This window comes from Mycobacterium sp. SMC-4, from assembly GCF_050205565.1.
Taxonomy (GTDB): Bacteria; Actinomycetota; Actinomycetes; order Mycobacteriales; family Mycobacteriaceae; genus Mycobacterium.
The window spans coordinates 1-57671 of record NZ_JBNMQU010000007.1; the positions used below are offsets into that span (position 1 = coordinate 1).

Below are 57671 nucleotides of genomic sequence, written 5' to 3' on the forward strand. Positions count from 1 at the left end.
GGTCTCGGGGGTGGCGGCGGCCGCTTCTGAGGCCCCGGCGCCTGTTTGCGCGAGCGCGGCTCTGTTTGCGGAGCGCCGCCCTGTTTGCGCGAGCGCGCGTGTCTGTCCCCCGACATGCCGGTGCCAGGGGGCAGTTTGCGCGCCCTCGTCACCGCCGAGCGCGCGCCAACTGCCCACGAAATCCGGCGCGTCCAGGCGCAGACACGCGCGCTCGCCGAAACTAGGCGCCCTTGAGGCGGACCGCGAGGTAGTCGGAGACCTGGTCGATCGCCACCCGTTCCTGGGTCATCGCGTCGCGCTCCCGGATGGTCACCGCCTGGTCTTCGAGCGAGTCGAAATCCACGGTGACGCAGTACGGTGTGCCGATCTCGTCTTGACGGCGGTAACGCCGGCCGATCGCGCCGGCGTCGTCGAACTCGACGTTCCAGTTCCTGCGCAGCTCGGCGGCCAGGTCCCGGGCCTTCGGCGAGAGGTCGGCGTGCCGTGACAGCGGTAGCACCGCGGCCTTGACCGGGGCCAGCCGCGGATCGAGCTTGAGCACCGTGCGCTTGTCCACACCGCCCTTGGCGTTGGGCGCTTCGTCCTCGGTGTAGGCGTCGACGAGAAACGCCATCAGAGAGCGGGTCAGCCCCGCTGCCGGCTCGATCACGTACGGCACATAGCGGGTGTCGTTGGCCTGGTCGTAGAACGACAGGTCGACGCCGGAATGTTTTGCGTGCGTGGACAAGTCGAAGTTCGTCCGGTTGGCGACGCCTTCCAGCTCACCCCACGGGTTGCCCGCGAAGCCGAACTTGTACTCGATGTCGACGGTGCGGTCGGAGTAGTGCGACAGCTTCTCGGCCGGATGCTCGTAGAGCCGCAGGTTGTCGCGGTCGATGCCCAGGTCGACGTACCACTGCAGGCGCGTGTCGATCCAGTACTGATGCCATTCGGCGGCCGTGGAGGGCTCGACGAAGAACTCCATCTCCATCTGCTCGAACTCGCGGGTGCGGAAGATGAAGTTGCCCGGGGTGATCTCGTTGCGGAAGCTCTTGCCGATCTGGCCGATGCCGAACGGCGGCTTCTTGCGCGCGGTGGTGACCACGTTGGCGAAGTTGACGAAGATGCCCTGGGCGGTCTCCGGACGCAGGTAGTGCAGGCCTTCCTCGGACTCGATGGGACCGAGGTAGGTCTTGAGCATCATGTTGAAGTCGCGCGGCTCGGTCCACTTCCCCTTGGTGCCGCAGTCAGGACAGGTGATCTCGCTCATCGCGACCGAGTCGGGATCGCTGATCCCCTTCTTCTCCGCGAACGCCTCCTGCATGTGGTCCTGCCGGTGCCGCTTGTGGCAGTTGAGGCATTCCACCAGCGGGTCGTTGAACACCTCGACGTGTCCGGACGCGACCCACACCTGGCGCGGCAGGATGATGGCCGAGTCCAGACCCACGACATCGTCGCGGGCCGTCACGACCGACCGCCACCACTGCCGCTTGATGTTCTCCTTGAGCTCGACGCCCAATGGTCCGTAATCCCAAGCGGATTTGGTGCCGCCGTAGATTTCGCCGGACTGAAACACCAGCCCACGCCGCTTGGCCAGGTTCGCAACGGTGTCGATGATCGAGGAAGCCACGGCTTCACAGCGTAGCGAGGTGCCTGACGTGACCCAGATCGCCGTTGGACATGCACGGATGCGCATGTAAGTTGGTCTTTAATGAAAATCGTTTCCAGTTCGACCGAGCCGCGGGACATCCACGAGCACAGCGACTCGCCCGCGGCCGAACTGCCGCCACGTGCGGTGCTGGACACCGCCGGCGATCTGCTGCGCGCGCTGGCCGCGCCGGTCCGCATCGCGATCGTGCTGCAACTACGTGAAGACGCGCGCTGTGTGCACGAGCTGGTCGACGCGCTCGACGTCCCCCAGCCGCTGGTCAGCCAACATCTGCGCATCCTGAAGGCGGCCGGCGTGGTCGAAGGGGAACGCTCGGGACGCGAGGTGCTGTACCGCCTCGCCGATCAGCACCTGGCCGACATCGTGGTCGCCGCGGTGACGCATTCGTCGGAGGACGAGTCATGACCGGAGCCGTGCGAGCCACGCGCCAGCGCGCCGCGATCAGCGCACTGCTGGAGAACCTCGACGGCTTCCGCTCCGCGCAGGAACTGCACGACGAGCTGCGCCGCCGCGGCGAAGTCATCGGCCTGACCACCGTGTACCGCACGCTGCAGCAGATGGCTGCCACCGGCGCGGTCGACACGCTGCGCACCGACACCGGCGAATCGGTGTACCGGCGCTGCTCCGACCACCATCATCACCACCTGGTGTGCCGGGCGTGCGGGTCCACCGTCGAGATCAGCGGCGGGCACGTCGAGTCCTGGGCCGCCGAGGTGGCACGCGAACACGACTTCTCCGACGTCAGCCACACCATCGAGATCTTCGGGCTCTGTTCCCGCTGCGTGTCCTCAGCCGACTAACGCCCGGCGCACATCGGAGCCGGTGGCCAGCACCATCAGCAGCAGCGTCCGCAGCGCGTCGTCGCTCAGGCCGGCGGCCGGGAAGTTGTACCGCAGCAGCACATCACCGAGCTTCTTGCTGTTGCCCTTGGCCGCACCGACCTTCTCGACCAGGCTCACCGTGCCCAGCAGCGTCTCCTGGGTGTACTTGGCCACCTCGGCTCGGGTCCTGGTGTTCAGCGGTAGATCCCAGGCCAGCACCTGTGTCAGCGACACCAGCTCCAGTTCGGGCGCGACGGCGACCACCCGCAGCGACGCGAACGTCTCGTCGTGCTTGACGGTCAGAGCGCCGTCGTCTTCCTCGGTCACCGGCAGGATCTCGCCGAGGATGGCCGACAGACGCTCAGACAGGTTCGGCACGGTCACGCCCTTCCGAAGCGCCGGTTGCGGTGGACGTACTCCTCGCACGCCGCCCACAGATCGCGGCGGTCGTAGTCGGGCCACAGCTTGTCCTGGAAGACGTACTCGGCGTAGGCGGCCTGCCACAACAGGAAGTTGCTGGCCCGCTGCTCACCGGAGGTGCGGATGAACAGGTCGACGTCGGGGATGTCGGCGCGGTGCAGATGCTTGGCGAAGGACGCCTCGCTGATGCGTGACGGGTTGACCTTGCCGTCGACGGCCTCCTGAGCCAGCTGGCGCGCCGCCTCGACGATCTCGGTGCGCCCGCCGTAGTTCACGCAGTAGTTGATGGTGATGACGTCGTTGTCGACGGTCATCTGTTCGGCGATGTCGAACTCCTTGATGACGCTGCGCCACATCCGGGGCCGCGACCCCACCCACCGCATCCGCACACCCATGTCGTTGAGGTTCTCGCGGCGGCGACGCACCACCTCGCGGTTGAACCCCATCAGGAACCGCACCTCTTCGGTGCTGCGCTTCCAGTTCTCGGTGGAGAACGCATACACCGTCAGGTGCTTGATCCCGATCTCGATGGCACCGCAGGTGATGTCGATGAGCACCGCTTCGCCCATCTTGTGCCCCTCGGTGCGGTGCAGGCCGCGCTGGGTCGCCCAGCGGCCGTTGCCGTCCATGACGACCGCGACGTGGTTGGGCACCTGGTCGGCAGGGATCTCCGGTGCGGCGGCCTTGGACGTGTGCTGCGGCGGACGCGCGAACTTCCCGTTGGTCCCGGCGGGGATCTCCGGGAAGACGACGGGCCAGGTGGACTTGTCCGGGAAGGTCGGATAGTCGTCAGGCGCCGGGGGCAGCTGTGGGTAGCTGGCCCGGCCCTTCCGCCGTCCAGTCCGTTCCATCGCCATGCGCATCATCCTGCCTGATGGGCTGGCCACTGTTGCGTTGCCCCCGCTCGACAAGGGGCAGTGTCCGCAGCTTGCGTTCGAGGTGCCATTGCAGGTGTGCCGCGATCAGCCCGCTGGCCTGGCTGCGCTGCGATGCGGTGGAGGTCTGCGCATGCTCCCAGTCCCCCTCGTAGAGCGCGGCCATCAGATCCAGCACGGGTTGCGGCGGAGTGACCGACCCGGACGGCCGGCAGTGCACGCACACGCTGCCGCCGGCACCGACGTGGAACGCGCGGTGCGGGCCCGGGGTGGCGCAGCGCGCGCACTCGGTCAGCGCGGGCGCCCACCCTGCCACCCCCATCGCGCGCAGCAGATAGGCGTCGAGGACCAGTTCCCGCGGCCGGCTGCCGTCGGCGATCGCGCGCAGGGCGGCCACGGTGAGCTTGTGCAGCGCCGGCACCGGGGCACGCTCCTCCCCGGCCAGCCGTTCGGCGGTCTCGAGCATCGCGCACGCACAGGTGTAGCGGCCGTAATCGCTGACGATGTCCGAGGCGAACGCGTCGAGGGCGACCACCTGCGTGACGATGTCGAGGTTGCGGCCGGGATGGAGCTGAACGTCGATGTGCGCGAACGGTTCCAGCCGCGCCCCGAACTTGCTCCGGGTCCGCCGCACCCCTTTGGCGACAGCCCGCACCAGACCGTGGTCGCGGGTCAGCAGACTTACGATCCGGTCGGCCTCACCGAGCTTGTGCTGCCGGAGCACCACCGCCCGGTCCCGGTACAGACGCATCTGCCCAGTCTCCCACTGTCGGGGGACGAATTCGTCGACGCAGCGCCGATACCCTCGTAGGCGATGGTCGACAAACGTGCCTCTCGCTCCCGTTTCCCCACCCTGGGCAACCAGCTGTTCGCCCTGGCCGCCGGCACCACGACGTCGGTGGAGCTGGTGCGGCGGTCCCTCGACGCGATCGAGGCCAGCCAACCGACACTCAACGCGTTCCGGGTGGTGCTCACCGAGTCCGCGCTGGCCGAGGCTGCCGCGGCCGACCGCAGACGCCAAGCCGGCGGCGACCTCTCGCGACTGCCGCTGCTGGGCATCCCGATCGCGGTCAAAGACGACGTCGACGTCGCCGGGGTGCCCACCCGGTTCGGCGCCGACGCCGACTTGCCGCCCGCGGTGGCCGACTCCGAGGTGGTGCGCCGCCTGCGGGCGGCCGGTGCGGTGATCGTCGGCAAGACCAACACGTGCGAGCTGGGTCAGTGGCCGTTCACCAGCGGGCCCGGATTCGGTCACACCCGCAACCCGTGGTCCTCCGAACACACCCCGGGCGGCTCGTCGGGCGGCAGCGCTGCCGCGGTCGCCGCCGGTCTGGTTGCCGCGGCCATCGGCTCCGACGGCGCGGGCAGCGTCCGCATCCCGGCCGCGTGGACACATCTGGTCGGCATCAAACCGCAGCGCGGACGGATCTCGACGTGGCCTCTGCCGGAGGCGTTCAACGGCATCACCGTCAACGGCGTGTTGGCGCGCACCGTCACCGACGCCGCGCTGGTGCTCGACGCCGCGTCCGGCAACGCGCCCGGCGATCTCCATCAGCCTTCGCCGATCGCGGTGTCGGACTACGTTTCTCGCGCGCCGGGGCCGCTGCGTATCGCGCTGTCGACGAAATTCGCCTACAGCGTCTTCCGTGCGAACCTGCACCCGGAGATCCGCGATGCGCTGAACACGGTGGCCGCCCAGCTCGAGCAGCTCGGGCACACAATGGTCGACGCCGACCCCGACTATCACCTGCGGATGTCGTGGAACTTCCTGTCCCGCTCCACTTCTGGAATCCCCGAGTGGATGGACCGGATGGGCCCGTTGGTCGACTGGGACAAGCGCACCCGGGCCAACGCGCGTACCGGGCGGCTGCTGTCCCAGCACGTCCTGCGCAAAGCCCGCGCGCGGGAAGCCGACACCGCGCGCCGTGTCGGCTGGATCTTCAACATCGCCGACGTGGTGCTGGCACCGACCACCGCGCTGCCGCCACCGAAGGTCGAGGCGTTCGACCGCCTCGGCGGGCTGGCCACCGACCGCATGATGATCCGCGCGTGCCCGGCGACGTGGCCGTGGAATCTGTTGGGATGGCCGTCGATCAACGTGCCCGCCGGCTTCACCTCCGAAGGTCTGCCGATCGGTGTGCAACTCATGGGACCCGCCGAGAGCGAGCCGCTGCTGGTGTCGCTGGCCGCCGCACTCGAGGCGATCAACGGTTGGGCGCGACACCAGCCCGAACCCTGGTGGGACACCCGCCGCAGCACACCCGACGTCGCAGCCGATTCGGGTGCTCCGCGCTCGGTATCACCCGAGGTGGCATAGCCTCCCGCCTCTGGTCGTCAGCTGGACTGCGCGTTCGGTTCCCGCCGCAGTGACAGGCAGGGGTGATTTCTCCCCTCCGGTGCAGACATCACTGCGCGAGTTCGGCCAACCCCGGGCCGAAAACCTCTTCACGACGGTCCCGGGGGCTTCTAAGCTCGTCCCGTGCGGTTTCAGTGGCCGCTGATCGGCCGCTCCGACGAGCTGCAGCGCATCGAAGCCGCGCTGTCGACCCCGGATGTCTCCGGGGTCGTGCTCTGCGGTGCGACGGGCGCCGGAAAAAGCCGCCTGCTCAACGAGGTCCGCAGAGTCGCCGACACCCGCGGGCTCGTCACGCGTCTGGCGGTCGGGACGTCCTCCGCGCGGGCCGTGCCCATGAGCGCCTTCGCCCCCTGGGCGCCTCCGGATGCCTCCGACACCATCGCCCTGGTACGCGGCGTGATCGCGTCGTTGAGCGCGGCACCGGAGGGCACCTGCGCACTCGTCGTCGTCGACGACGCCCACCTGCTCGATGACCTGGCGCTGTTCGTCGTTCACCAGCTCGCGCTGCGTCGCGCCGCGAAACTCGTCGTCACCGTGATCGACGACGAGCCGACACCGGTGTCGCTGCAGGAAACCTGGAAAGTCGGCCAGTTCGAGCACATTCGCCTGGAACCGTTGTCGCGCAACGCAACTTCGGATCTTCTCGCAGCCGCCCTGGGCGGACCCGTGGCCACCGCAACGGCCCGTCGACTCTGGGATCTCACCTGCGGCAACGCACTGTATCTGCGCACCATCGTCGAGCAGGAGATCGACGAAGGCCGGATCGTCGAGCAGCACGGCCGGTGGTGCTGGATCGGCGAACCGGTGCTGCCGCCGGGCCTGGTCGCCACGGTCGAATCTCGCATCGGAGCTCTGCCGGAAGCCGTCGCCGAGGTGCTCGACATGCTGGCCGTCGGAGAGCCGCTCGCACTGACCGCTCTGGAACACCTCACCGGACCGGAAGCGGTCGAAGACGCCGACACCCGTGGCCTGATCACCGTTGCGCGGGACTCCGCAGACCCCGCCGTACGACTGTCGCATCCCCTCTACGGCGAGGTACGGCGCCGCCGCGCGCCGGTCACCAAGCTGCGCCGCCTGCGCGGCGCCGTCGCCACCGAACTCGGCGCCGGCCCCGACCGCGAAGACATCGCCATGCTGGTGCGGCGAGCCGCGTTGCTGCTGGAGTCAGACCTGCCCCCCGACCCGGAGCTGCTGACCCGGGCGGCCTACGGCGCCGTCGGGCTGGCCGACCTCGCGCTCGCCGCCCGGCTGGCGGCCACCGCCATCCACGCCGGCGCCGGAGTCGACGCGAAATTCATCTGCTCGCACGCTCTTTCGTGGCAGGGCCGCGGCGACGACGCCGACACCGTGCTCGCCGGCATCGACCTGGGTGCGCTGGACGACGAGCAACGCGGCCGGTTGGCGTTCCTGCGCTCCAGCAACGCGCTGTGGGCGCTGGGCGACCCGGCCCGTGCCAAAGCTCTCATCGACGAGGCATCGCCGATGATCGCGCCTGAGCACCGCACCTACATCGACGCGTTCCTGACGGTGTACTGGTTTGCCATGGACCGCCCCGATGCGGTAACCGATTGGGACGAGGCGGAATTCGACAATCTGCCGCCGATCGTGGGTGCGGAGACGGCCTGGGCGATGGCGACGGTGCACGCTGACTCCGGACGGGTCTCGGCGTCGGTCGCCGCCGCCGAGGCCGGATACCGCGCCGTCGCCAAGTCCGCCGAAGCGCCGCACATGGGGTTCAACATCGCCGACTCCCACATCATCGCGTTGTGGTTGGCCGGCGACATCGACGGCGCAGACGCCGTCGCCGAACGGGTCCGAATCCAGGCCGCCGACCTCCCCGGGGTGGCCCAGCCACTCGGGTTGGCGATCACAGGACGCGCCGCACTCGCTCGCGGCGATGTCGCGTCGGCCGCTGCGCTGTTGGACGAGGCGGCCGTCGGATTCAGCGCGGCCCACGCGCTCGGATGGGGGTTCCGCTACGGCGTCATGCGGGCGACAGCGCTGGCGATGAGCGGGAAGCTCGACGATGCCGCCGCGCTGCTGGACGCGCTGGCCACGTCCGGGCGCCCGTTCCGGTCCCTCGACGACGAGATCGGCCTTGCCCGCGCATGGATCGCCGCCGGCCGGGGCAGCGTGTCCGTGGCGGTGTCGATCCTGCGGTCGACGGCCGAGAAGGTGCGCGCTGTCGGGCGGTTCGCCGTCGAGACATTGTGCCTGCAGACCGCGGTGCAACTCGGCGATCGCAGTTGCGCGCCGCGCCTGGCTGAACTGGCAACGTTCGTGGAAGGGTCACGCGCGGCACTCGCGGCACGCTTCGCCGCCGCGCTCAGCGACAGCGACGCCTCTCGATTGACTGTCGTGGCAAAGGAATTCGAGGACTTGGGCGATCTCGTCGCCGCCCTGGATGCGCACGCGCATGCCGCGCTGGCCTACCGCAGGCAGGACCGGCGCGGGTCCGCGTTGGGCTGCGTGGCGCGCGCCGAGACACTGGCACAGCGCTGCGGCGTCAGTACACCGACGCTCGCGCAGGCCCGGGAACCGGTGCCCCTGACCCGCCGGGAACGCGAGATCGTGATGCTCCTGGGGCGCGGGATGTCCAACCGCGGCATCGCCGAGCACCTCACGCTCTCGGTCCGCACAGTGGAAAGCCACATCCACCGGGCCATGGCGCGCTGCGGCGCCAGAAGTCGCGAGGAACTCGCCGCGGTGCTGCAGCCGCGATCGCAGTAGTTGCGACCGCCCGGTAGAGCGCAGTGCAGTGGTGCGCCACTGCACTGACTTGCGCGGATGGGCGTGACGATCAGGGCGAACCCATCACTGTGAGGAGGCCCGAAATGTCCGCTCTTCCCCTACCCGCCACCGGCACATCGACCGCCGGGCACGTCGTGCGGCAGTGGATGTCGTTCGTCCTGCGCACCGCGGTCACCCAAGAGTCCGACGGCGCCGCGCGTGTTCCCCGGCATTATCCGGGCCTGCGGTCGGCCTTCATGGAGCACTCGGCCATGCAGCGCGAGATGGGCCGGCTGTGACGACGTCCGGATCCTAGAAGCCGAGTCGGCCCAGCTGCTTCGGGTCGCGCTGCCAGTTCTTGGCGACCTTGACGCGTAGGTCGAGAAACACCTTGGTGCCCAACAGTTTCTCGATCTGCGTACGGGCCGCGGTCCCCACCTCACGCAGACGCGCGCCGCCCTTGCCGATCACGATGCCCTTCTGCGAGTCGCGTTCGACGAAGAGGATCGCATGCACGTCGATCAGATCGTCTCTGCCGTCGCGTTGTTCGACCTCGTCGATGACCACTGCCAACGAATGGGGCAACTCGTCGCGCACCCCTTCCAGGGCGGCTTCGCGGATCAGCTCGGCCATGAGCACCTCTTCGGGCTCGTCGGTCAGCTCCCCGTCGGGATAGAACGCCGGCCCCGGGGGCAGTTGCGCGGCGAGCAGGTCGGTCAGCACGTCGAGCTGGGCGCCGGAGGTGGCCGACACCGGAACGATGTCGGTGTCGGGGCCGACGAGCTCGCTGACCGCCACCAGCTGTTCGGCGACGCGTTCCTTGTTGACCTTGTCGATCTTGGTCACGATGGCGATGAGGGTGGTCCGGGGTGCGACCGCGCGGATCTGCTCGTAGATCCACCGGTCCCCCGGGCCGATCCGTTCGTCGGCCGGGATGCACAGACCGATGACGTCCACCTCGGAGTAGGTGTCCTTGACCAGATCGTTGAGCCGCTGGCCGAGCAGGGTCCGCGGGCGGTGCAGACCGGGAGTGTCGACCAGCACGATCTGGAACTCGTCACGGTGCACGATGCCGCGAATCGTGTGGCGGGTGGTCTGCGGCCGGTTCGACGTGATCGCGACCTTGCTACCGACCAGTGCGTTGGTCAACGTGGACTTCCCGGTGTTGGGCCGCCCGACGAAACAGACGAAGCCGGAACGGAATTCACTCACCGGACATTGCCTGCGCGGTCGGTGACGATCACAGTGGCATCGGCGGACAATTCCCGCACCGCACCCACACCGGGGTCGTCGGCCGAGCCGCCCACCAGCACCGCGGCCTCCACCCCGGTAGCGCCGCTGGACACCGCGGCGGCCACCGCGGCCTGCAGAGCGGTCAGGCGCAGAGCATTCAGCGTGACCGGCGCCGCGGCATAGGTGCGTCCGTCGGCGTCGCGCAGCGCCGCACCGCCGTCGGCTTCCGCGCGACCCATCGCGCCGCGGGCCAGGACGACCAGCTTGGCGTCCTCGGCGTCGAGTTCACTCATCGGTTGACCTCTTCGTCTTCGGGTTCGGGATCGACACGGCTGACCAGCACGGTGCCGATTCTGACGCGTCCGCGCGGGTCGGGGCCGCCTTCTGCGCGCAACAACAGTCCGTCCCACTGCACCTCGGCGCCGGGCAGCGGCACCCGCCCCAATTCGAGTGCGAGCAACCCGCCGACGGTGTCGACGTCGAGGTCCTCGTCGAACTCGACCCCGTAGAGCTCGCCGAGGTCTTCGATCGGCAGCCGCGACGAAACGCGGTACATGCCGTCGTCGAGCTCCTCGACGGGGGCGACCTCGCGCACGTCGTATTCGTCGGCGATCTCGCCGACGATCTCCTCGAGCACGTCCTCGATCGTCACCAGCCCGGCGATCGCGCCGTATTCGTCGACCAAGAGCACCATGTGCACACGGTCGCGCTGCATTTCGCGCAGCAGCTCGTCCAGGGGTTTGGAGTCGGGAACGAACGCCGCGGCGCGCATCACGTCGGAGACCTTGGTGTCCCGGCCACCTGTGGTCGAATAGTAGGTGCGCTGCACCAGGTCCTTGAGATAGACGACGCCGACGATGTCGTCGACGTTCTCGCCGATCACCGGGATGCGGGAATGACCGCTGCGCACCGCCAGCGAGGTGGCCTGGCCGGCGGTCTTGTCCGATTCGATCCACACCATCTCGGTGCGCGGCACCATCACCTCGCGCGCCGCGGTGTCGCCGAGCTCGAACACCGACTGGATCATCCGCCGCTCGTCGTCGGCCACCACACCGCGCTGCTGCGCCAGATCGACCACCTCGCGCAGTTCGATCTCCGAGGCGAATGGACCGTTGCGGAAGCCGCGGCCCGGCGTCAGCGCGTTGCCCAGGAGCACCAGCAGCCGGCTGACCGGCAGCAGCAACACCGAGATCGCCTGCAGCGGAAGGGCGGTCAGCAGTGCGATGGTGTAGGCGTTCTGCCGGCCCAGGGTGCGTGGACCGACGCCGATGGCCACGAAGCTGACCACCACCATGATCGCGGCGGCCGCAGCCAGACCCCACGTCACTCCGAGGTGACCGTCCAGGTAGGCCGCGAGCAGCACGGTCGCGGTGACCTCGCAGGTGATGCGCAGCAGCACGATCAGGTTGATGAAGCGGGGGCGTTCGCCCATCACCCGGGACAGGCGCACCGCGCCGGGGCGTTCGTCGCGGACCAGTTCTTCGACCCGCGCCATCGACACGGTGCTCAGCGCGGCGTCGATCGCGGCGAACAGCCCGCCGAAAGCGACCAGCACGATCGCGCTGATCAGCTGAGCGGCGCCGCTCACCGCTGGTCGCCGTCGGACAACTCGTCGAAGAACCGGGACTTGTCGAGCAGCAGACGGTCCCGCTGCAGCTGCCGGTCCTTGTGATAGGCCTCGACCTGTTCGGCCACCCACTCCTCGAGCAGTTGGCGCTGCAGCGCGAACATCTCTTTTTCCTCGTCGGGTTCGGCGTGGTCGTAGCCGAGGAGATGCAGCACGCCGTGCACGGTCAGCAGCGCCAACTCCTGGCCCAGGGTGTGGCCGGCGTCGGCGGCCTGCTTGGCCGCGAACTCCGGGCACAGCACGATGTCGCCGAGCATGGACGGTCCGGGTTCGGGCGCGTCGGGACGACCGCCGGGCTCGAGCTCGTCCATCGGGAAGCTCATCACGTCGGTGGGCCCGGGAAGGTCCATCCAGCGCATGTGCAGATCAGCCATGGCCGCCGTGTCGAGCAGAACCATCGACAGCTCGGCGCCCGGATTGACATCCATCTTGCGGATCACGAACTGGGCGACGCTGATGAGCTCCTCTTCGGAGACGTCGATGCCCGATTCGTTGGACACCTCGATGCTCATATCAGTGCTACCGCCTCGGCCGGCTTGCCGTGCCGCGGCGTTGCGCACGGTTCATCAGGGTCGGTTCCTCGAATCTTGCGTAGGCATCGACGATTTCGGAGACCAGCCGGTGGCGCACCACGTCGGCGCTGGTGAGCTCGGCGAAGTGGATGTCGTCGATGCCGTCGAGGATCTGCGTGGCCGCGCGCAGCCCCGATGTCGCCCCGCCTGGGAGGTCCATCTGGGTGATGTCGCCGGTGACCACGATCTTGGAGTTGAACCCGAGGCGGGTCAGGAACATCTTCATCTGCTCGGCGGTGGTGTTCTGCGCTTCGTCGAGAATGATGAAGGCATCGTTCAGGGTTCTACCCCGCATATATGCGAGCGGTGCCACCTCGATGACCCCGGCGCTCATCAGCTTCGGGATCAGTTCGGGGTCCATCATGTCGTGCAGCGCGTCGTAGAGCGGGCGCAGGTACGGATCGATCTTCTCGCTCAGCGTGCCGGGCAGGAACCCGAGCCGTTCACCGGCCTCCACCGCGGGCCGCGTCAGGATGATGCGGCTGACCTGCTTGCTCTGCAGCGCGCTGACCGCCTTGGCCATCGCGAGATAGGTCTTGCCGGTTCCGGCCGGACCGATACCGAACACGATGGTGTGTGCGTCGATCGCGTCGACGTAGCGCTTCTGGTTCAGCGTCTTGGGCCGGATCGTCTTCCCACGACGCGACAGGATGTCCAGCGTCAGGACCTCGGCGGGCGACTCTTCCATCGTGCCGGTCAGCATCGCCACACTGTGGCGCACGGAATCCGGTGTCAACGTCTGACCGCTGCGGACGACCTCGATCAGCTCCGAGAGCGCGCGCTCGGCCAGGGCGACGTCGGCGGGTTCACCGGCCAGGGTGATCGCGTTGCCGCGAGCGTGGATGTCGGCGGAGAGCAGATCTTCCAACGTCCGCAGATTCTCGTCGGACGAGCCGAGCAAGCCCACCACGAGATCGGGCGGAACTGTGAGGCTGCTGCGGACTGACTGGCCGGATGCGTCCGGGCTTGCGTTCTCGCGGGGCGCCACGTGGGGTTTTCTGCCTGCTTCCTTTTCGGTGACGGGAAAGCCCCAGTTTAGCCCTGCTCTGTGGATGCGCCCAACGGTTGTGGCGACGGCGGCTGACGCAGCGGCCGGGTGCGGACCACCTGCGGCCACCAGAACCAGCGTCCCAACAGCGTCGCGATGGACGGCATCATGAACGCGCGCACGACGAACGTGTCGAACAGCAGGCCCAACCCGATTGTGGTGCCGACCTGCGCGATCACTCGCAGATCGCTGACCACCATCGACGCCATCGTCAGCGCGAACACCACGCCGGCGACTGTGACGACGCTGCCGGTACCGCCGATCGCGCGGATGATGCCGGTCTTGATGCCCGCGTGGATCTCCTCCTTGAACCGCGACACCAGCAGCAGGTTGTAGTCCGATCCCACGGCGATGAGCGCGATGATCGACATCACCAGCACCATCCAGTGCAGTTCGGTGCCGATGATGTGCTGCCAGATCAGCACCGACACACCGAACGACGCGCCCAGCGACAGCGCCACGGTGCCCACGATGACGATTGCCGCGACCAGGCTGCGGGTCAGCACCAGCATGATCATCAGCACCAGACACAGGGCGGCCAGGATCGCGATCATCATGTCGTAGCGGGAGCCGTCGGACATGTCCTTGAACGTCGCCGCGGTACCGCCGAGCTGGATATTGGCGTCCTCGAGCGGGGTGCCTTTCAGCGCCTCGATCGCCGCGATCTTGATCGGTTCGACGCGGGCGAGCGCCTCGGGTGTGGTCGGGTCACCACGATGGGACACCAGCAACCGGACGGTCTTGCCGTCGGGTGAGAAGAAGCTCTCCATCGCCCGCTGGAAGTCCTTGTTCTCGAACACCTCCGGCGGCAGATAGAACGAGTCGTCGTTGCGGGCCTCGTCGAACGCCTTCCCCATCTCCGTGGAGTTCTCGCTCATCTCGTCCATCTGGTCGTAGAAGCCGCCCATGGTGGCATACGTCGTCAGCATCATGTGACGCATGCTTTCCATGGTCTCGATCATCGGCGGGAACGTCGCGAGCATCTGCGGCAGCAGCGCCCGCATCGTCTCCATGTTCACCAGGGCTTTGTCGAACGACTCGGTCATGGTGCTGATGCCGTCCATCGAGTCGAACAGCGACCGGAACGACCAGCACAACGGGATGTTGTAGCAGTGCGGTTCCCAGTAGAAGTAGTTGCGGATCGGCCGGAACTGGTCGTCGAAGTTGGCCACCATGTCGCGGATCTGATGCACGGTCTGCTGCATTTCCGTGAAGTCGTCGATCATCACGGTGGTGACGTTCGACAGCTTTGTCATCAGGCCGTACATGGTGCGCATGGTGCCGATCGTGCGGGCCAGATCGTCGGCCTGGACCTTCATGTCGGCCATGCGGTCCTTCATCAGCTTCATGTTCTGCTGCTGACCGACGCCCTGCATGCTGATCAGGAACGGGATCGAGGTGTTCTGGATCGGCGCCCCGTCCGGTCGGCTCGGCGCCATCACGCGGGCCACGCCTTCCACGGCGAAGACCCGCTTGGCGAGGCGGTCGAGGACCAGGAAGTCCGATGGGTTGCGCAAATCCCGGTCGGCTTCGACCAGGAGGATCTCCGGGCTCATCCGCGACAGCGAGAAGTGCTCGGTGGCGGCCTGTAGTCCGGCGTTGGCCGGGATCGATTCCGGGACGTACTTGGTGTCGTCGTAGCTGGTCTGGTAGCCCGGCAGCGCGGCGAGCCCGATGAAGGACAGCGCCAGCGAGGCCACCAGGATCGGGCCGGGCCAGCGCACCACCGTGGTGCCGACCCGTCGCCACGCGCGGATGCGCATGGAGCGCTTCGGTTCAAGGAGGTTGAACCGGCTGCCGATGGTGACGACCGCGGGTCCGAGGGTGAGCGCGACGGCCACGCCGGCGATGATGCCGACCGCGCAGGGCACGCCCATGCTCTGGAAGTACGGCATCCGGGTGAACGACAGACACAGCATCGCGCCCGCGATGGTCAGGCCAGAGCCCAGCACGACATGTGCCGTCCCGCGGAACATCTCGTAGTAGGCCTGTTCGTGGGTGGCGCCGGAGGTCCGGGCCTCCTGATAGCGACCGACCAGGAAGATCGCGTAGTCGGTGCCGGCGGCCACGGCCAACGAGATCAGCAGGTTGGTCGCGTACGTGGACAGCCCGATGATCTCGTAGTGCGCGAGCGCGGCGACGACACCGCGGGCCACCAACAGCTGCGTGAGGACGACGACGAGTAGCAGCAGCACGGTGGAGACCGAGCGGTAGAAGAACAGCAGCAGCACGATGATCACCGCGAAGGTGACCAGCAGGACGATCGCCATGCTGCTCTCACCGGCGATGTTCACATCGGCGATCAGGGGGGCCGGCCCGGTCACGTGCACCCGCACCCCGGGTGGCGGTGGCGAGTTGGCGACGATGTCGCGCACCGCGGCGACGGCCTCATTGGATTCGGTCTCGCCCATGTTGCCGGCGAGGTTGAGGGTGGCGTAGGCGGCGCGGCCGTCGGAACTCTGGGCCGCGGCCTCGGTCAGCGGGTCGCCCCATAGGTCCTGGATGTTGCGGACGTGTTGGGTGTCGGCGGTCAGGTCCGCGATCAGCTTGTCGTAGTAGGCGTGCGCGTCATCGCCGAGTGGCTTCTCGTTCTCGCTCTCCAGCACGATCAACGCGATCGAGTCCGAGTCGGACTCGCCGAAGAGCCGGCCCATGTCGGCCATGGCCTGCATGGACGGCGCGTTGCTCGGGCTCATCGACACCGCGTTCTTCGCGGCAACGATCTCGAGTTGGGGCACCAGCACGTTGAGGCCGACGGCCAGCAGCACCCAGCCCAGGACGATGGGTACGGCCAGGCGACGGATCCACAGCGCGAGGAAGCGCGGTTCCCGCAGGTCCTGGCGGGTGCCGGCGTGGCGCATCATGAGGCCTTGGCGATGCAGTAGATGTAGGCGCTGACGTTCGAGACGGTGCGCTCGTCCTTGACCTCGCCGTCGGCGGTGATTCGGCATCCGAGGAAACTGCCGTTGCCCTGAGCCACGATGTTGCCCGTCACCACCACCGCGTCGGTCTCGACGTCGACAGACCACGGCAGGGAGACGCCCGTGAGCTGGTTCGCGTCGCCGTCGGCGTCGGTGTAGTTGATGTCGGCGACCGCGCCGGGCTCACCCCAGATCTCGTACCGCAGGATCTTCGGGTCCGACTTGTTCGAATCCTCGGTCATGCTCCCCACGTAAGTCGGTAATGGGTTGGCCGCGAACATGTTCCGCAGGCGCCACACCGCGAAGCCGGCGACGACCAGCACGATCACCAAGACGAGAGGTATCCACGCTCGGGTCAAACGGGTGAGAATCGGAAGTCCTTAGAGATCGGCGCAGGCCTCGGCTTGTGACGGTTAGAGGGAAGGCTAACCTACCTAACTTCTCGCGTCGACTACCCCCCGGGGGTTTGCGGTTGCCAGCGGGCGGTGAGCACCCCGAGCGCGCCGAGGGCGACGGCGGCTGCCGTCGAGGTCCGCAGCACCGTCGGGCCCATGCGTACTGCGACGGCCCCGGCTTCGGTCAACGCCGTCAGTTCCTCGTCGGTGATGCCACCCTCGGGCCCGACCACGAGCAACAGCGAGTCGGCGTGCGCGGGCGCTTCGGCGAAGGCGCGGCTGGCAGATTCGTGCAGCACCAGCACGGTACCGGGAGCGGCAGCGCGGACCCGGTCGACCAACTCCGGGGTGGTCACGACGCCGTCGACGTCGGGGATGTGCGGGCGTCGCGACTGGCGGGCCGCGGACCGGGCCACCGCCCGCCAGCGCCGCAGTCCCTTCTCGGCCTTGGCCGCCCCGTCCCAGCGAGCGACGCACCGGGCTGCCTGCCAGGCCACCACCGCGTCGGCGCCGGCCTCGGTGGCCAGCTCGACCGCCAGCTCGGAGCGCTCGGATTTCGGGAGGGCCTGCACCACGGTGACCGACGGCGTCGGGCGCGCGACGTCGCGGCGGTCCTGGACGCGCGCCGACAGGCTGTTCTTGGTGACGTCCTCGACGATGCAGTGTGCGACCACGCCGGCACCGTCGGACAGGTCCAGGTGTTCGCCGGGACGGATCCGACGCACCGTGGTGGCGTGGAAGCCGGCGTCGCCGTCGACGACGGCGAGGTCACCGACGTCGGGCAATGCGTCGACGTAGAACAGGTCGCGCACGCGGCGACCGCCTAGCGGCCGGTGAAGGTTTCGCGCAGCCGCGAGAACAATCCCCCGCCGTGGGAGGAGTTGTTCCCCGAAGCGTTGCGTACCGCGGCGGAGTCGCGGGTGCGTTCCTGAAAAGCGCGCAACAGCTCGATGTCCTCGTGGTCGAGGCGCGTCGGGATCATCACGTCGATGTGGGCGTGCAGGTTGCCGCGCACGCCGGAGCGCAGGTGCGGCATGCCGTGGCCGCGCAGCGTCGTCACCGATCCGGGCTGGGTGCCCGCCGCGATCTCGATCTCGACGGGTCCGTCGAGGATCGCGTCCAACGTGACCGTGGTGCCCAGCGCGGCGTCGACCATCGGTACCGAGATCGTGCAGTGCAGGTCGTCGCCGTCGCGCACGAAGATGTCGTGCGGCTTCTCGTGCACCTCGACGTAGAGGTCACCGGCCGGACCGCCGCCGGGGCCGACCTCGCCCTGGGCGGCCAGGCGCACCCGCATGCCGTCGCCGACACCGGCCGGGATCTTGACGCTGATCTCGCGGCGGGCGCGTACGCGGCCGTCACCGGAGCACCGGCTGCACGGATCCGGGATGACCTCACCGACACCGCCACACACCGGGCACGGCCGCGAAGTCATGACCTGGCCGAGCAGCGAGCGCTGCACGGTCTGGATCTCGCCGCGTCCGCCGCAGGTGTCGCAGGCCACCGGTGTGGAGTTGCCGTTGGTGCCCTTGCCGTGGCACAGGTCGCACAGCACCGCGGTGTCGACGGTGACCTGCTTGGTCACGCCGGTCGCGCATTCCTCCAGGTCCAGCCGCATCCGCAGAAGTGAGTCCGACCCGGGCCGGACGCGGCCGATCGGGCCGCGGGATGCGGTGCCGCCACCGAAGAACGCCTCGAACACGTCGCCCAGACCGCCGAAGCCACCGAAGCCACCGCCACCGGCGGCCGCCGATTCCAGCGGGTCGCCGCCCATGTCGACGATGCGCCGCTTCTCGGGATCGCTGAGCACCTCATAGGCGACGCTGATCTCCTTGAACCGCGCCTGGGCTTCCTCGTCGGGGTTGACGTCTGGATGCAGCTCACGGGCCAGCTTGCGGTAGGCGCGCTTGATCTCCGTATCGCTGGCGCCTCTACTCACTCCGAGCAGCCCGTAGTAATCGCGTGCCACGCTGTACCTTTCCCACCCTCTGACCGGCGACGAACCGCAACGGGTCAGCGGCTACCTAGAACCTCGCCAATATAGAGAGCAACTGCGGCGACATTGGCGATGGTTCCCGGATAGTCCATCCGAGTGGGACCCAACACACCCATGCCGCCGAACACCTTGCCCGAACTGCCGTACGCAGTGCTCACCACCGACGCTCCGGCCATTTCCTCGGCTTCGGTCTCGTGCCCGATACGCACGGTGACCTTACCCGCCTCCTGTTGCTTGGCCAGCAACCGCAGCACCACGACCTGTTCCTCGAGGGCCTCCAGCACCGAGCGCAGGGAGCCGCCGAAGTCCGCGGTGTTGGCGGTCAGGTTGGCGGTGCCGCCGAGCAGCAACCGCTCCTCGGTGTGCTCGACCAGCGTTTCGACCAGCACGGTCGCCGAACGACCGACCGCGTCGGCCAGGCCGCCCTGGCCGGTGATGTGGGAGGCCAGGTCGCTGACCGCGATCGACGCCGCCGAGAGCGGTTTGCCCTCCAGAGCTGCCCCGAGCAGGTCGCGCAGCTGGCTGAGCTGGTGCTCGTCGAGCGCATCACCGAGCTCGACGATGCGCTGGTCGACGCGGCCGGAGTCGGTGATCACGACCAGCAGCAGCCGCGCAGGGGTCAGCGCGACCACCTCGAGGCGGCGGACCGTGGAGGTCGACAGCCGCGGGTACTGGACGACGGCGACCTGGCGCGTCAGCTGCGCCAGCAGGCGCACCGCGCGGCGCAACACGTCGTCGAGGTCGACGCCGGATTCGAGGAACTGCAGGATCGCTCGGCGCTCGGCGCTCGACATCGGTTTGACGTCGTCGAGGCGGTCGACGAACTCGCGGTACCCCTTCTCGGTGGGCACGCGCCCGGAGCTGGTGTGCGGTTGGGTGATGTACCCCTCGGCTTCGAGCACGGCCATGTCGTTGCGCACAGTGGCGCTGGAAACTCCGAGGTTGTGCCGCTCGACGAGGGCCTTGGATCCGATGGGTTCCTTCGTGGCCACGAAATCAGCGACGATGGCTCGAAGAACTTCGAATCTGCGGTCGTCCGCGCTGCCCATACCTCACCACCTTCCCCTCATTCGTCTCCCGCTGACCCGACCATTTTACGAGGATCTGCGCTGGTGCCCGCACTGCCGCGTCGGGTTAATCTTGCAGGGCTAAGTATTACCGCGGGGGCAGTGGGCAAACGAGGCGCGCAGATGATCTTCAAGGGAGTCCGTGACGGTCGGCCCTACCCTGACCACGGTCTGACGCACCGGCAGTGGGCGCAGATCCCGCCGCGACAGATCCGACTCGACGAACTCGTCATGACGACGACCGTGCTGGCGCTCGACCGGCTGCTGTCGGAGGACTCGACGTTCTACGGCGATCTGTTCCCGCACGCCGTGCGATGGCGCGGCAGCGTCTACCTCGAAGACGGCCTGCACCGTGCGGTCCGGGCCGCGTTGCGTAACCGCACCGTGCTGCACGCGCGGGTGTTCGACATGGACGAACCGCTGCCGCAAATGGGGTGAATCCTGGCCGATGCGACCGGCTCGGCGTTCTCAGTAAACAGCGCGACGGTCGGTCTCCGGCCGCGCCACGGCCGTCTCTTCTGCACCACCCAGCGCAGACGTGGGTTAGGTGAGGCGAACCTATTGTGGCTCAGGCGAGGCACAGCTAATCTCTAGGAGCCTCACAGGCAATTCACAGCTACCCACAGGAGATCCCGTGCCAGTTCAAGTACGTGCCGGCGCCGCCGAATGCGACCACGAGACCAACCGCTCATGGCGCGATTCGCGCCTCAACAAATTCGCGCTGGCGGGCGCGACGATGGTGACGGCCGGCGCCCTTGCCGTCACTCCGGTCACGGTCACACCGACCACGACCACGCTGCCCGACCCGCAGGTCGCGTCGATGGTGCATCTCTCGGCGTTCGAGAACCCGTTGACGCTGTGGGTGACGACGATCTCGAACACGCTGGTCACCAGCGGCGGACTGGGCCTGAACTTCGTCGAACAGGTCACCGAGCTGGGCCAGACACTGGGGAACCCGGATCTGCAGCGGGAGTTCGTGAGCTCGCTGGTCGGCACCATCGCCGACCCGGCCAACATCCTGCGCCAGACGTTCGGCTTCCCAGCCGAGTACGGCTCGCGGATCATGGCAGCGCTGCAGTCCTCCGGAGGCGCGTCCAGTGACGCGTTCTCGAAGCTGCCGGCGGCGCTGTCAGCCTCGCTCGGGTATCTGCTGCGCGGCGAGTTCCTCCTCGCGTTCGGCGAGATCAATCACTGGTTCCTGACCGACGGGCTCAGCGACGGGCGCGGCGCGCTGCTCGACGCCCTCCGGATCCCCGGTGACTTCCTGGAGTCCATCGGCCTGGATCCGCTGGCACGCATCCTCGGCACGTCCTGGATGGACGAGGGCACCACCGGTCCCGGGTACGGAGCCGGCCTGCTGTCCCGCGGCGTGATCGGCAACTTCGGTCGAGCGCTGCTGGCGCCTGCGGTCACCGCGATCTTCCAGACCATGGAGATACTCGACGAGGCCCGCGAGGCGCTGTTCTCCGGTGATCTGGTGACGCTGGCCAGCGCCGTGATCAACGCACCGGCGAAGATCATCAACGCCTTCCTCAACGGATACGAACCGGCGTTCAAGAGCGACCCGGACCACCCGTACAACGTCCCGGGTGCACCCGGCCAGAGCTTCCCGGGCCTGCTGTCCCCGACCGGGACTTTCGACTTCTTCTTCGTGCAGATCCCGCAGCAGATAGCCCGCGCGCTGAAGATGGAGAAGCCGGTCGCAGCACCCGAGGCCGCGGCGGCGCGCATCGCGCTGGCGGAGTCCTCGTCGCCGGCCGACACCACGGTGGGCAGCGACACTGACGCGATCACCCTCGACCTGGTGTCCTCGACCACCGGCGCCACGCCTGAAGGTGAACAGCCGGCGGCCACCGACAGCGTCGAAGAGGTCACGGACGAGGCCGAAGAGACCGACCTCGAGACGGCGGAGGACGTCACGCCGCAGGAACCCGCCGGTGAGGACACCACCGGCACCGACGGGGACGACACCTCGGCCTCGGCCGGCGGCGACAGCGGCAAGACCAGCAGCAGCAACCGCGAGCGCCGCGGCGGGGACCGCAGCGCACGATGAGGTAAGTCTCTCGACGAGGAACCAACGCCTTGGGGATAGCCGATCCGGCTATCCCCAAGGTCTTTTCAGGGCCAGGTCAGTCCGAGGCCATGGCCTCGCGCAGACTGCGAGGGCGCAGATCCGTCCAGTTCTGCTCGACGTAGGCCAGGCACTCGGCGCGGGTGCTCTCGCCGAACACCACGCGCCAGCCGGCGGGCACGTCGGCGAACACCGGCCACAGACTGTGCTGGTCCTCGTCGTTGACCAGCACGTAGAACGTGCCGTTCTCGTCATCGAATGGATTGGTGCTCATCACTTCTCCTCATTGCGTGTCCGTCGGTGGCGCCGAGCTTCGCGCCCAGAACTCGGTCCGAGAGCAACCCGAGGCAGGACAGGTTCGGGAATCCCGGCCCCTGGTTCAATCCGGACAGCCCGGGCAGGAACACCTTCGGCGTCACACCCGAGACTGCGAGGTCGTACCCGATCGATTCCTCGAGCGCCTCCCCGGTCAGTGGTCGGCCCAGACCCAGTTCCAGCAGGTCGCGCGCGTCCTGGGCGAACAGCGGCAGGAACCACAGCGCGTCCGCACCGGACCCGTCGATCACCAGGTCGAAGCCGTGCACGGTCTCGAGTCGCTCCCCACCCCGATCGCTGTTGAGCGTCAAGCGGATTCGGCCGTCGCGCGCAACCGCGTGGGCGACGCGGCCGCGCAGGTGGCGGATCCGGTCGTCGGCGAGCAACGCGTCCTGCACACGGGCCGAGAACACGCCCCGGTCGGTGCGGGCCATCGCGTCGCGCCGTTCGGACAACGTCAGACCGGTCCAGCCCGTGGGGTCGGAGAACAGGGTGTTCTCGAAGAAACTCTCGCCGCGGGTGAACAGCGTGACCGACGGCGAGATCACCGTGATCGTCGATACGCGGTGGCGGAACAGCTCGTTGAGCATCGACGCGGCCGTCTCACCGCCGCCGATCACCGCGACCCGCTCGGCGGCGATGCGTTCATGTTCGGCGGCGCGATGCCAGAACTGGGCGATCGACAACACCCGGGGATGGCCCGGCAGGATCGAACGCTCGGCCTGGCCGGGGCCGGTGATCATCACGCCGTCGGCCTGCACCGCGGCCTCGTGGGTGTGCAGCGCCCAGCGGTCACCGGCGACGGGAGCCGATTGGCCGCTCGCGACCGAGATCTGCTGTACCTCACCCGAGACGACGGCCATCCCGACCTGCTCGGCCACCCAGCGCAGGTACTGGCCCCACCTGCGGTGCGTGGGCGCGGGCCGACCGCGGTCGACCCACTCGGCGAACTGTCCGGTGCCGATCAGATAGGACTGCCAGCTGTAGCGGGTCATCCGCTCGTCGAGCTCGGCGTTGCGCCGACGCACCAGGGCGGAGCGGTACGGGAAACCGATGTCCTTCTCCGGATTGGTGCCCAAGCGGTGCTGACCGTCGGTCCAGCCACCCATCGCATCCCAGTTGGCGGCGACTTCGGCGCGCTCGATCACCACCACTTCGGGGGTCTCGACGCCCATTTCGCGCAGCACGGCGGCTTTGGCTGCCACCGCCACTGCTTTGGCGCCGGCGCCGATCACGGCCAGCGTGGTGGTCATCGCAACACCTCACGAAGTGCGTCGTGCCAGATTGATTGCAGCTCTTCGATATCGGATGCGCCGAGCACATCCGGCACCGTACGCCACTGCGTCACCAGCGCCGGTGTGTCGCCGTGCGCCACCACTGCGGCGACGATCGCCAGTTCGTGGCGGACGGCCAGGTTGGGTTCGGGCACCGTCGACAGACCGGTGAGCAACAGGCGGTCGGCGACCACCGCGCCGTCGGTGGGCTGCAGGTCCGCGCGGCCCAGGTAGTTCAGCAGTACCTGAGGCTCCGGGTGAGCTCGCAGCGTCTCGGCGGTGTCGGTGCGCAGATACCGCTGCAGCCCGTAGTCGAGTCCGCCGCTCGGCACGCTCGCGAGTTGGACGGACACAGCGCGGGGGTCGTCGCTGGGCAACCGCAGCGGGTAGATCGCCGACAACAGACCCACGGTGTCCGCGAGGTCGGCGTCGCCGATCGGATTGCGCCCGTGGGTTTCCAGGGCCACCAGCGGCGGCGGCGTGGGCTGCTCGCGGCGCGTCCGCCACCGGGTGATCGTGCGGGCCAGCGCGGCGACGAGGACCTCGAGCACCGACTGTTCCCCGGACAGCAGACGCGCCGTCAGTTCGGCGTCCGCGGCGGCGACGCTGACCTGCAGAGCAGCGGCACGGTCGCGCTCGGGCTGTAACCGTCGAGTGCCCAAGGCGGGATCGGCACCGTCGAGTTGAGCCAGCCAAAAGTCGGCGTTGTCGAACTCGTCTGCGCGCTGGTGCAACAGCGTCGACCACTGTCTAAAGCTGGTGTGCTCAGCCGGTGTCGCCGGGGCGCGCCCGGCGGCCAGGGCATGCCAGGCGGCGTCGAGTTCCCCGATGACGATCTGCCAGGACACCGGATCCATGGCGAGCACATGCGCGGTCAACACCAGCACGCTGGTGTCGGTGTCGGCAATCCGCAACCACACCGCGTCGAACAGTGGGCCGCGCTGCGGGTCGAGGCGTTCGAGTGCCGCGGCGGTGTGCCGCGCGACATCAGCGGTCAGGTCTGCGCCGGCCTGCGCTTCGGTCAGCAGGGTGTCGACCGGATGATCGACCAGGGTCATGGTGTCGCGATCCAGGCGGGTCCGCAGGACCGGGTGGGCATCGACGACCCCGCGCATTAGGGTTTCGACCTGTTCGCGTGTGATCCCCGAGGGCAGCCGCAGCGCCTCGGTCGAGGCCAGCCGGCGCGGATCACCGTGCTCGTAGAGCCAATGCGCGTTGGGCAGCAACGGGATCGGCCCCCGGTCGTCGTCCGCATCCGCGCGAGGCCGCGCGACGTCGTCGTCGATCGCGGCGGCGAGTTCGCGCACCGTGCCGCACTCCAGCATCAGCCGGGCCCGCATCACCACACCGCGCCGCCGAGCTGCCTGCACCACCGACAGCGCCACGATGCTGTCGAGACCGAGTTCCAAGAAATCGGCTGTCACGTCGATGTTCTGGACACCGAGCACCTCGGCGAGCACCGCGGCCAATTCGACTTCAGTCGGAGTCTGCGGGGTGACGGTGACGCTGTCACCGTCAGGTTCGAGCGCCGCCAGCGCGGGCTCGTCGATCTTGCCGTGCGCGGTCAGCGGCAGTTCGTCGACCGCCACGATCCGGTTGGGCATCAGGTACCGCGGCAGCCGGCCGAGCAACCATGCGCGCACCTCGTCGACCGGCGGGCCGCCGGTCACGTAAGCCGTCAGGCGGGAGCCGCTGCGGTGGGGTCGCACCGCCACATGGGCCTGCGCCACCGCGGGGTGGGTGACCAGTACCGCGGCGACCTCGCCGGGTTCGACCCGGAAACCCCGGATCTTCACCTGGGTGTCCGACCGGCCGAGGTAGGCCAACGTGCCGTCGATGTCGCGCCGCACCACGTCGCCGGTGCGGTACATCCGCGCGCCCGGCACGAACGGGTCCGGCAGGAAGCGGGTCGCCGTCTCCCCCGGTCGCCCCAGGTATCCGCGGGCGAGCTGTCCGCCGGCCAGGTAGAGCTCGCCGACGGCCCCGGGCGGTACCGGCCGCAGCCACGAATCCAGGACATAGGCGCGGGTCGTTGCGGTGGGCCGGCCGATGGTGGGCCGCTCGTGGGCGGCGATCGGCGCCACCACGGCTTCCACTGTCGTCTCGGTGGGGCCGTAACAGTTGAAGGCGGCCATACCGGTGCGGTCGCACTCGCCCCGGATCTGTTGCCACATACCCGGGTCGATGTTCTCGCCGCCGAGCGCCAGCACGGCCAGCGGCACGGTGGTGGTCAGTCCCACGTCGCGGAGCTGAGCGAACATCGACGGTGTCGTGTCGATCATGTCGATGCCGAAGCGGGCGATGGTCTCGACCAGGCTTTCGGCATCGCGTTGGGTCGCATCGTCGATGATGTGCACCAAGTGCCCGTCGAGCAGTGCCGCCAGCGGCTGCCACGCGGCGTCGAAGGTGAACGACCACGCGTGCGCGATGCGCAGAGGGCGCCGCATCCGCTCCGCGGCCGGGCGCAGGATCGCCGCGATGTGGTCGTCGGCGTAAGCCAGTAGCGCCTCGTGGGTGTCGATGACGCCCTTGGGTTCTCCGGTGGTGCCGGAGGTGAACACGATGTACGCGCCCTGGTGCGGCGCCGGCCGAGCGGGCCGGTAGTGCCCGGGCGGTTCGGCGGTGGCAGCGGCCATCAGGTGCTCGTCGACGACCACCGCGGCCCCGGAGCGGCGCAGGATGATGTCGATGCGGTCGGCCGGCATCGCGGGATCCAGCGGCACGATCATGCCGCCGGCTTTGAGTACGGCGAACATCGCCACGACGTAGTCCGCGCCGCGGCGCAACCGGATGGCCACCGGCGTCTCCGCGCCGACCCCGGAATTGATCAGCACCGCCGCCAACCGGTCGGCGGCCTCCTCGAGCTGCCGGTAGGTCAGTTCGCCGCCGTCCCAACTCAACGCCACCGAACCCATCCGGTCGGCGGCGATCTCGGTCAGTCGGTTGTGGACACCGGCAGAGTCCGGTGTGCTGCCGGCTCCGGCGGACACCGGGGCATCCTCAGGCAGCACGCTGATCTCGCGCAGCGGACGGTCCCAGCCGTCGACCAGTCGTTGCACGGTCGCCAGGAGCCGCTGACCCAACGCCTCGGGGGTGACCGCGGCCAGTGCGCCGTCCTTGGCCTCGACCAGCACCGTCAACCGACCGTCGGTCAGGTGTGCGGCGATGGTCACCGGAAAGTGCGCCAAGCTCTGCAAGGCCACCGGGGTGAACACCGCGCCGTTGGCCTCCAGTGGTGTCGACCCGGCGACCGCCCCCGGCGGGAAGTTCTCGTAGACCAAAAGCGTGTCGAACAGTTCCCCCACGCCGCCGAGCGTCCTGAGCTCTGCGTGCCCGAGGTAGCTGTGGTCCCGCAGCGTGGCCGCGTCATGTTGCAGCGCAAGGCATTGCGCACCGACCGGGGCGCGCGGATCCAGCCGCACCCGCAGGGGCACCGTGTTCACGAACAGACCGACCATCGACTCGACACCGGCGAGTTCACTGGGCCGGCCCGAGACCGTGACGCCGAAGGTGACGTCGGCGCGGTCGGTGAGCGAGGACAACGTGAGCGCCCAGGCCATCTGGACCAGCGAGTTGAGTGTGACGCCCCGCGCTCGGGCAGCCTCCACCAGCGCGTCGGTGGTCTGCGAGTCAGCCTGTAGCTCAGTGGTTTTCGGCAGACCATCACCGGACGTCCCACCCAGGGACGGCGTGAGCAGTGTCGGGCCGTCGAGTCCGGCCAGGTGATTCCGCCACAACGCACGGGCATGGTCGTGGTCGCGTGCCGCCAGCCAGCCGATGTAGTCGCGGTAGGGACGCGGCGGGGCAGGCAGCGCCGCGGGGTCCCCACCGGAACGGTAGAGGACCAGCAGCTCGGACAACAACAGCGACAGCGACCATCCGTCGATGGCGATGTGGTGTGCGGTGATGACGAAACGCCAACGCTGCTCGGCTGATTCGAGCAACAGAAAGCGGATCGCCGGTCCGCGCGCCAGGTCGAATCGGCGGCTGCGTTCGTGGGCCTCCCGAGCCTCGACCTCGGTGGGGTCGCAATGCTCGTGGCGCCACAGCACCTCGATCTTCTCGGGGATGACCTGCACGGGTCTGGTCAGATCCCCTTGGAAGAACGCGGCCCGCAGATTCGGGTGTCGCACCAACATCGCGGTGGCGCAGTCGTGCAGCAGGGACACGTCGAGGTCACCGGTGATGTCCGCGCTCATCCCGATCACATACGGGTCCTCGCCGTCGCTCATGGACGTCAGCGAATACAACCCGTGCTGTAGCGGACTCAACGCCATCACATCGGCGATGGCGTTGGCGGGTCCTCCGGTTTTGGCTGCTGTCACGGGGATTCGTTCCGTTCCGCCCATGAGGTGGCCACCATCGCCAGCTCCTCCGGGGACAGCCCGGAGGCGGCCATCGGTGCATGCCGGACATCGTCGGCCTCGGGGGCGGCGCCGGCGGCGTCGACGGCTGCGGCCAGATCGTGCACGACCGGATGCTCGAACACCATGCGCCCGGTCACCCGCAGCCCCGCCTGTTTCGCGCGGGCGGCCAGCTGCACCGCGAGGATGCTGTCGCCGCCGAGTTCGAAGAAGTCGTCGTAGCGCCCGATCTCGGCACCGTCGTGTACCTCGACGAGCACCTCGGCGAGCATCGCCACCAGGGCCTTCTCGGTGTCGGTGCGGGCCGGCTCGCTCGGTCCGGCGGCCCGTGGCGCCGGCAGGTCCCGCCGGTTGGCGGGCAGCGCGTCGAGCACCGTGATCGACGACGGCGCGATCTCCGGCGGCAGCGCCGCGCGTACCGTGTCGGCGAAGGCCGCCGGATCCTCGACCGGGTGATCGGGGACGACGTACCCGGCCACATGGGTGCGCGCTCCGGTGTCCCAGTTGCGGACCGCCGCGGCGGCGACACCGGCCACGTCGGCCAGCGCTTCCTCGAGTTCGTGGTCGACGCGCACCACGTAATGCAGCCGGCCGTCGTCGGTCCAGCGCGCGCGGTCACCGCGGCGACCGGCCGCCGCACCGGTGTAATGGACGTCGGCGACCACACCGACGGGCACCGGTCGTCCCGCCTCGTCGAGCAGCACGGCCTCGGCACCCGGTTCGGGCTGCACGGCCGGCCCGATCTCGACATCGTCGATCGCCCGGTCCGGGTCCTCCGCGAACGCGGTGATCACGCGGGTCAGCCAACCGGCGAACCGCTCGGCGGTGGCGCGGGTGTAGAGCTCGGTGCGGTAGATCACGTGTCCGCGGTAGCCGGCCTCGCCGGCGAAGAAGTTGACCGACAGATCGGCATGAGCCATGTCGAACGTCGGCTCCAGCGCAGTGAACGTGGTGTCGCCGTCGGGTCCGCTGCCGATCACTCTGGCCTCGGGGAGTTGTTCCCGCACGTGCACGACCACCCCGAACAGTGGGTTGCGAGACAGCGACCGCACCGGGCTGACCGCGTCGACCACCTGATCGAACGGCAGATCCTGGTGGGCGTATGCGGCCAGTGCCATCTCGCGCGAGCGGCGCGCCACTTCACGCAACGTCGGGTTGGCCCGCAGGTCGTTGCGCAGCACCAGGATGTTGATGAAGAAGCCGATCAGCTGATCGAGCTCGGACTCGGTGCGTCCCGCGACCGGCGTGCCGAGCGGGATGTCGGCGCCTTCACCGGCCTTGTAGAGGGTCACCGCGACGGCAGCCTGCAACAGCATGAACTCGGTCGCACCGAGCTCGCGGCTCAACGCCACCAGCTTCTCCCGGACGCCCGCGTCGATGGTGAATTCGACGGCGTCGGCGGCTCCGCTGGGTACCGGCGGGCGCGCGAAGTCGGGTTGGAGTCCGGTCTCGGCGGACAGGCCCTGCAGATGCTGGGTCCAGTATTCGCGCTGGGTCGCGATGATCCCGGACTCGTCGGCCAGCAAGGACGCCTGCCACGCCGCATAGTCGGCGTACTGCACGGGCAGCGGCGCCCACGTCGGCGCCTCACCGGCACAGCGGGCGCGGTAGGCGGTGAGCAGTTCGGTGAACAGCACTCCCGCCGACCAGTGATCGGCAGCGATGTGGTGGATCACGATCGACAGCGCGTGTTCGCCGGGGATCGACAGCACGGCGGCCCGGACCGGCCACTCGTTCTCCAGGTCGAACTCGTGCAGGCGTTCTGCGTCGAGTTCCGCGGTCAACCACGCGTCGTCGGCACCGTCGCTGCGCCGCACCGGGAACTCCGGATTCTCGGGGTTCACCAGTTGGTAAGGCGCACCGTCGATTTCGGTGTATGTGGTCCGTAGGCTCTCGTGCCTGTTGACCACGTCGCGCACGGCCGCCACCATGGCCTCGACGTCGCACGGTCCGGTGAAGCGGGCCGCGAACGGCACGTTGTTGACCGGCCCCGGACCCTCGATGCGGTACTGGAACCACTGCCGCAACTGCGACGCCGACATCGGCGCCGGCCCGTCATGTGGGACCGCGGTCAGGCGCGGACGTAGCGGCTGGGATTCCCCGGAGGCCAGGGCATCGACGCGTGCGGCGAGCGCAGCAACGGTGCCCAGTTCGAAGATCTCCCGGATCTCGATGTCGACGCCGCACCGTTCGCGCACCGCGGTGACGAGCTTGGTGGCCAGCAGCGAGTGCCCGCCCAGATCGAAGAAGGAGTCGTCGGCGCCGACCTGTTCGCGGCCCAGGAGTTCGGAGAACAGTTGCGCCAGTTGCCGTTCGGTGTCGGTTTCGGGTTGCCGGTACTCCGTGGTCGTGCTGATCTCGGGCAGCGGCAGCGCGGCCCGGTCGATCTTGCCGTGGGCGGTGATCGGGATCTCGTCGAGAACCACGTACGCCGTGGGCACCATGTACTCCGGCAGCGCAGCGGCCACCCGCGCACGGACGCGGGCGATGTCGATCTCTTCGCCGGCAGCCGGTGTCAGGTAGCCGACCAGGCTCTTGCCCAGGCCGGGTAGATCCTGGCCGAGCACCACAGCCTGGCCGACGGACGGGTCGACGCTGATGGCGGCCGCCACTTCACCGAGCTCGATGCGGAAGCCGCGAATCTTGACCTGCTCATCGGCCCGGCCGACGAACTCGAGGTCGCCGTCGGCGTTGCGGCGGGCGAGGTCACCGGAACGGTAGAGCCGACCGCCGGGGTTGAACGGGTCGGCGATGAACCGCTCCGCGGTCAGTGCCGGCCTGCGGTGGTAGCCGCGGGCCACATGGTCGCCGCCGATGTAGATCTCGCCGATCGCGCCGACCGGGACCGGTTGCAGCGCATCGTCGAGGAGGTGGACCGAGGTGTTGATCTTCGGCTTGCCGATCGGCACGATCCGCGCACCCTGGGTGCCTTCGACCTTGTACCGGGTGGTGTTGATGATCGTCTCGGTCGGGCCGTAGAAGTTGTGCAGCAGCGCGTCGAAGGTGGCGTGGAACTTGTCGGCGAGTTCGCCGGGCAGTGCTTCGCCGCCGATCGGTACCCGCTCCAGCGTGCGCCAGTGGTTCACACCGGGCAACGACAGGAACAGCCCCAGCAGCGAGGGCACGAAGTGCATCGCCGTGATGCCCTCCCGCTGCAGCAGATCGGTCAGGTAGCCGATGTCGGTGAGCCCATCGGGGCGCGGAATCACCAGACGCCCACCGCAGGACAGCGTGCCGAAGATCTCACCGATCGAGACGTCGAAGCTCGGTGAGGCGACCTGGAGCAGGCGGTCGGCTTCGCTGATGTCGTACTCGTCTTTGAACCACGTGAAGTACTGCGTCACGGGCCAGTGCGGCACGGGCACACCCTTGGGCAGACCGGTCGAACCCGATGTGTAGATCAGGTACGCAGCGTTCTCGGGACGCAGCGGTCGCACCCGGACGTCGTCGGTCGGGTTGTCGCAGCGGTAGTCGTCCAGTCCCGCGACGGGTTCGGTGAGCACGAGCGCCGGCTCGGAGTCGCTCAGCACGAAGGACAGCCGGTCCTCCGGATAACTGGGATCCACCGGGAGGTAGACGCCGCCGGCCTTGAGGATTCCCAGCGCGGTGATCAGCAGTTCGGGTGAACGGTCCATCAGTACCGCGACCCGATCCTCGGCGCCGATGCCCTGTTCGATCAGCCAGTGCGCCACTCGGTTGGCGGTCTCGTTGATCTCTCGGTAGGTGTACCGGCGGCCCTCGTAGACCACGGCGATCGCGTCGGGCATCTGTGCGACGCGTGCTTCGATCTGTTCGCCGATCGTGGCTGCGGGCACGTCGAAGTGTTCGCCGTATGACATCCGGCGCAGCCACTCGGCGTCGTCGTCGCGCATCAGGTTCAACCGCGCCAGCGGTGTATCCGGTTGTGCGGTGGCCGCGTCGAGCACCACGGCGAAATGGCGCAGCATCTGGTCGGCGAGGCTGTCCTCCAGCACCTCCACCAGGTACTCGGCCTCCAGCACCGCGCCCGACTCGCCGAGCTCCACCATCATCTCCAGGGGCAGCTGGGTGAAGTGGCCACGGAGTTCGGCGCGACGGCACGTCACTCCCGGCGGGCAGAACCCGCCGCCGTCGGGTTCCCGGAAACCGAAGCTGACCCGGGTCATCCGCTCGGTGCCGTGCCGGCGGTCCAGATCGAGTTCGCGGACCACCCGGTCCAGGTTGACCTGCTGGTGGGCGAACGCGTCGAGCGCGAAATCCCTTGTCTGAGCTAGCAGTTCGGCGAAGGTCTGCATCGCGTGCGGCCGCAGTCGCATCACGGCTGTGTTGCCGTGGTACCCGATCACCTCGTCGTTGCCCGGGCCGCGCAGCAGCACCGGGCTGGCGACCAGAATGTCGTCTGCGTGGGTGTACCGGTGCAGGAGCGCACCGAAGGCGGCCAGCATCACCATGTACGGCGTGGCTCCGGCGGCGCGCGCGACCGACCGGACGCGCTCGACGGTGTCAGCCGACAGGGCCACGCTGGTGCGCTGCGACCGGAAGGTCACCGGCACCGCCGAGCCGTTGGGGCCCGGAAGTTCCAGGGGCTCAGGCAGATCGGCCATGGCCGCGCGCCAGAACTCGAGATCCTCGTCGACCGTTTGCGGTTCGGGGACCGGCGCGGGCGTCGACCCCAGCTCGAGGCCGACGTAGGCGCGGGTCAGGTCGGCGAAGAAGACGCGCCAGCAGCCGTCGTCCCACGCGATGTGGTGGACCACGAGCAGCATGACGTACTCGTCAGGTGCGGTGCGTGCCACAGTGATCCGCAGCGGCGACTCGAAGGCCAGGTCGAACGGACGTCCGAACTCGCGCTGCGCCAGCACCTCCAGGCGGAGCCTCCGTGCGTGGTCGGAGAGCTCGGAGATGTCGGCCACCGACCAGCCGGGCCGCAGGTTGTCGTGCACGGTCTGCCGCGGCTCACCGTCGCTGCCGGTGGCGAAGGTGGTGCGCAACACCGGATGGCGCCGCGCCACCGCGTCCACCGCCTCGTGCAGCCGACCGAGATCCACCTCGCCGGTGATGCGGTAGGACAGGCACACGTTGAGCAGCACACCGCTCGGGTCGACGGAGTGCACGAACCACATCCGTTGCTGTCCGTCGGAGAGCGCCCCGTCGGGACGAACCTGCTCGGCGGTTCCGTCCTCGCGCAGTCCCTGTCCGGCCAGACGACGACGGAGCAGTTCCAGCCGCCGGGCATCGAGGTCAGTGTCAGTCACGCGGAAATCTCATTTCGTAGGGGTTGATCGTCCAGTCCGGCGATCAGTTCGGTGCCGGTCATCCCGCCGAGCATCTTGGCCAGGGGCACGGACTTGCCGGTCGCTCGGCGTATTCGTTTCCGAAGGTCGAGGGCCAGAAGCGAATCCACGCCCATGTCGAGCAGTGAAGCGGTGAGGTCGACGGCGCCGGCGTCGACACCCAACACCGACGTCAACTCGGTGACCACCAGGGTGGTGATGTCGGTTGTGTGGGCCTGCGGTTGTGGGGAGTCCGCGGCCGGTGCCTCGGAGAACACCTTCAGGCGTTCGCGGTCGGCGCTGTAGATCAGCGGGTCACCCGGATGATCACGCAGGCTCGCGTCGATTGCGTCGTCGGCGTTCAGCGGTACCAGGCCCGAGCGACCGATCTGCGCGACCGCGTCCCGATCGACCACGCCGGTACCGAACAGACCGAACCGTACTGCCACACAGCGGGTCCCATCGGCGCGCAGCTGTGCGGCCATCGCGTCCAGAATGCGGTTGACGCCTGCGTACGCGGCGTGTCCCCGCCCGCCCCACAGTCCGGACAGCGAGCTGCACAACACCATGCGCACGTCGCGACGCAGCGGCCAGTGCGACGCGAATCGGGCCAAGCCGTCGATCTTGGCCGCGGCGGTGTCGGCGAAGTCCCGGTCGGTGAGCTCGTGGTGGTCGGCAAACCGTGCCACCGCCGCGGAGTGGATGACCAGGGACGCACCATCATCGGCGAACTCTGCCGCGGCTGCGGCGATCTGTTCGGGATCGGTGAGGTCACAGCGGACCGCCTGCACGGGAAACCCGGCCAGTGCGTCCGGGAGTTCACCGCTGCGACTGAGCAGGAGGATCCGGTGCGCGCCCCGCTCGGCGAGATGGCGGGCGTAGTGCTGACCGACCGTCCCGTTGCCACCGGTGATCACCACGTTGTCCAGGACACCGGGATCGGTGACCCACGATTCGGCGGTGGTCACCGCCTCGTGCTCAGTGCGGGCGAACAGCGTTGGCATCCCGCCGGATTCGCGCAGCGACAGGTGGTCGCCGCCACCGAGCACCGCGTCGAACGCGGCCGCGGCCATCGCGTCATCGAGGGACGGCGAGGGCAGGTCGAGGTGACGGAAGGCCCGGTCGGGGTATTCGAATCCGATGCTGCGGTGCATCGCCGCCAACGCCGCTTGGGCGGGCAGCATCGGGTCCGGGTCGCCGTCCACCTGCTCCGCAGCAGTCGTCACCAACCACACGTCGCGGCACTCGGGACCGACGGTGTCCGCGTAGTTCAGCAGGCCGGCTCCGATCAACTCGGTCAGCTCTGCCACGGCCTGTCGCGGATCTCGGGTGTCGAGCGCCGGGGCGACGACCAGCACCAGGTCCGCGTCGTCGGCCGGCGCGGACTGCATACCCGGATGACGCTGCACAGCCTCGCGGAGTCGCTCGCCCAGTCCGCTGGTGGGTCCGGCGAGATCGAGAACGCCGGTGCGCCGCAGGGCCAGTCCCGCCGCCGCCGGCTGGTGGGGCTGCCAGCGGTGCTCGGCCACCGTCAGCAGCGGAGGCGCGGGCAGCGGCGAGGGCAGCGCCCACAGGTGCACGTCGCGCATCGGGGCGTTGGGGAAGCCGCGCAGCGCCGGCGCGGTCGCGTCGACGGTGTCGGTCCAACAGAACGCAGGGTCGCCGGCCGCGACGGCGGTGACGCCGGCGGCCAGCGTCTCGACGATCGACTCGTCGCGCCGCCCCGACCCGACGGTCACGGCGTCGCCGGCGCTCTGTCCCAGCGCGAACAACAGTGCCGGATGCGCCGACATCTCGACGAACAGGTTCGCGCCGTGCTGCACCGCCGACGCGGCGGCGCGGTCGAAGCGAACGGTGTTGCGCAGGTTGGCAAACCAGTAGTCGGCGAAGTCGGTTTCCGGTGGCACGACCGTCCCGGTCGCCGAACCGATGAACGGGATGTCGGTCTGCCGGAACTCCGACGTCGGAAGCAGCTCGACCAACTGGTCGCGGAGCCCGTCGAGCAGGCTGGTGTGTGCGGGAAATGCCATGGTGACCGTGCGGGCGAAGACACCGCGCGCGTTGGCCTCGGCCATCAGCGCCGCGACGGCCTCGTGCTCGCCGGAGACCGCCACCGACGACTCGGCGTTGACGACGGCCAGCTCCAGCCAGCCCGGGATGGAGGCGATCAGCTGCTGCGCCTGGTCGGGTCCGACTCCCAGCACCACCATGCCGTAGCCCTGGGACAACTCTTGCAGGACGGTTGCCCGCGCCACGACGACGGCCGCGGCGTCGGTCAACGTGACCGCCCCTGCGACGTAGGCGGCCGCCACCTCGCCGAGGCTGTGCCCGACGGTCAGGTCGGCGACGATGCCGCTGCGCCGCCACACCGCGGCCAGTGCGGTCGCGTGGGTGAACTGCGCTGCCTGCGCTTCGACCTGAGACCACTGCCGGTCATCGGGCGGCGCCGTCAGATACGACAGCGGTGACGGGGCGCCGACCCCCAGGAAGGCCGCCGCACACGCGTCCGCCTCGGCGCGGTAGACGTCCAAGGCGCGGTATGCCTCGGCGCCCATCCCCGGCCACTGGTTGCCCTGTCCCGGGAACACGAACGCGCGCCGGTGCGCGTCGGACTCCGACGATCGGGCAACCAGCGGGTGGTCGTCGCCGTCTGCGAGAGCGCGCAGTCCGTCGGCGAGCTCGGAAAGGTCGGCGGCCCGCACCACCGCGCGGTGGCGCTGGCGTCGGCGCAGTCGCAGCAACGTCGCCGCGACGGCAGCGACCGAGGGCTCCCGGTCGAGGAAATCCAGAATGCGGCGTGCGTCGGCGGCGATCAGCTCCTGCGCGTGGCTGCTCAGCAGCACGGGGATGCGACCATCGGGCAACCCGACCATCACGGCTCCCCGGCGGCCGGGACCGCCACGATCGCATGCGCGTTCGCGCCGCTCATCCCGAACGCCGACACCGCGGCCACCCGCCGTCCGTCCACTGCCGGCCACTGCGTCAGTTTGGTCGCCAGCCGCAGTCCTTGTGATTCCCAATCGATTTCGTGGCTCGGTTCGTCGGTGTGCAGACTCTTCGGGATCGAGGCGTGTTCGGCAGCGACCAGGATCTTGGCCAGGCCGAGCGGGCCGGCCGCCGACTGCGCGTGTCCGATGTTCGACTTGACCGACCCGAGCACCGCACCACAGCCGGGCTGGGTCGCGCCGTAGGTCTCGGCCAGCGACTGCAACTCGGTGCGGTCACCGAGTCGGGTGCCGGTGCCGTGCCCTTCGATCATGCCGATGCCGTCGGGCGCCAGACCGGACATGTCCAGGACGCGACGGAACAGGCGCGCCTGCGCCTGTCCGCTCGGCGCGGTCATGCCTTTGGTGCGGCCATCGGAGTTCACGCCGCTGGCCAACACCTCGGCCAGCACCGGATAGCCGTTGCTATCGGCCACCGACCGGCGCATCAGCACGAACATCGCCGCACCCTCTGCCCATACGGTGCCGCTGGCGTGGGCACTGTAGGGCCGGCAGTGGCCGTCGTCGGACAGCGCGTGCTGCTTGGAGAACTCGACGAAGTATCCGGGCGAGCCGAGCACGCACACCCCGCCGGTCAACGCGATGTCGCAGTCCCCGGCCCGCACCGCCGAAGCCGCGACGTGCAGAGCCGCCAATCCGCCCGTGCACGACGCGTCGATCGTCAGCGCCGGTCCCGCCAGCCCGAGCACGTAGGCGATCCGACCGGAGATGGCGCCGAGCGTGGTGCCGGTGAGCAGATGGCCGCTGTAGGCCGAAAATTCGGCCAGGTCGCCGCCGTAGCCGAGGTAGGAGGCGCCGACGAAGCAGCCGACCTCGTCGCCGGCGAGGCTGTCGGGGTTGATGCCTGCGTTTTCCAGGGCGCGCCACGCCACCCGCAGCGCCACCCGCTGCTGCGGATCGATCGCGACGGCTTCACGCGGTGAGATGCCGAAGAACTCCGGGTCGAACGTCGCTGCGCCGGCGAGGAATCCACCCATGTCGTGGATGCGTTTGAAACCTTCGCGGCGTGAGCCCTCGAGCAGGTCGCGCACCGACCAGCCGCGGTCGCTGGGAAACGGGCCGAGCACTTCGCGTTCCTCGCTCAGCACGGCCCAGTAGGCCTCGGGGGTATCTATGCCCCCGGGCGCCTCGAGCGCCATCCCGGCGATGACCACCGGATCGTCGTCACCCGCCATGAACCAGCTCCGCCACCGCAGCGGCCTGCTCGGTGATGTAGAAATGTCCGCCGTCGAACAGGTCGCAGGAGAACTCGCCGTCGGTGTGATCCCGCCATTTCAGCAGCATGTCCGGGGCGATGCGGTGGTCGGTGTGGCCACCGAGAGTCCGGATGTCCGCCGCGATGCGGACATCCGGGGGACACGAATAACGGTTGAAGGCTTCGTAATCGGCGAGCACAGCCATCAGAAGGAGCTCGACGAAATCCTCGTCGGCGAGCAGCCGGGCGTCGGTGCCGCCCAGTTCGACCATGTGTGCGAGCACTTCGCGGTCAGTGGTCGGCAGCCGCGGCGACGCTGCGACCGCCGACGGGGCCTCGCTGGCTGACACCCACAGCCGACGGACATCCACGCCGCGGCTCTCGGCGATCCGGGCGAACTCGAAAGCCACCACGGCGCCCAGGCAGTGGCCGAACAACTGCAGCGGCCCGATGCCGGCCCAGTCGCCGGCCTCGAACAGATCCCGGGCAAGTTCCTCGACGGTCTCGGCTGCCGGGTGAGCCAGCCGCTCGGCACGGCGCGGGTACTGCATCACGTAGGCGTCGATCCCGCTGCGGGAGAACGCCGTGGCCAGGCCACGGTAGGTCGCGGCGGCGCCACCGGCATGCGGAAACAGCAGGATGCCGCCGGGTGCTGTCGGGTTCGTGGCGGGGAATCGTTTGATCCAGGGCTTCAGAGTCACGTCGCTTCTCATTGCGCAGCAACGGTTTCCAGGGTCGAGGCCACCTCTGTGGCATCCATCTGCGCTACCTCCAGGTACATCTCGGCCACCTTCTCCAGCCGGCCGTCGCGCGCGGACAGGCGGGCCGCCAGAGCCGCGACGGTACGGGTCGCGAAGATGTCGGCGACCGCGATCGACGAGGTGTCCAGCCAGGTCCGGATCTGCGATACAGCCTGCGTGGCCAACACAGAATCGCCTCCGCTGGCGAAGAAGTCGTCGTCGACACCGATGCCGGTCCGGCCCAGCAGCGCGCCGAGGATGGACGCCAGCGCCGATTCGAGCGACGTTCCCGGCGCCCGATGTCCCGCACTTTCCGGTGCGTGGCTCTCGGCGAGCGCTCTGGCCACCGCGGCCCGGTCGATCTTGCCGCCCACGGTGAACGGGATGCGCTCGGCAATGCGGATGATCTTCGGAATCATGTGCGGCGCAACAAGATCGGCCATCCGCGCGGCGACTGTGGCGGGATCGACGGTCTGACCCGGGGCCGGTTCGACGAGTGCGGCGAGCACTTCGCGTCCACCGTCCGGCGAAACCATCGCGGCGACAGCCGCTTCGACGCCCGCCGTGCGCCGCAGCGCTGCCTCGACCTCGCCGAGCTCGACGCGGTACCCGCTGATCTTGACCCGATGGTCGACCCGGCCGACGAATTCGATGACACCGCCCGGCCGGTACCGCACCAGGTCGCCGGTGCGGTACCACCGCTTGCCCTCGTGTGTCACGAACTTCTCGGCGGTCAGATCAGGTCGCGCGCAGTAGCCGCGCGCGACGCCTCGGCCGCCCACCCAGAATTCCCCCGGAACCCAGTCCGGGCAGTCCAGGCCGTCGGGACCGACGACCCGACAGACGTTGTTGGGCAGCGGAACTCCCAGCGGAACCGACGTCCAGTCGGCCGGGATGTCGCCGACGACTTCGCAGATGGTGTTGTGGGTGGCCGTCTCGGTGGCGCCGCCGAGACCGGCGAACCGCATGCGCGGGGCCCGCTCGCGCAGCGCGCGAACCAGTGCCGGGCGCACCCAGTCGCCGCCCGTCGGTACCACGCGGACCGCGGACAGGTCGCCGTCGACCGCGGCGAGCATCTCCAGCCAGCCCGGCATGAAGTGCAGCACGGTGACGGCGTGCTGCTCGATCAGGCGGGCCCAGGCCTCGGGTTCGCGCCGCTGTTCCTCGTCGACCACGACGATGGACGCACCGGCCCGCAGCATCCCGAAGACGTCCAAGACGGACAGGTCGCATTCCAGCGTGGACAGCGCCAGGCAGCGATCATCGGTACCGATGTCGAAGTGGCCGTTGATGAACTCGACGGTGTTCATCGACGCCTCGTGCGTCACCTCGACGCCCTTGGGCTCGCCGGTGGAACCCGAGGTGAACAGGATGTAGGCGACGTCGGTCGGATCCACGGCGGGCAGGGTCAGCCCGGTTTCCCGGCGACCCACCCGAAGCGCTTCGGCGACCGTCAGGGCAGGCAGCGTGGTGGGCGGCTGGTCGCCGCAGACCAGCGCCATGCGGGCACCCGCGTTGGCGAGCATGCGGGCCGCCCGGTCGGCCGGATGATCCACACCGACCGGCGCGTAGACCGCACCGAACGCCGAGATGGCCAGCAGCGCGATCACCTGCTCGTAGTTCTTCGGCCCCATCACGGCCACGGTCTCACCGCGACGGATGCCGGCGACGTGCAGCGCCGACGCGACCGCCAGCACCTGTTCGCGCAACTCCGCGTAGGTCAGGTTTCCGTCGCGGCTCCACACCGCCGGCGCGTCGGGACGGGCCTCGGCCTGACGGAAGAAGCCGTCGTGCAACGCGTCCCCGCTGCGTGCCGCGGTCACCGTGTTGACGCGGTCGCGCGCGGCTTTCTGTTCCGGGGTCACCGCGGGTACATCCACGGCGTCCCAAGCGGAGTCGTCGGTCGCCAGACGTTCCAACTCGGCGAGGTGGTGGGCGAACATGGCGTCGGCGACACCGGGACGGAACGCGTCTTCGCGGGTGTCCCAGTTGATCATCAGGCCCTCGGCCACCGGCGTGGCCTGAGCGTCGAGCAGCACCTGCGGTCCCTGGGAGATGGTCCACACCGGCCTGCCGAAATGTTCGGTGACCTTGCCGGCGAACAGATCGCCCAGACCGAGAGCACTGGTGTACACGATGGGCGCCAGCACGGGTGTGCCGTGGTGACGGGTCAGGTCGCGCAGAACCGACAGCCCCGAGTAGCTGGAGTGCCGGGCGGTGGTGTGCAGCGTCTCCTGCAACACCCGACAACGCGCGATCGGGGTGTCGGCGCCGGTGAGATCGACGTCGAGCATCAGCGACGAGGTGAAATCACCGACCAGCTTGTCGACGTCGGGATGGAACTGCTCGCGCCCGAACATCGGCAGGTTCAACAGGAAGCGCCGGTTCGTCGACCACCGGGCCAGTGTCCCGGCGTAGGACGCCGCAACCGCCATGGCCGGTGTGATGCCCCGCCGCTGCGCCGCGGCGAACAGCGCGTCCCGGGTGGCGACGTCGAAGATGTGCCAGCGTCGCCGCGACCGTTTCGGGTCGGCCTGCTCGGACCTCGGCACCAGGGGCAGCGCGGGACCCTCGGGCAGCTCCGGGATCCGCTGCTCCCACCAGTGGCGGTCTTCTTCGGATTCGGTGACCGTCGAGGTGAGCGCCGCCCGGTATTCCCGGTAGGTGTAGCCGAGCTCGGGAAGGCTTCCGCCGCCGTAGAATTCGGCCAGATCGGCCATGAAGTTGCGGTAGCTCACCGCGTCGGCGGCCTGCATGTCCATGTCGACGTGCAGCCGGGTCCGGCCGTCGGCCAGCAGCGACAGCGAGAACTGCACCATCTCGCCGTGCATCATCTGGTGCGACTTCTCGTCCCGGATCTCCTCGAGCCGTTGCTGGGCGGCGGACTCGTCGAGACCGCGCAGGTCGTACACGGTCACTGGCAGTCCGCGGTCGCTGATCCGCTGGGTACCGTCGGGCAGGATGTCCACCCGCAGCATGGGGTGCCGCGCCGCCAGCTTGGCGGCAGCGTCGCGGAGTCGTTCGGGGTCCACGCCCACGCCGTCGAACTCGACGTACAGGTGTGCGGCGACTCCGCCGAGTTGCTGGTCGTCGTTGCGTCCGATCCACATCGCGTGCTGAATCGGCGCCAGCGGGAAGGTATCTGAGGGTTCGTCGCCGCCGTGGGTTTGCGGTTCCGCAGCACCGTTCGGGCTTTCGGGGGGCGTCGCGGCACTCCCGGCGGACAGCAGCTCCGTCCATGCGGCTACGGTGGGATTTGCCGCCAGCGCGGCGAAGCCGACATCGATACCTTGCCGGCGCCACCGCCCGGACAGCGTCATCATCCGGATGGAATCGAGACCCGAAGCGATCAGATCCGCCTCGGGGTCGAGATCGGCGGGGTCCAGGCCGAGCAATTCGGCAACCTCGTCGCGCACGGACTGTGCAGTCGTCGACGCCAAAGTCACCAATCCTCCTCGGGGCACCTGTGAATTAAGTGCAGGCTGTCCTAACTTCGAGGAGGCTACCTTATATTCGGATCACCGAAAACTCCTACCCAGAGCGGCGATTTTGACTGATGAGCAGTGAATTCTCGACCCGGCAGATCGATGACCTGGCGCGCGGCTTCGTGCCCTTCCCCGAGGACAGAGCCCGGGTGTACCGCGAGGCCGGCTACTGGACGGACCGACCGCTGGACTCGATCCTGACGGACGCCGCCGCGACGTGGCCGGAGCGGCCGGCAATCATCGACCACACGCGGGCGTACACGTTCGCAGAGCTGGACGCCGCAGCCGATCGGGCCGGCGCCGGGCTGGCGCAACTGGGCATCCGGGCCGGCGACCGGGTGCTGCTGCAACTGCCCAACTCGTGCGAGTTCGCCGTTGCCCTGTTCGGCCTGCTGCGCGCAGGTGCGGTGCCGGTGATGTGCCTGACCGGACACCGGACCGCCGAGCTCGGCCACTTCGCGAACGTCAGTGGGGCGGTGGCGCTCATCGTCGCCGACCAGGCCGGTGGGTTCGACTACCGCGACATGGCCGCCACACTGGTCGCCGAGCACCCGGCACTGCAGCACGTGATCGTCGACGGCGAGCCCGGCCAGTTCCTCGCGTGGTCCTCGATCCGCGACTCCGCCGCCCCGCCGGTCGACCGCGGACCGGTCGACCCGTCGCTGCCTGCGCTGCTGCTGGTGTCCGGCGGCACCACCGGCCTGCCCAAGCTGATCGCCCGCACCCACAACGACTACGTGTACAACGCCATCGCGTGCGCGCAGACCTGCGAGATGACCGACCAGGACACCTATCTGGTCGCGCTACCGGCCGGGCACAACTTCCCCCTGGCGTGTCCCGGCCTGCTGGGCTCGATGACGGTCGGGGCCCCGACGGTGTTCACCGCCGACCCCAGCCCGGAGAACGCGTTCGCCCTGATCGACAAATACAAGATCACCGTGACCGGGCTGGTCAACGCACTGGCCAAACTGTGGGCCCAGGCGTGCGACTGGGAGCCGGTGCTGCCGACGTCGCTGCGCTTCGTGCAGGTCGGCGGATCACGGATGAGCCCCGAAGACGCGCGCTTCATCCTGGAGCGGCTCACCCCGGGCATGTCCCAGATCTTCGGCATGGCCGAGGGGATGCTGAACTTCACCCGGCCCGGCGACCCGGTCGACGTCGTCGTGCACACGCAGGGCCGGCGGATGTCCCCGCACGACGAGATGCGGGTGGTGGACGAGGACGGTCACGACGTGGCGCCCGGCGAGGAAGGCGAGCTACTGGTGCGTGGTCCGTACACCCTCAACGGGTACTACCGCGACGACGACGCCAACGCCCGCGCCTTCTCCCCCGACGGCTTCTACCGCACCGGCGACCGGGTACGCATCTTCACCGACGGCCCGCGCGCCGGCTACGTCGAGGTCACCGGCCGGATCAAGGACGTGATCCACCGCGGCGGCGAGACGGTCTCGGCCACCGACCTGGAGGACCACCTGCACACCCACCCCGCGATCTACAGTGCCGCCGCGGTGGCACTGCCCGACGAGTACCTGGGTGAGAAGATCTGCGCCGCAGTGGTTTTCCGAGGCAAGCCGATCACCCTGGCCGAACTCAACGCCTTCCTCGACGAACGCGGCGCGTCGACGCACGCGCGGCCCGACGTGCTCGTCGCCGTGCCGTCGCTGCCCATGACCGCAGTCGGCAAGGTCGACAAGAAGCAACTGGTGGCCGGTCTGGTGTGAAACGCCGCTGGAGTCAGGCCGACCCGACGCGGCCGCGCTCACCGGCACCTGACGTCGCAGCGCGCGGCGCCGACAGCATCTCGACGATGCGGGCGCTGACCGCCGCGGCGCTGGGGTGCTCCCACAGCAGGGTCGGCGGGAGTGTCAGTCCGGTGCGCTTCTCCAGCGCGCGCCGCAACGAGATCGTCATGATGGAGTCCACGCCGGTCTCGATCAGCGGCACCCGCGGGTCGACGTCGGTGTGGCTCAAGCCGAGTTCGGCCGCCACGACGTCGATGACCTGGTCGGCCACCCACTTCTCGACGTCCTCGTCGCCGGGGCCCACCGCGGCGCCGCCGTCCTCGGCGACCTCGCGCGCCGGAGCCACATCGGCGAGCATCGGCACCGCCGCCGCCTCGGGAAGCAACGGCAGCACGACGGTGTGCGGGTCCTCGCGGCGCATCGCCACATCCAGCGCCCGCATCGCGTCGTCGGCCCCGACCGTGGCCATACCCAGTGCTTCGAGTTGTGCGGCGATGTATCCCGAGTCCGAACCCATGCCCATTCCGCGCCAGGCCGTCCACGCGACGCTGACGGTGCGGTCCCCGCGGGCGGTGCGGTGCCGCGCGAACGCGTCGAGGTAGGCGTTGGCACAGGCGTAGGCGCCCTGGCCGGGGAACCCGGCGAGATAACCGCACGACGAGTACAGGATCATCCAATCGAGCTGCCCGGGCGGGAACAGCGCGTCGAGCATCACCGCGCCGTCGACCTTCGGCCGCATCGCGGCGCGTAGATCCTCGGAGGTGGTGTTCACCAGCAGCGCACCGGCTTCCACGCCCGCGGCGTGCACGACCCCGCGGACCGGCGGCAGCGGCTCGAGCAGGGCACGCAGCTGCTCCCCCGCCTCGGGTGCGGCCACGTCGACAGCCGCGACATGCACGCTGACGCCGCGTTCCTCCAACGCCGAGATGGCGCCGATCTGCTCCTGGTCGGGATGGTCTGCCCACAGCCGGCGCGACGGAATTCCCCTGCGGGACAACAGCACCAGCCGGCGAGCACCGAGATCGGCCAGCCGGGCGGCGATCCGCAGGCCGAGCGCTCCGGTGCCGCCGGTGATCAGGTAGGTGCCACCTGGTGTGCACGACATCGGTGCGCCCACACCGGGATCGGCATCGGCCAGACGTGCGGTCAGTGCGAGACCGTCGCGGACCACGACCACACCGTGACCGGACAGGGCGGCCAACGCTGCGACCGGCACCGGGTCACCGGTTGCCAGGTCCAGGACACCGCCCCACACGTCGGGATGCTCGGCGGCGGCCACGCGCGCCAGTCCCCACAGCGGTGCGTGCGTCAGATTGTCCCCTTCGTGCACGCCACGGGTCAGCACCCACAGCCGGGTTCCCGACGCCAGATGCGGCATCTGCTGGCAGGCACTCAGGGCCAGCTCTGCCGTGGCCTCGGCGGTGTCGTGCGGTGAGGGAACCAGCAGCACCACAGACCCGGCTGTCGCCTCACCGACCTCGGAGACGGTTCGGCACCGTCGCACCGCAACCGGTACCTGCGCGAATTCCTGTGCCAGTTCGGCGGTTTCGCTCTCGGCACCGACCAGGACGACCTCGTCGGGACGCTGGTGCGGATCGAACGTCGTCTCGTGCCAGGCGAGGCGGTGGATCATCCGCGAGGTGTCCGAGCCACTGGGGTTCTCGAGTTCCTCGAAGGTCATCGCGGCGATCGACGCCAGCACCGTCCCGGATTCGTCGGCGATCGCCACGTCGGTGGTGGTGCCGGTCCGGTGCCGGATGTGCAACAGCGCGACCGCCGGCGGGGGCGCACCGATCTGCACACCCTCGATGCGGGCGGGCATCCGCAGGCGGGGCGGTCCGTCGAACACCGTCGAAGCGGCCGACGTCGCGGCGTCGAGCAGGCCTGCCCAGGTGCTGGGCGTGGACCCGTCGGCGTGTGCGGAAACCCGAACCAGCAACTCCCCTTCGGCACAACGGATCTCGAGAATCTGCCAGTCGAACCCCATCGCCGCGACGCCGACCCCTGCCAACGTGTCGACGACATGTTCGGCCGGCAGCGTCTGGGTGCAGCGGCGCCACGCCTGCTCGTCGAGGGCGCTGCCGATCAGCGAGTCGGCGCCGTCACCGTCGACGGCGACGACCGCGCTGCTGTGGGTCAGCCAGCCGCCGGCCGGGTCGTCGTTGTCGTCGTCGACCAGGCGGGACGAAAGCCGCAACGCGCCGTCCTGGCGCACCACCTGGATGTCGCGGGGGCGCGCAGGGGCGACCGGGGTCCGCAGCCGGACGTCGCTCAGGCCGGCTCCGGCCGCGGTCAGGAACGTGTTCAACAGGACTGCGGCAGGCACGATTTCGGTCTGCTGCACCGGGTGGTCGCCGGGGTAAGGCCGGTTGGACAGGTCGAGCCGGGTCTGCCAGACCCGGGCCGGGACTGCTCCGGTCACCTCGGTCACGCCGCCCAGCAGGGTGTTGGACGCGACGTCGTGCAGTGCGCGGGTGCCCGGGGGCGGTGTGGGTGTACGCCAGAACCGTCGGTGCTGCCACTGCGTGCCGGGCAGGCCCGGGGCCCACGGACCGGCGGCGGTGTACCCGTGCCGCACCGGGGCGCCGTGGCAGTACAGGGCGCCCAGCGCGGCGCCGACGGCCCGGCGCTCGGGTTGGTCCCGCCGCAGCACCGGCACCACGGCATAGCTGTCCGCGCCCTGGTCGTGGCCGAGGTGACCCATCGTCTCGGCGACCGAATGGGCCACCACGGGGTGCGGCGAAACCTCCAGGAACAACCGGTGCCCGTCCTCAGCGGCGGCCTGCACCGCCTCGGCGAATCGGACGCGGCCGCGCAGGTTGGTCGCCCAGTACTGCGGACCGCGCAGTTCGGTCGATCGCGGATCGTCCAATGCGGTGCTGTACAACGGAATTCGCGCCGGTCCCGGAGCCGGCAGGCCCGCCACCAGCCGCGCCAACTCGTCGGTCAACGAGTCCATCGCCGGACTGTGGAAGGCCACGTCGGTGTTGACGCGACGGACCATCATGCCTTCGTCGCTCCACTGCGCGATGAGACCCTCGACGGCGCTGACGGAACCCGAGATCACCGTGGACTGCGGCGAGGCACTGATCGCGGCGACCACGTCGCCATGGGCAGCCAACCGGTCGGCGGCCTCGTCGAACGGCAGCCGCACCAGCGCCATCGCCCCTTCGCCGGCCACCTGCCGGAAGCCGCGGGCGCGGTAGCAGGCCACCGCAGCACCGTGGGACAGGTCGAAGACACCGGCCACCACACACGCGGCGACCTCGCCGACCGAGTGGCCGATCACCGCCGCCGGGGTGACGCCGCGCGCGGTCAGCACCGCGGCCAAGCCGACCTGCATGGCGAAGGTCAGCGCCTGTACCTGATCGGTGCCGCCCAGATCTTCGGCCGTCAGCGCCTCGCGGGCGCTGAAACCCAGTTCGCGACGGAAGACGTCGTCGACGGTGTCGATCGTCTCGGCGAACACCGGCTCGGTGAGCAGGAGTTCGCGCCCCATGCCGGCCCAGTGAGAACCGTGGCCGGAGAACACCCACACCGCGCCCCTGTCGGCGCGCGGGACGACGTGGCCGGTCACCAACCGCGGGTCGCGCCCGTTGAGGGTGAGTGCCTCGAGCACCTCGACGACTGTTTCGCAACGGTGCTCGGTCAGCCCGTCGGTCACCACCGCGGCGCGCACCGGTTCGTGCGAGCGGCGGGTCCACATCGTCGCGGCCAGGCGCTCGACATCGACGTCGGTGGTGCGCAGGTGTTCGGCCAGCACGGCCGCCTGGTGGGCCAGACGGCTCTCCGACCGCGCCGACAGCGGGACGAAACTTGCTGTCGGCTCGGAGGTTTCGAGCGATGTCGCCGCCTCGACGGGCGGCGCCTCTTCGAGCAGGACGTGGGCGATGGTGCCGCCGTAGCCGTAGCTGCACACCGCGGCGCGGCGCGGCGCGGCTCCCCTGGCCCAGGATTCGATCTCGGTCGGCACCCGCAGTCCGCTGTCTGCCCAATCGATTGCGGTGCTGAGGGTGCGCACGCCCGCGGTCGGCGGCAGGGTTTCGTGGTGCAGGGCCAGGGCCGTCTTGATGAGGCCGACCACACCGGCGCCGCCCTCGAGGTGTCCGGTGTTGGGCTTGACCGAACCGATCGCGCAGGGCCGGTCCCCGCGTCCGACGCCGTAGACCGCCGACAGTGCCGCCACCTCGATGGGGTCGCCGGTCGGGGTGCCGGTGCCGTGCGCCTCGATGTAGTCGACGCTGTCGGGCGAGACCCCGGCGCTGTCGCACGCCCGTCGGAAGAGGTCCTGTTGAGCCTGTCCGTTGGGCGACATGATGCCCACGGTGCGGCCGTCCTGGGCGACGGCGCCGCCACGGATGACGGCGAGGACGCGGTCCCCGTCGCGCTGCGCGTCGGCGAGTCGTTTGAGGACGACGACGCCGGCGCCCTCCCCGCGCCCGTACCCGTCGGCCGAGTCGTCGAAGGTCTTGCACCGGCCGTCCGGTGCGGTGGCGCCCGCGACATCGAGCACCCGGGTCAGCCCCGGGCCGATGAGCGCGCTCACGCCGCCGGCCAGGACCAGCGACGACTCACCGTCGCGCAGCAACTGGCAGCCCTGATGCACGGCGACCAGCGACGCCGCGCACGCCGCGTCGAGGGCCACACTGGGGCCGCGCAGATCGAGCAGATGCGAGACGCGGTTGGCCACCCCGCACAGCGACGTACCGATGCCGGTCCAGGCCTCGACGCCGTCGAGGTCCTCCATCAGCAGCTTGCCGTAGTCGTCGGAGTTGACGCCCATCAACACCGCGGTGTCGGTCCCGGCCAGCGACCGCGGCGCGATTCCGGCGTGCTCCAAGGCTTCCCACGACACCTCGACCGCCAGCCGTTGCTGCGGATCCATCAGCTCGGCTTCCCGCGGGGAGACACCGAAGAAGTCGGCGTCGAACGCGGGCAGGTCGTCGAGGAACGTGCCCCACCGTGTGGTCTCCTGCAGCACCGCGGCGTTGCGGGGGTCGCGGTGCAGGTACGGCTCCCAGCGCTCGGCCGGCACCTCGCGCACGGCGCTGCCGCCGTCGAGGAGGAACGACCAGAACTGGTCGACGGTGCGGATGTCGCCTGCCAGACGGCAGCCGATGCCGACGATGGCGATCGGTTCGGGCGCGGGATTCACTGCCACGTCGGCAAGCTCGTTCCGAACACCCACGGCGCCGCCGAACTGTGGCTAGGCTGCCCTAACTGACGCATGCGCGACATCTTGGCACAAAACGCCGCACAATCAGCAATCTACGTCGGCCTACGAAGTTTGCTCAGCCACGCGGCGGTGGTTGCGCTCCCGCATCCTCGGGGTCCACCTCCACCGCGTAGGACGTGATCGTGGTGATCTGCTCGCCGTCGAACTCGTAGATCGCGCAGCTGGCGACCGCGGTCAGCCCGTCGGACCGCACGTAGCGCACCAGGGTGTCCACGGCGACGACTTGGCCATCTCCCGCCGAGTCGATGCCGCGGCCCGCCGCGGAATCCATGCCGCGGCCCGCCGCTGAATCCATGCCGCGGCCCGCCGCTGAATCCATGCCGCGGCCCGCCGCGATCACACACCGGTCGAACTCCACCCTCGCGCCCTTCAGGCTTTCCGTGGTGTCCGCGCACGTGCGACGAACCGCGTCGGCGCCTTCGAGGACCATGCCGCCGACGATCGTCCACTTCACGTCCGGCGCGAGGTGGTCCAAAGCGTCGTCGAACCGATGCTCGGAGAAGGCGCGGGCGACGGCGACCGCATCGAATGCCATGACCCGACCGTAGCGCCCGGCACCGTCGGCACGGTATGAGTGGACACATGGAACTGTCCGGGATCGGGTTGTGGAGTTCGCAGTTGCGCTACGGGAATCCGGAGGAGGCTGCCGAAGCCGCCGCCGAACTCGACGAGCTCGGGTTCACCGCGTTGTGGATACCCGACGTCGGCGGACCCGTCCTCGACTCCGTCGAGAACCTGCTCCAGGCCACCGAGAAGACGGTGATCGCGACCGGCATCCTGAACCTCTGGATGCACGAACCCGGCGACGTCGCCGACCGGTACGCCGCCCTGACCCAGGCGCACGGCGAACGGTTCCTGCTCGGCATCGGGTGCAGCCACGCCCCGCTGATCGACTCGAAGGAGCCCGGCCGCTACCGCAAGCCGCTGGCCGCGACGAAGGCTTTCCTCGACGGTCTCGACGCCGCCGCGCAGCCGGTGCCCAAGGACAACCGGGTGCTCGCCGCGCTCGGTCCGAAGATGTTGCAGCTGTCCGCCGAGCGGGGCCGCGGCGCACACCCGTACCTGACCACGCCCGAACACACTCGTGAAGCCCGCCAGGTGCTCGGCGACGGACCGCTGCTGCTACCCGAGCAGGGCGTGCTGCTGACCACCGACCGTGACGAGGCCCGAGCCATCGGAACCGATTGGCTGCGTTCGTATCTCGCGCTGCCGAACTACGCCAACAACCTGCTGCGCCTCGGTTTCACCGAAGAGGACCTCAGCACGGTCAGCGACCGCGTGTTCGACGCGCTGCTCGCCTGGGGCGACGAGGACACCATCAAGCGGCGCGTCGACGAGCACCGCGCAGCCGGCGCCGACCATGTGTGCGTGCAGGTGCTGACCGCCGACCCGCGTGAGTTCCCGCGCGAACAGTGGCGTCGCCTGGCCGACGCGCTGCTGTAGTCAGTCCAGCAGGGAGCGCACCACCGCGTCGGCCAGCAGCCGCCCGCGGTCGGTGAGCACCACCGCGTCCCCGTCGGCGCGCAGCAAGCCGTCCTCGACCGCGGTCGCGGCGCGGGCCTGCTCGCGTTCGGTCAGCGCCGTCAGCGGCAGCCCGCTGCGCAGCCGCACCCGCAGCATGACGTCCTCGATGTGGACGGTGTCGGCGTCGAGGTTCTCGAAGTCGGCGACCGGCAACCGATCGGCTGCGAGCACGGCCGCGTACGTCGCCGGATGCTTGACGTTCCACCATCGGGTGGCGGCGGCGTGGCCGTGCGCGCCCGGACCGGCACCCCACCACTGGCCGCCGGTCCAATAGCCGATGTTGTGGCGGCATTCGCCGCCCGGCCGGCTCCAGTTGGACACCTCGTACCAGTCGAAACCGGCGTCGCCGAGGTGGCGGTCGATCAGCTCGTAGCGGCGGGCCAGCACGTCGTCGTCGGGTGCAGGCAGCTCACCGCGACGCACCTTCCGTGCCAGCGCCGTACCGTCCTCCACGATCAGCGCGTAGGCCGACACGTGGTCGACCCCGGTGGCGAGCACCGCGTCCAGCGAGCGCCGCAGATCGTCGTCGCTCTCCCCCGGCGTGCCGTAGATCAGGTCGAGGTTCACGTGGTCGAAGCCCGCGTGGCGCGCTTCGTCCGCGGCTTCGACGGCCCGGCCGGGCGAATGCGCCCGGTCCAGGGCCCGCAACACATGCGGTGCGGTCGACTGCATTCCCAGAGACACCCGCGTGTAGCCGGCCTCCCGCAGGCCGGCGAAGAACTCCGGCGACGTCGATTCCGGGTTGGCCTCGGTGGTGACCTCCGCGCCGGCCGCCAGCGGGAAGTGCTCACGTACCGCGTCGAGCACCTGCGTCAGGCCGGCGACACCCAGCAGCGACGGCGTGCCGCCGCCCACGAACACCGTCGACGTCGCCGGCACCTCACCCAGGTGGGCGGCGGCCAACCGCAGCTCGGTGCGCAACGCGGTGAGCCAGCCCTCGGGGCTGGCCCCGCCGAGCTCGGCAGCGGTGTAGGTGTTGAAGTCGCAGTAGCCGCACCGCGTCGCACAGAACGGGACGTGGACGTAGAGTCCGAACGGCCGGTCCGCCGGAGCCGTCAGCGCAGGAAGCGCCGCCGGCTCGGCAACGGGCAGCGCGCTCACGGACATGCTCACCAGTGTGGCAGAGCGACTTCTGCGCACCGTGAGCGCAAATCTGGGCCGGTTGGTGGCCCGGCCGGCTTTCGTGGCACAATGGCCGACGTGATCGACGCCCGCATTCTGCCTACCCGGATTGTCTTGGTGGCTCGGCGTCACGTCGACTTCAAGCGCGTGTGTACGTGCTGTTGTCTGCCTTGTTGCGCCTGATCCAGGTCCCAGCCCTCCCCCGAACTACCAGCTGGCCGCCGGATCTGCGCCGCCGGACAGCCCCCGGTGAAACGCGCGGTCCGAACGCCGGCTCCGAATGAGAGCCACATCATGACCACAGCCAAGACACCCCCGGCCAAGCCCGCCAAGCGCCCGCGCGGCGAAGGACAGTGGGCCCTGGGGTACCGCGAGCCGCTCAACGCCAACGAGCAGGCCAAGAAGGACGACAACCCGCTCAACGTGCGGGCCCGCATCGAGAACATCTACGCCCAGAACGGCTTCGAGTCCATCGACAAGGGCGACCTGCGTGGCCGCTTCCGGTGGATGGGTCTGTACACGCAGCGCAAGCCCGGCTACGACGGCACGTGGACCGGCGACGACAACACCGACATGCTCGAAGACTCGTACTTCATGATGCGGGTTCGCTGCGACGGCAAGGAGATGTCGGCGGCCGCGGTGCGCACGCTGGGCCAGATCTCCACCGACTTCGCCCGCGACACCGCCGACATCTCAGACCGGATGAACCTGCAGTACCACTGGCTCGAGGTCGAGAACGTCCCGGAGATCTGGCGCCGCCTCGACGAGGTGGGCCTGCAGACCACCGAGGCCTGCGGCGACTGCCCGCGCGGCATGCTGGGGTCGCCGCTGGCCGGCCTGTCCCTCGACGAGGTGCTCGACCCGACCCCCGCCCTCGACGAGATCGTGCGGCGCTACATCGGTAACCCCGAGTACTCGAACCTTCCCCGCAAGTTCAAGACCGCGATCTCCGGGCTGCAGGACGTCGCCCACGAGGTCAACGACGTGTCCTTCATCGGCGTGGAGCACCCGGAACACGGCCCGGGACTTGACCTGTGGGTCGGCGGTGGCCTGTCGACCAACCCGATGCTCGCCCAGCGGGTCGGGGTGTGGGTCCCGCTCGACGAGGTCCCGGATGTCTGGGAGGCGGTGACCGCGGTCTTCCGCGACTACGGCTACCGCCGGTTGCGGTCCAAGGCGCGGTTGAAGTTCCTGATCAAGGACTGGGGCGTAGAAAAATTCAGGGAAGTTCTCGAAACCGAGTACCTGAAGCGTCCCCTGTTGGACGGCCCGGCACCGCAGCCCGTCACCCATCCGATCGATCACGTCGGCGTGCAGAAGCTCAAGAACGGCCTCAACGCCGTCGGGATCGCACCGATCGCCGGCCGCGTCTCGGGGACCATCCTGACCGCGGTGGCCGACCTGATGGACCAGGCCGGCTCGGTCACCGCCCGCTTCACCCCGTACCAGAAGCTGATCCTGCTCAACGTGCCCGACGACAAGCTCGACGCGCTGACCGCGGGGCTGGACCGGCTCGGTCTGCAGTGGCAGCCGTCGCACTGGCGCAGGAACCTGATGGCCTGCACCGGCATCGAGTTCTGCAAGCTGTCGTTCACCGAGACGCGGGTCCGGGCTCAGAGCCTGGTGCCCGAGCTGGAGAAGCGCCTCGAGGACATCAACGCCCAGCTCGACGTGCCGATCACCATCAACATCAACGGCTGCCCGAACTCGTGCGCGCGCATCCAGGTCGCCGACATCGGGTTCAAGGGCCAGATGGTCGACGACGGCAACGGCCCCGAGGAGGGATTCCAGGTGCACCTGGGCGGCAGCCTGGGCCTGGACAGCGGTTTCGGTCGCAAACTGCGCCAGCACAAGGTGCTCTCCACCGAGCTCGGCGACTACATCGACCGCGTGGTGCGCAACTTCGTGAAACAACGCGAGCAGGGCGAGCGTTTCGCTACGTGGGCACTGCGTGCCGACGAAGCCGATTTGAGGTGACCATGAGTGACACGCTGACTGACATCGACCTGCAGCAACTGGCGCAGCGGGGTGCCGCCGAGCTGGGCCCGGACGCCACCGCGCAGCAGCTGCTGGAGTGGACGGACCAGACGTTCGGCTCCGACTACATCGTCGCCTCGAACATGCAGGACGCCGTCCTGGTGGATCTGGCGGCGAAGGTGCGCCCGGGCGTGGACGTGCTGTTCCTCGACACCGGCTACCACTTCGCCGAGACCATCGGCACCCGCGATGCCGTGGAAGCCGTCTACGACGTCAACATCGTCAACGTGCGCCCCGAGCACACCGTCACCGAGCAGGACGCGCTGTTGGGCCGCAACCTGTTCGAGCGCGATCCCAACGAGTGCTGCCGGCTGCGCAAGGTGGTACCGCTGTCCAAATCGCTGCAGGGCTATTCGGCGTGGGTGACCGGGATCCGGCGGGTGGAGGCTCCGACACGGGCCAACGCTCCGCTGATCAGCTGGGACGCAGGGTTCGGACTGGTCAAGATCAACCCGTTGGCGGCCTGGACCGACGAGGACATGCAGAACTACATCGACACCCACGGGGTGCTGGTGAACCCGCTGGTCGACGAGGGTTATCCGTCGATCGGCTGCGCGCCGTGCACCCGCAAGCCGGTGGCCGGCGCCGATCCGCGCAGCGGTCGGTGGGCCGGTCAGGGCAAGATCGAATGCGGGTTGCACGCGTCTTGAGCACGTTGGTACTGACGGCGCACGGCAGCGCCGATCCCCGCTCGGCGGTGACCGTCGGGTTGATCGCCGACTGCGCACGACGCCTGCGTCCCGCGTTGGACATCCGGGTGGCGTTCTGCGAGAAGAGCGAGCCGAACCTGCGTGACGTGCTGCAGGCCGTACCGTCGGGGCGCGCCGTGGTGGTCCCGCTGCTGCTGGCCGACGCGTACCACGCCCGCGTCGACATCCCGGCGATGATCGACGAAGCCGGTGTGGCCGCCCGACAGGCTCAGGTACTCGGTGAGGACGACCGCCTGATCCACGTGCTGCGTCAGCGTCTCGAACACGCCGGTGTGTCTCGCCTGGACTCGCGTGTCGGTGTGCTGGTGACCGCGGTCGGCTCGTCACGGGCCGAGGCGAACGCGCGGACCGCAACGGTCGCACGTGAGCTGACCCTGACCACGCGGTGGACCGCCACCACGGCGTTCGCGACCGGGCCGTACGCGAATCTGGCGCAGGCCGCCGATCTGTTGCGCGCACGCGGGGCCACCCGTCTGGTGATCGCCCCGTGGTTCCTGGCGCACGGACGAATCACCGACCGGGTCGCGGATTTCGCCGGCGCACAAGGCGTTGCGATGTCCGCCCCGCTGGGAGCGCACCGTCAGGTGGCCGAGACGGTCCTGGACCGCTTCGACGCAGCACTGCCGATGCGCTCGGCTGCGTGATCGCGGGGTCACCGGAAACCCGGCGGTACAGTGGGGTGGTCGTCCCGACATCCCCCACCGAGCAAGGACTCGATGCACCCTCATAGATCCGGGGCGGTCACGTGTTGACCGCCGTCCTCGGAATTGCTGTCGGTTTTCTCGTTGTTCTGGGCATCACCGCGCTGACGGGCTACTTCGTCGCGCAGGAATTCGCCTACATGGCCGTCGACCGGTCCCGGCTCAAGGCGCGCGCCGAGGCCGGTGACAGCGCCGCGGCACGTGCGCTGACCGTCACCCGGCGCACGTCGTTCATGCTGTCGGGCGCGCAGCTCGGCATCACGGTCACGGGTCTGCTGGTCGGCTACGTCGCCGAGCCGCTGATCGGGCGCGGGCTGGAGACGCTGCTGGGCGGCACCGGTATCCCCACCGCGGTGGCCGTGGGGCTCGGCGGGCTCGCGGCGATCCTGGTGTCCACTGTGGTCCAGATGCTGTTCGGGGAGTTGTTCCCGAAGAACCTCGCGATCGCGCGACCGGAGCCGCTGGCGCGGTGGCTCGCGCTGTCCACCACCATCTACCTGAAGTTGTTCGGCTGGTTGATCTGGCTGTTCGACCAGTCCTCCAACGCGCTGCTGCGTCTGCTGCGCATCGAGCCCGTCCACGACGTCGAGCACTCGGCCACGCCGCGCGACCTCGAGCACATCGTCGCCGCGTCCCGCGACGCCGGGGAGATCCCGCGCGAGCTGTCGGCACTGCTCGACCGCATCCTGGACTTCCCCACCAGCACGGCCGAACACGCCATGGTCCCCCGTTCCCGCGTCGACGTCGTCGCGGAATCCGACACCGTCGCGAGCGTGCTGGAACGGATGGCCAGCGGCCACACCCGTTACCCGGTGACCAGCCCAGACCACGAGGACGTCCTCGGTGTCATCCACCTGCACGACCTGCTCGGCCCGGTATCCGGCGAGGACACCGCCGCGGCGCACTGCCGGCCGGCGGTGATCGTGCCGGAGACGCTGCCGCTGCCCAATGTGGTTCAGGCGCTGCAGGACGCGGGTGACGAGATGGCCATCGTGATCGACGAATACGGCGGGTTCGCCGGTGTCGTGACCGTCGAGGATCTGGCCGAGGAGATGGTCGGCGAGATCGATGACGAGCACGACGCCACCCACGACGCCGACGTCATCGCAGAGGACGGCGGCTGGCTCCTCGCCGGGGATCTGCCGCTCGACGAAGCCGAACGCACCCTGGACCTGACCTTGCCGCCCGGTGATTACGAGACCGTCGCCGGGATGGTGATCGCTTACGCCGTCGGTTTGCCCGAGGTCGGCGATACCGTGCAGATCGACTTGCCCGGCGAGACAGCTGATCTGCTCGTCGACGGACCTCCACCGACCCGGCTGCTGACCGCGCAGGTGCGCTCCGTCGAGCGGCATGTGCCGGCCTCGGTGTTCGTGACCGTCACCACCGAGGTGGCGACCGAAGAGGACGACCATGAGTAACCCGTGGGTGATCGTCGCGATCACCGTCGCGCTGATCGCGTCCAGCGCGTTCTTCGTCGCCGTCGAATTCGCACTGATCGCCGCGCGGCGTAACCGACTCGAAGACGCTGCCGCCACGAGCGCGTCGGCCCGCGCCGCGTTGCGCAGCGCCAGTGAACTCTCGCTGCTTCTCGCCGGCGCCCAGCTCGGCATCACCGCATGCACGCTGCTGTTGGGCGCCATCACCAAACCCGCTGTGCACCATGCGATCACGCCGCTGCTGCGAACCATCGGCGCGCCGTCCTTCACAGCCGACGTCGGCGGTTTCGTGCTCGCACTGCTGATCGTCACGTTCCTGCATCTGGTGATCGGAGAGATGGCGCCCAAGTCATGGGCCATCGCGCATCCGGAACGCTCGGCGACCCTGCTGGCGCTGCCGATGCGGGCCTTCATGTTCGTCACCCGGCCGCTGCTGCGGGCGTTGAACCACGCCGCCAACTGGTGCCTGCGGCGGGTGGGCGTCGCGCCGGTCGACGAGCTCGCCGAAACCCAGGATCCCGACGCACTGCGCCAATTGGTGGAGCATTCGGCGACAGTCGGCACGCTCGACGAGCGCTACCACGCGAATCTGACCAGCGCGCTGGAACTGCAGGGACTCACCGTCGGCGAGGTCGCGCATCGCGGCACCGAGTACAGCGCGGTGCCGGCCGACGCGACGCCCGAACAGGTGCAGCAGACCGCGCGCGCCACCGGCCATCTGCGTCTGTTCGTGCGCGACGGCGCAGCGACGGTGGGGGTGGTGCATGTGCGCGACACACTGTCGTCGTCGGCGCCGGCCCGTGACCTGATGCGCCCGGTGTTCACGTTGCCCGAGCAGACCCCGGTCTACGAGGCGCTGCGCGTGATGCGGGAGACCCGCAACCACCTGGTGGTCGTCGACGGGCCCCGCGGGCGCGGCCTGCTGACGCTGACCGACCTGTTGCACCGGCTGCTGCCGACGCAGGCCGCCTGACTCAGCTCAGCGGAGCGGGTTCGACGACGACCGCGTCGCCGGGCAGTACCGGCACCCGGGTGGCGCGCACGTAGACGGTGTCGCCTTCGCGAAGTCCGAGGGCTTCGGCGTCACCTCGGGTGATCTGCGCGGTGAACGGGGTGCCGGTGGCGGCGTTGGTGAGCTCGACGCGCACCTCGAAGCCCAGCATCACGATCCGGTCGATGGTGGCGCGGGTGACGCCGGTGGACTGGATGGAGTCGTCGCTGGTGGCGATCGCCATCTCGGGATTGCGGCCCACGCGGATGTCGTGCGGGCGCACCAGCGCGCCGTTGAGCGAGGACACAGCGCCCAGAAACGACATCACGAACGCGTTGGCCGGCTTGTCGTAGACCTCGCTGGGTGCCCCGACCTGCTCGATCCGCCCCTTGTTGAGCACCGCGATGCGGTCGGCGACGTCGAGTGCCTCCTGCTGGTCGTGGGTGACCAACACGGTGGTGACGTGGACGTCTTCATGCAGTCGGCGCAGCCACGCACGCAGATCCTCACGCACTTTGGCGTCCAGCGCGCCGAACGGTTCGTCGAGCAGCAGCACCTCCGGATTCACCGCCAGCGCACGGGCCAGCGCCATCCGCTGACGTTGACCGCCGGAGAGCTGGTTGGGGTAGCGGCTCTGGAACCCGGCCAGTCCCACGACCTCGAGCAGATTGTCGACCTTCTCGGCGATCTCGGCCTTGGGACGCTTGCGGATCTTGAGCCCGAACGCGACGTTCTCGCGCACGGTGAGGTGCTTGAACG

At 69.2% G+C, this 57671-nt stretch carries 40 protein-coding genes (1 of these 40 running past the window's edge); 14 read left to right on the forward strand and 26 right to left on the reverse strand.

Annotated features, from left to right (window positions below; translation table 11 throughout):
- Positions 1-220: 220 nt before the first annotated feature.
- Positions 221-1675 carry a glycine--tRNA ligase gene (locus tag ACQI46_RS13515; RefSeq protein WP_427094529.1) on the reverse strand — a complete coding sequence of 485 codons (1455 nt, stop codon included), beginning with the start codon at positions 1673-1675 and terminating at the stop codon, positions 221-223.
- Positions 1676-1690: 15 nt separating this feature from the next.
- Here ACQI46_RS13515 and ACQI46_RS13520 point away from each other — a divergent pair, with 15 nt between their 5' ends.
- The gene (locus ACQI46_RS13520) at positions 1691-2053 is read left to right on the forward strand and encodes an ArsR/SmtB family transcription factor (RefSeq protein ID WP_427094530.1); all 363 of its coding nucleotides are present in this window, start codon (positions 1691-1693) and stop codon (positions 2051-2053) included.
- Positions 2050-2448, forward strand: a complete 399-nt coding sequence (locus ACQI46_RS13525) for a Fur family transcriptional regulator (RefSeq protein ID WP_427094531.1) — start codon at positions 2050-2052, stop codon at positions 2446-2448. The genes ACQI46_RS13520 and ACQI46_RS13525 overlap by 4 nt, the downstream gene beginning before the upstream one ends.
- Here the strand turns inward: ACQI46_RS13525 and ACQI46_RS13530 are convergent.
- From ACQI46_RS13530 to recO, 3 genes are read right to left on the reverse strand one after another with little or no spacing between them, the layout of a single operon-like run.
- Positions 2437-2847, reverse strand: a complete 411-nt coding sequence (locus tag ACQI46_RS13530) for a hypothetical protein (protein WP_427094532.1) — start codon at positions 2845-2847, stop codon at positions 2437-2439. The two genes, ACQI46_RS13525 and ACQI46_RS13530, sit on opposite strands and share 12 nt — an antisense overlap.
- A 2-nt stretch (positions 2848-2849) precedes the next feature.
- Positions 2850-3740: a decaprenyl diphosphate synthase gene (locus ACQI46_RS13535; RefSeq protein ID WP_427094779.1), complete on the reverse strand. Its 891-nt coding sequence runs from the start codon at positions 3738-3740 to the stop codon at positions 2850-2852.
- Complete coding sequence (recO, locus tag ACQI46_RS13540; protein WP_427094533.1) at positions 3679-4515, reverse strand: DNA repair protein RecO; 837 nt, start codon at positions 4513-4515, stop codon at positions 3679-3681. Before recO ends, ACQI46_RS13535 begins: the two co-directional genes overlap by 62 nt.
- Before the next feature lie 63 nt (positions 4516-4578).
- Here recO and ACQI46_RS13545 point away from each other — a divergent pair, with 63 nt between their 5' ends.
- The 3 genes from ACQI46_RS13545 (at position 4579) to ACQI46_RS13555 (ending at position 9149) form a co-directional block, all read left to right on the forward strand.
- A complete protein-coding gene (locus ACQI46_RS13545; RefSeq protein WP_427094534.1) occupies positions 4579-6081 on the forward strand; it encodes an amidase in 1503 nt (500 codons plus the stop codon).
- Between the two features lie 162 nt (positions 6082-6243).
- Complete coding sequence (locus ACQI46_RS13550; protein ID WP_427094535.1) at positions 6244-8850, forward strand: LuxR C-terminal-related transcriptional regulator; 2607 nt, start codon at positions 6244-6246, stop codon at positions 8848-8850.
- 104 nt (positions 8851-8954) lie between these two features.
- Positions 8955-9149, forward strand: coding sequence for a hypothetical protein (locus ACQI46_RS13555; protein ID WP_427094536.1), 195 nt, complete (start codon positions 8955-8957; stop codon positions 9147-9149).
- Between the two features lie 13 nt (positions 9150-9162).
- Here ACQI46_RS13555 and era read toward each other — a convergent pair whose 3' ends face one another.
- The 10 genes from era to hrcA all read right to left on the reverse strand — a co-directional run bounded on the left by era (position 9163) and on the right by hrcA (position 19691).
- The gene (era, locus tag ACQI46_RS13560) at positions 9163-10062 is read right to left on the reverse strand and encodes a GTPase Era (RefSeq protein ID WP_427094537.1); all 900 of its coding nucleotides are present in this window, start codon (positions 10060-10062) and stop codon (positions 9163-9165) included.
- Positions 10059-10376 (reverse strand): cytidine deaminase, encoded by a 318-nt coding sequence (locus tag ACQI46_RS13565; protein ID WP_427094538.1) that lies wholly within the window; start codon positions 10374-10376, stop codon positions 10059-10061. The genes era and ACQI46_RS13565 overlap by 4 nt, the downstream gene beginning before the upstream one ends.
- Positions 10373-11671 carry a hemolysin family protein gene (locus ACQI46_RS13570; RefSeq protein WP_427094539.1) on the reverse strand — a complete coding sequence of 433 codons (1299 nt, stop codon included), beginning with the start codon at positions 11669-11671 and terminating at the stop codon, positions 10373-10375. Before ACQI46_RS13570 ends, ACQI46_RS13565 begins: the two co-directional genes overlap by 4 nt.
- Positions 11668-12222: an rRNA maturation RNase YbeY gene (gene ybeY, locus ACQI46_RS13575; RefSeq protein WP_427094540.1), complete on the reverse strand. Its 555-nt coding sequence runs from the start codon at positions 12220-12222 to the stop codon at positions 11668-11670. Before ybeY ends, ACQI46_RS13570 begins: the two co-directional genes overlap by 4 nt.
- Positions 12223-12229: 7 nt before the next feature.
- Complete coding sequence (locus tag ACQI46_RS13580; RefSeq protein ID WP_427094541.1) at positions 12230-13270, reverse strand: PhoH family protein; 1041 nt, start codon at positions 13268-13270, stop codon at positions 12230-12232.
- A gap of 47 nt (positions 13271-13317) precedes the next feature.
- On the reverse strand, positions 13318-16191 hold the full coding sequence (locus tag ACQI46_RS13585; protein WP_427094780.1) for an RND family transporter: 2874 nt from the start codon (positions 16189-16191) through the stop codon (positions 13318-13320).
- The gene (locus ACQI46_RS13590; protein WP_427094542.1) at positions 16191-16610 is read right to left on the reverse strand and encodes an MmpS family transport accessory protein; all 420 of its coding nucleotides are present in this window, start codon (positions 16608-16610) and stop codon (positions 16191-16193) included. The genes ACQI46_RS13585 and ACQI46_RS13590 overlap by 1 nt, the downstream gene beginning before the upstream one ends.
- Before the next feature lie 92 nt (positions 16611-16702).
- Entirely contained in the window at positions 16703-17458 is a 756-nt protein-coding gene (locus tag ACQI46_RS13595; protein ID WP_427094543.1) for a 16S rRNA (uracil(1498)-N(3))-methyltransferase, read from the reverse strand.
- Between the two features lie 11 nt (positions 17459-17469).
- Positions 17470-18615 (reverse strand): molecular chaperone DnaJ, encoded by a 1146-nt coding sequence (gene dnaJ / locus ACQI46_RS13600; protein ID WP_427094544.1) that lies wholly within the window; start codon positions 18613-18615, stop codon positions 17470-17472.
- 44 nt (positions 18616-18659) lie between these two features.
- Positions 18660-19691 (reverse strand): heat-inducible transcriptional repressor HrcA, encoded by a 1032-nt coding sequence (gene hrcA, locus ACQI46_RS13605; protein WP_427094545.1) that lies wholly within the window; start codon positions 19689-19691, stop codon positions 18660-18662.
- 141 nt (positions 19692-19832) lie between these two features.
- On the opposite strand from hrcA, the gene ACQI46_RS13610 reads away from it, so the two are divergent.
- Positions 19833-20147: a type II toxin-antitoxin system VapB family antitoxin gene (locus ACQI46_RS13610; RefSeq protein WP_427094546.1), complete on the forward strand. Its 315-nt coding sequence runs from the start codon at positions 19833-19835 to the stop codon at positions 20145-20147.
- Positions 20148-20343: 196 nt separating this feature from the next.
- Complete coding sequence (locus tag ACQI46_RS13615) at positions 20344-21762, forward strand: hypothetical protein (RefSeq protein ID WP_427094547.1); 1419 nt, start codon at positions 20344-20346, stop codon at positions 21760-21762.
- A gap of 76 nt (positions 21763-21838) precedes the next feature.
- On the opposite strand, the gene ACQI46_RS13620 is transcribed toward ACQI46_RS13615, so the two are convergent.
- From ACQI46_RS13620 to ACQI46_RS13655, 8 genes are read right to left on the reverse strand one after another with little or no spacing between them, the layout of a single operon-like run.
- The gene (locus tag ACQI46_RS13620; protein WP_427094548.1) at positions 21839-22054 is read right to left on the reverse strand and encodes an MbtH family protein; all 216 of its coding nucleotides are present in this window, start codon (positions 22052-22054) and stop codon (positions 21839-21841) included.
- Positions 22032-23348, reverse strand: coding sequence for an NADPH-dependent L-lysine N(6)-monooxygenase MbtG (gene mbtG / locus ACQI46_RS13625; RefSeq protein ID WP_427094549.1), 1317 nt, complete (start codon positions 23346-23348; stop codon positions 22032-22034). The genes ACQI46_RS13620 and mbtG overlap by 23 nt, the downstream gene beginning before the upstream one ends.
- On the reverse strand, positions 23345-27646 hold the full coding sequence (locus ACQI46_RS13630; RefSeq protein ID WP_427094781.1) for an amino acid adenylation domain-containing protein: 4302 nt from the start codon (positions 27644-27646) through the stop codon (positions 23345-23347). Before ACQI46_RS13630 ends, mbtG begins: the two co-directional genes overlap by 4 nt.
- Before the next feature lie 44 nt (positions 27647-27690).
- A complete protein-coding gene (locus ACQI46_RS13635) occupies positions 27691-32967 on the reverse strand; it encodes an amino acid adenylation domain-containing protein (RefSeq protein WP_427094550.1) in 5277 nt (1758 codons plus the stop codon).
- Complete coding sequence (gene mbtD, locus ACQI46_RS13640; RefSeq protein WP_427094551.1) at positions 32964-35858, reverse strand: mycobactin polyketide synthase MbtD; 2895 nt, start codon at positions 35856-35858, stop codon at positions 32964-32966. The genes ACQI46_RS13635 and mbtD overlap by 4 nt, the downstream gene beginning before the upstream one ends.
- Complete coding sequence (locus tag ACQI46_RS13645) at positions 35858-37165, reverse strand: polyketide synthase (RefSeq protein ID WP_427094552.1); 1308 nt, start codon at positions 37163-37165, stop codon at positions 35858-35860. Before ACQI46_RS13645 ends, mbtD begins: the two co-directional genes overlap by 1 nt.
- Positions 37155-37898 carry a thioesterase II family protein gene (locus tag ACQI46_RS13650; protein ID WP_427094553.1) on the reverse strand — a complete coding sequence of 248 codons (744 nt, stop codon included), beginning with the start codon at positions 37896-37898 and terminating at the stop codon, positions 37155-37157. Before ACQI46_RS13650 ends, ACQI46_RS13645 begins: the two co-directional genes overlap by 11 nt.
- The gene (locus ACQI46_RS13655; RefSeq protein ID WP_427094554.1) at positions 37895-41371 is read right to left on the reverse strand and encodes an amino acid adenylation domain-containing protein; all 3477 of its coding nucleotides are present in this window, start codon (positions 41369-41371) and stop codon (positions 37895-37897) included. Before ACQI46_RS13655 ends, ACQI46_RS13650 begins: the two co-directional genes overlap by 4 nt.
- Before the next feature lie 110 nt (positions 41372-41481).
- Here ACQI46_RS13655 and ACQI46_RS13660 point away from each other — a divergent pair, with 110 nt between their 5' ends.
- The gene (locus ACQI46_RS13660) at positions 41482-43131 is read left to right on the forward strand and encodes a (2,3-dihydroxybenzoyl)adenylate synthase (RefSeq protein ID WP_427094555.1); all 1650 of its coding nucleotides are present in this window, start codon (positions 41482-41484) and stop codon (positions 43129-43131) included.
- A gap of 13 nt (positions 43132-43144) precedes the next feature.
- On the opposite strand, the gene ACQI46_RS13665 is transcribed toward ACQI46_RS13660, so the two are convergent.
- Positions 43145-48307: a beta-ketoacyl synthase N-terminal-like domain-containing protein gene (locus ACQI46_RS13665; RefSeq protein ID WP_427094782.1), complete on the reverse strand. Its 5163-nt coding sequence runs from the start codon at positions 48305-48307 to the stop codon at positions 43145-43147.
- A gap of 136 nt (positions 48308-48443) precedes the next feature.
- Positions 48444-48923: a nuclear transport factor 2 family protein gene (locus ACQI46_RS13670; protein ID WP_427094556.1), complete on the reverse strand. Its 480-nt coding sequence runs from the start codon at positions 48921-48923 to the stop codon at positions 48444-48446.
- A gap of 47 nt (positions 48924-48970) precedes the next feature.
- Here ACQI46_RS13670 and ACQI46_RS13675 point away from each other — a divergent pair, with 47 nt between their 5' ends.
- Positions 48971-49831 (forward strand): LLM class F420-dependent oxidoreductase, encoded by an 861-nt coding sequence (locus ACQI46_RS13675; RefSeq protein ID WP_427094783.1) that lies wholly within the window; start codon positions 48971-48973, stop codon positions 49829-49831.
- Here ACQI46_RS13675 and hemW read toward each other — a convergent pair whose 3' ends face one another.
- On the reverse strand, positions 49832-51019 hold the full coding sequence (gene hemW / locus ACQI46_RS13680; RefSeq protein WP_427094557.1) for a radical SAM family heme chaperone HemW: 1188 nt from the start codon (positions 51017-51019) through the stop codon (positions 49832-49834).
- A gap of 309 nt (positions 51020-51328) precedes the next feature.
- Here hemW and ACQI46_RS13685 point away from each other — a divergent pair, with 309 nt between their 5' ends.
- From ACQI46_RS13685 to ACQI46_RS13705, 5 genes are all read left to right on the forward strand, one after another.
- Positions 51329-53011, forward strand: a complete 1683-nt coding sequence (locus ACQI46_RS13685) for a nitrite/sulfite reductase (protein ID WP_427094558.1) — start codon at positions 51329-51331, stop codon at positions 53009-53011.
- Between the two features lie 2 nt (positions 53012-53013).
- Positions 53014-53721 carry a phosphoadenylyl-sulfate reductase gene (locus ACQI46_RS13690; protein WP_427094559.1) on the forward strand — a complete coding sequence of 236 codons (708 nt, stop codon included), beginning with the start codon at positions 53014-53016 and terminating at the stop codon, positions 53719-53721.
- Positions 53700-54425 carry a sirohydrochlorin chelatase gene (locus ACQI46_RS13695; protein ID WP_427094560.1) on the forward strand — a complete coding sequence of 242 codons (726 nt, stop codon included), beginning with the start codon at positions 53700-53702 and terminating at the stop codon, positions 54423-54425. Before ACQI46_RS13690 ends, ACQI46_RS13695 begins: the two co-directional genes overlap by 22 nt.
- Positions 54426-54526: 101 nt before the next feature.
- On the forward strand, positions 54527-55903 hold the full coding sequence (locus tag ACQI46_RS13700) for a hemolysin family protein (protein WP_427094561.1): 1377 nt from the start codon (positions 54527-54529) through the stop codon (positions 55901-55903).
- Positions 55896-56894, forward strand: coding sequence for a hemolysin family protein (locus ACQI46_RS13705; protein WP_427094562.1), 999 nt, complete (start codon positions 55896-55898; stop codon positions 56892-56894). Before ACQI46_RS13700 ends, ACQI46_RS13705 begins: the two co-directional genes overlap by 8 nt.
- 1 nt (position 56895) lies before the next feature.
- On the opposite strand, the gene ACQI46_RS13710 is transcribed toward ACQI46_RS13705, so the two are convergent.
- Positions 56896-57671 carry the 3' portion of a sulfate/molybdate ABC transporter ATP-binding protein gene (locus ACQI46_RS13710; RefSeq protein WP_427094784.1) on the reverse strand. Its footprint extends 250 nt past the window's final position, so 776 of the gene's 1026 nt are visible here — the last part of the coding sequence; its start codon lies off the right edge, out of view; it ends in the stop codon at positions 56896-56898.

Excerpts from the sequence above, each read along its gene's own strand:
- ACQI46_RS13515 (WP_427094529.1), bottom strand. The coding sequence starts at position 1,675 with ATGCGCATCCGTGCATGTCCAACGGCGATCTGGGTCACGTCAGGCACC.
- ACQI46_RS13520 (WP_427094530.1), top strand. The coding sequence starts at position 1,691 with ATGAAAATCGTTTCCAGTTCGACCGAGCCGCGGGACATCCACGAGCAC.
- ACQI46_RS13525 (WP_427094531.1), top strand. The coding sequence starts at position 2,050 with ATGACCGGAGCCGTGCGAGCCACGCGCCAGCGCGCCGCGATCAGCGCA.
- ACQI46_RS13535 (WP_427094779.1), bottom strand. The coding sequence starts at position 3,740 with ATGGAACGGACTGGACGGCGGAAGGGCCGGGCCAGCTACCCACAGCTG.
- recO (WP_427094533.1), bottom strand. The coding sequence starts at position 4,515 with ATGCGTCTGTACCGGGACCGGGCGGTGGTGCTCCGGCAGCACAAGCTC.
- ACQI46_RS13545 (WP_427094534.1), top strand. The coding sequence starts at position 4,579 with ATGGTCGACAAACGTGCCTCTCGCTCCCGTTTCCCCACCCTGGGCAAC.
- ACQI46_RS13555 (WP_427094536.1), top strand. The coding sequence starts at position 8,955 with ATGTCCGCTCTTCCCCTACCCGCCACCGGCACATCGACCGCCGGGCAC.
- ACQI46_RS13565 (WP_427094538.1), bottom strand. The coding sequence starts at position 10,376 with ATGAGTGAACTCGACGCCGAGGACGCCAAGCTGGTCGTCCTGGCCCGC.
- ybeY (WP_427094540.1), bottom strand. The coding sequence starts at position 12,222 with ATGAGCATCGAGGTGTCCAACGAATCGGGCATCGACGTCTCCGAAGAG.
- ACQI46_RS13585 (WP_427094780.1), bottom strand. The coding sequence starts at position 16,191 with ATGCGCCACGCCGGCACCCGCCAGGACCTGCGGGAACCGCGCTTCCTC.
- hrcA (WP_427094545.1), bottom strand. The coding sequence starts at position 19,691 with ATGGGCAGCGCGGACGACCGCAGATTCGAAGTTCTTCGAGCCATCGTC.
- ACQI46_RS13610 (WP_427094546.1), top strand. The coding sequence starts at position 19,833 with ATGATCTTCAAGGGAGTCCGTGACGGTCGGCCCTACCCTGACCACGGT.
- ACQI46_RS13620 (WP_427094548.1), bottom strand. The coding sequence starts at position 22,054 with ATGAGCACCAATCCATTCGATGACGAGAACGGCACGTTCTACGTGCTG.
- mbtG (WP_427094549.1), bottom strand. The coding sequence starts at position 23,348 with ATGACCACCACGCTGGCCGTGATCGGCGCCGGCGCCAAAGCAGTGGCG.
- ACQI46_RS13630 (WP_427094781.1), bottom strand. The coding sequence starts at position 27,646 with ATGGCGTTGAGTCCGCTACAGCACGGGTTGTATTCGCTGACGTCCATG.
- mbtD (WP_427094551.1), bottom strand. The coding sequence starts at position 35,858 with ATGGTCGGGTTGCCCGATGGTCGCATCCCCGTGCTGCTGAGCAGCCAC.
- ACQI46_RS13645 (WP_427094552.1), bottom strand. The coding sequence starts at position 37,165 with ATGGCGGGTGACGACGATCCGGTGGTCATCGCCGGGATGGCGCTCGAG.
- ACQI46_RS13650 (WP_427094553.1), bottom strand. The coding sequence starts at position 37,898 with ATGAGAAGCGACGTGACTCTGAAGCCCTGGATCAAACGATTCCCCGCC.
- ACQI46_RS13660 (WP_427094555.1), top strand. The coding sequence starts at position 41,482 with ATGAGCAGTGAATTCTCGACCCGGCAGATCGATGACCTGGCGCGCGGC.
- ACQI46_RS13670 (WP_427094556.1), bottom strand. The coding sequence starts at position 48,923 with ATGGCATTCGATGCGGTCGCCGTCGCCCGCGCCTTCTCCGAGCATCGG.
- ACQI46_RS13675 (WP_427094783.1), top strand. The coding sequence starts at position 48,971 with ATGGAACTGTCCGGGATCGGGTTGTGGAGTTCGCAGTTGCGCTACGGG.
- hemW (WP_427094557.1), bottom strand. The coding sequence starts at position 51,019 with ATGTCCGTGAGCGCGCTGCCCGTTGCCGAGCCGGCGGCGCTTCCTGCG.
- ACQI46_RS13685 (WP_427094558.1), top strand. The coding sequence starts at position 51,329 with ATGACCACAGCCAAGACACCCCCGGCCAAGCCCGCCAAGCGCCCGCGC.
- ACQI46_RS13690 (WP_427094559.1), top strand. The coding sequence starts at position 53,014 with ATGAGTGACACGCTGACTGACATCGACCTGCAGCAACTGGCGCAGCGG.
- ACQI46_RS13695 (WP_427094560.1), top strand. The coding sequence starts at position 53,700 with ATGCGGGTTGCACGCGTCTTGAGCACGTTGGTACTGACGGCGCACGGC.
- ACQI46_RS13705 (WP_427094562.1), top strand. The coding sequence starts at position 55,896 with ATGAGTAACCCGTGGGTGATCGTCGCGATCACCGTCGCGCTGATCGCG.